This window comes from Proteus faecis, assembly GCF_003144395.1.
Lineage (GTDB): Bacteria > Pseudomonadota > Gammaproteobacteria > Enterobacterales > Enterobacteriaceae > Proteus > Proteus faecis.
This window is the reverse complement of the sequence record NZ_PENZ01000035.1, coordinates 1-55,120: the sequence shown is the minus strand read 5'-3', so window position 1 is coordinate 55,120 and position 55,120 is coordinate 1. Positions and strand designations below refer to the sequence as shown.

General features: G+C 38.9%; 46 protein-coding genes. 25 read left to right on the top strand and 21 right to left on the bottom strand.

From position 1 onward, the window contains the following. Positions 1-176 precede the first annotated feature (176 nt). Positions 177-836: a GntR family transcriptional regulator gene (locus tag DK858_RS12765; RefSeq protein WP_109397742.1), complete on the bottom strand. Its 660-nt coding sequence runs from the start codon at positions 834-836 to the stop codon at positions 177-179. A gap of 466 nt (positions 837-1,302) precedes the next feature. Between DK858_RS12765 and DK858_RS12760 the strand changes: the two genes are divergently transcribed. From DK858_RS12760 to DK858_RS12730, 7 genes are all read left to right on the top strand, one after another. Continuing rightward, positions 1,303-2,553: an NRAMP family divalent metal transporter gene (locus DK858_RS12760; RefSeq protein WP_109397741.1), complete on the top strand. Its 1,251-nt coding sequence runs from the start codon at positions 1,303-1,305 to the stop codon at positions 2,551-2,553. A gap of 13 nt (positions 2,554-2,566) precedes the next feature. Beyond that, complete coding sequence (locus DK858_RS12755) at positions 2,567-3,358, top strand: LamB/YcsF family protein (RefSeq protein WP_109397744.1); 792 nt, start codon at positions 2,567-2,569, stop codon at positions 3,356-3,358. Further along, positions 3,355-4,161 (top strand): putative hydro-lyase, encoded by an 807-nt coding sequence (locus DK858_RS12750; RefSeq protein WP_109397740.1) that lies wholly within the window; start codon positions 3,355-3,357, stop codon positions 4,159-4,161. The genes DK858_RS12755 and DK858_RS12750 overlap by 4 nt, the downstream gene beginning before the upstream one ends. A 14-nt stretch (positions 4,162-4,175) precedes the next feature. Next, the gene (locus DK858_RS12745) at positions 4,176-5,753 is read left to right on the top strand and encodes a 5-oxoprolinase subunit B/C family protein (RefSeq protein ID WP_109397739.1); all 1,578 of its coding nucleotides are present in this window, start codon (positions 4,176-4,178) and stop codon (positions 5,751-5,753) included. Between the two features lie 16 nt (positions 5,754-5,769). Further along, entirely contained in the window at positions 5,770-7,515 is a 1,746-nt protein-coding gene (locus DK858_RS12740) for an acetyl/propionyl/methylcrotonyl-CoA carboxylase subunit alpha (protein ID WP_109397738.1), read from the top strand. A 260-nt stretch (positions 7,516-7,775) separates the two neighbouring features. Then, positions 7,776-8,573 (top strand): sulfite exporter TauE/SafE family protein, encoded by a 798-nt coding sequence (locus tag DK858_RS12735; RefSeq protein ID WP_109397737.1) that lies wholly within the window; start codon positions 7,776-7,778, stop codon positions 8,571-8,573. A 104-nt stretch (positions 8,574-8,677) separates the two neighbouring features. Beyond that, the gene (locus tag DK858_RS12730; RefSeq protein WP_109397736.1) at positions 8,678-8,908 is read left to right on the top strand and encodes a hypothetical protein; all 231 of its coding nucleotides are present in this window, start codon (positions 8,678-8,680) and stop codon (positions 8,906-8,908) included. A 38-nt stretch (positions 8,909-8,946) separates the two neighbouring features. Here the strand turns inward: DK858_RS12730 and DK858_RS12725 are convergent, their stop codons facing one another. Continuing rightward, a complete protein-coding gene (locus DK858_RS12725) occupies positions 8,947-9,387 on the bottom strand; it encodes a PACE efflux transporter (RefSeq protein ID WP_109397735.1) in 441 nt (146 codons plus the stop codon). Between the two features lie 110 nt (positions 9,388-9,497). Between DK858_RS12725 and DK858_RS12720 the strand changes: the two genes are divergently transcribed. Continuing rightward, entirely contained in the window at positions 9,498-10,400 is a 903-nt protein-coding gene (locus tag DK858_RS12720) for a LysR family transcriptional regulator (RefSeq protein WP_109397734.1), read from the top strand. Here the strand turns inward: DK858_RS12720 and narL are convergent. Together narL and narX are read right to left on the bottom strand one after the other, a co-directional pair. Further along, positions 10,397-11,050 (bottom strand): two-component system response regulator NarL, encoded by a 654-nt coding sequence (gene narL, locus DK858_RS12715; protein WP_369961695.1) that lies wholly within the window; start codon positions 11,048-11,050, stop codon positions 10,397-10,399. The genes DK858_RS12720 and narL overlap by 4 nt on opposite strands. A gap of 25 nt (positions 11,051-11,075) precedes the next feature. After that, positions 11,076-12,881: a nitrate/nitrite two-component system sensor histidine kinase NarX gene (gene narX, locus DK858_RS12710; RefSeq protein ID WP_109397732.1), complete on the bottom strand. Its 1,806-nt coding sequence runs from the start codon at positions 12,879-12,881 to the stop codon at positions 11,076-11,078. Positions 12,882-13,178: 297 nt separating this feature from the next. On the opposite strand from narX, the gene DK858_RS12705 reads away from it, so the two are divergent. The 7 genes from DK858_RS12705 (at position 13,179) to DK858_RS12675 (ending at position 23,655) form a co-directional block, all read left to right on the top strand. Then, positions 13,179-14,573: a NarK family nitrate/nitrite MFS transporter gene (locus tag DK858_RS12705; RefSeq protein WP_109397731.1), complete on the top strand. Its 1,395-nt coding sequence runs from the start codon at positions 13,179-13,181 to the stop codon at positions 14,571-14,573. A gap of 52 nt (positions 14,574-14,625) precedes the next feature. Next, positions 14,626-18,387, top strand: coding sequence for a nitrate reductase subunit alpha (locus DK858_RS12700; protein WP_109397730.1), 3,762 nt, complete (start codon positions 14,626-14,628; stop codon positions 18,385-18,387). Then, the gene (gene narH, locus DK858_RS12695) at positions 18,387-19,940 is read left to right on the top strand and encodes a nitrate reductase subunit beta (RefSeq protein WP_109397729.1); all 1,554 of its coding nucleotides are present in this window, start codon (positions 18,387-18,389) and stop codon (positions 19,938-19,940) included. The genes DK858_RS12700 and narH overlap by 1 nt, the downstream gene beginning before the upstream one ends. Further along, complete coding sequence (gene narJ / locus DK858_RS12690; RefSeq protein WP_194294849.1) at positions 19,940-20,665, top strand: nitrate reductase molybdenum cofactor assembly chaperone; 726 nt, start codon at positions 19,940-19,942, stop codon at positions 20,663-20,665. The genes narH and narJ overlap by 1 nt, the downstream gene beginning before the upstream one ends. Further along, complete coding sequence (gene narI, locus DK858_RS12685; RefSeq protein ID WP_109397727.1) at positions 20,662-21,339, top strand: respiratory nitrate reductase subunit gamma; 678 nt, start codon at positions 20,662-20,664, stop codon at positions 21,337-21,339. The genes narJ and narI overlap by 4 nt, the downstream gene beginning before the upstream one ends. Positions 21,340-21,712: 373 nt before the next feature. Beyond that, the gene (gene ycaC, locus DK858_RS12680; RefSeq protein WP_109397726.1) at positions 21,713-22,336 is read left to right on the top strand and encodes an isochorismate family cysteine hydrolase YcaC; all 624 of its coding nucleotides are present in this window, start codon (positions 21,713-21,715) and stop codon (positions 22,334-22,336) included. A gap of 122 nt (positions 22,337-22,458) precedes the next feature. After that, positions 22,459-23,655 (top strand): lactate oxidase, encoded by a 1,197-nt coding sequence (locus DK858_RS12675; protein ID WP_109397725.1) that lies wholly within the window; start codon positions 22,459-22,461, stop codon positions 23,653-23,655. A gap of 79 nt (positions 23,656-23,734) precedes the next feature. Here the strand turns inward: DK858_RS12675 and eptB are convergent, their stop codons facing one another. Further along, complete coding sequence (eptB, locus tag DK858_RS12670; RefSeq protein WP_109397724.1) at positions 23,735-25,426, bottom strand: kdo(2)-lipid A phosphoethanolamine 7''-transferase; 1,692 nt, start codon at positions 25,424-25,426, stop codon at positions 23,735-23,737. Between the two features lie 527 nt (positions 25,427-25,953). Here eptB and fdhF point away from each other — a divergent pair. After that, positions 25,954-28,098: a formate dehydrogenase subunit alpha gene (gene fdhF, locus DK858_RS12665; RefSeq protein WP_109397723.1), complete on the top strand. Its 2,145-nt coding sequence runs from the start codon at positions 25,954-25,956 to the stop codon at positions 28,096-28,098. A 259-nt stretch (positions 28,099-28,357) separates the two neighbouring features. On the opposite strand, the gene DK858_RS12660 is transcribed toward fdhF, so the two are convergent. Together DK858_RS12660 and DK858_RS12655 are read right to left on the bottom strand one after the other, a co-directional pair. Further along, complete coding sequence (locus DK858_RS12660; RefSeq protein WP_109397722.1) at positions 28,358-29,245, bottom strand: 2OG-Fe dioxygenase family protein; 888 nt, start codon at positions 29,243-29,245, stop codon at positions 28,358-28,360. Between the two features lie 169 nt (positions 29,246-29,414). Then, on the bottom strand, positions 29,415-31,028 hold the full coding sequence (locus tag DK858_RS12655; protein ID WP_109397721.1) for a sigma 54-interacting transcriptional regulator: 1,614 nt from the start codon (positions 31,026-31,028) through the stop codon (positions 29,415-29,417). Between the two features lie 412 nt (positions 31,029-31,440). Between DK858_RS12655 and hydN the strand changes: the two genes are divergently transcribed. The 4 genes from hydN to sugE all read left to right on the top strand — a co-directional run bounded on the left by hydN (position 31,441) and on the right by sugE (position 33,157). Next, positions 31,441-31,998: an electron transport protein HydN gene (gene hydN / locus DK858_RS12650; protein WP_069368213.1), complete on the top strand. Its 558-nt coding sequence runs from the start codon at positions 31,441-31,443 to the stop codon at positions 31,996-31,998. A 72-nt stretch (positions 31,999-32,070) separates the two neighbouring features. Then, the gene (gene hypA / locus DK858_RS12645) at positions 32,071-32,412 is read left to right on the top strand and encodes a hydrogenase maturation nickel metallochaperone HypA (protein ID WP_069368214.1); all 342 of its coding nucleotides are present in this window, start codon (positions 32,071-32,073) and stop codon (positions 32,410-32,412) included. Positions 32,413-32,420: 8 nt separating this feature from the next. Continuing rightward, positions 32,421-32,711 carry a hydrogenase maturation factor HybG gene (gene hybG, locus DK858_RS12640; protein ID WP_036933156.1) on the top strand — a complete coding sequence of 97 codons (291 nt, stop codon included), beginning with the start codon at positions 32,421-32,423 and terminating at the stop codon, positions 32,709-32,711. A 131-nt stretch (positions 32,712-32,842) separates the two neighbouring features. Further along, the gene (sugE, locus tag DK858_RS12635) at positions 32,843-33,157 is read left to right on the top strand and encodes a quaternary ammonium compound efflux SMR transporter SugE (protein WP_006535439.1); all 315 of its coding nucleotides are present in this window, start codon (positions 32,843-32,845) and stop codon (positions 33,155-33,157) included. Positions 33,158-33,291: 134 nt separating this feature from the next. On the opposite strand, the gene frdD is transcribed toward sugE, so the two are convergent. From frdD to frdA, 4 genes are read right to left on the bottom strand one after another with little or no spacing between them, the layout of a single operon-like run. After that, positions 33,292-33,651, bottom strand: a complete 360-nt coding sequence (gene frdD, locus DK858_RS12630) for a fumarate reductase subunit FrdD (protein ID WP_109397720.1) — start codon at positions 33,649-33,651, stop codon at positions 33,292-33,294. Positions 33,652-33,665: 14 nt separating this feature from the next. Continuing rightward, a complete protein-coding gene (gene frdC, locus DK858_RS12625; protein WP_109397719.1) occupies positions 33,666-34,058 on the bottom strand; it encodes a fumarate reductase subunit FrdC in 393 nt (130 codons plus the stop codon). Positions 34,059-34,072: 14 nt separating this feature from the next. Then, positions 34,073-34,810, bottom strand: coding sequence for a succinate dehydrogenase/fumarate reductase iron-sulfur subunit (locus DK858_RS12620; RefSeq protein ID WP_109397718.1), 738 nt, complete (start codon positions 34,808-34,810; stop codon positions 34,073-34,075). Beyond that, positions 34,803-36,599 (bottom strand): fumarate reductase (quinol) flavoprotein subunit, encoded by a 1,797-nt coding sequence (gene frdA / locus DK858_RS12615; protein WP_109397717.1) that lies wholly within the window; start codon positions 36,597-36,599, stop codon positions 34,803-34,805. The genes DK858_RS12620 and frdA overlap by 8 nt, the downstream gene beginning before the upstream one ends. A 940-nt stretch (positions 36,600-37,539) precedes the next feature. Here frdA and epmA point away from each other — a divergent pair. Continuing rightward, on the top strand, positions 37,540-38,517 hold the full coding sequence (gene epmA, locus DK858_RS12610; RefSeq protein WP_072063825.1) for an elongation factor P--(R)-beta-lysine ligase: 978 nt from the start codon (positions 37,540-37,542) through the stop codon (positions 38,515-38,517). Between the two features lie 42 nt (positions 38,518-38,559). Here epmA and DK858_RS12605 read toward each other — a convergent pair whose 3' ends face one another. The 6 genes from DK858_RS12605 to glpT form a co-directional block, all read right to left on the bottom strand. Then, complete coding sequence (locus DK858_RS12605; protein WP_072063824.1) at positions 38,560-38,973, bottom strand: hypothetical protein; 414 nt, start codon at positions 38,971-38,973, stop codon at positions 38,560-38,562. Then, the gene (locus DK858_RS12600) at positions 38,970-39,512 is read right to left on the bottom strand and encodes a LemA family protein (RefSeq protein ID WP_109397716.1); all 543 of its coding nucleotides are present in this window, start codon (positions 39,510-39,512) and stop codon (positions 38,970-38,972) included. Before DK858_RS12600 ends, DK858_RS12605 begins: the two co-directional genes overlap by 4 nt. 8 nt (positions 39,513-39,520) lie before the next feature. Next, positions 39,521-40,594 carry a hypothetical protein gene (locus DK858_RS12595; protein WP_109397715.1) on the bottom strand — a complete coding sequence of 358 codons (1,074 nt, stop codon included), beginning with the start codon at positions 40,592-40,594 and terminating at the stop codon, positions 39,521-39,523. A gap of 30 nt (positions 40,595-40,624) precedes the next feature. Further along, the gene (locus DK858_RS12590; RefSeq protein ID WP_109397714.1) at positions 40,625-41,182 is read right to left on the bottom strand and encodes a LemA family protein; all 558 of its coding nucleotides are present in this window, start codon (positions 41,180-41,182) and stop codon (positions 40,625-40,627) included. 187 nt (positions 41,183-41,369) lie between these two features. Continuing rightward, the gene (gene glpQ / locus DK858_RS12585) at positions 41,370-42,449 is read right to left on the bottom strand and encodes a glycerophosphodiester phosphodiesterase (RefSeq protein WP_109397713.1); all 1,080 of its coding nucleotides are present in this window, start codon (positions 42,447-42,449) and stop codon (positions 41,370-41,372) included. A gap of 136 nt (positions 42,450-42,585) precedes the next feature. Beyond that, positions 42,586-43,938: a glycerol-3-phosphate transporter gene (gene glpT, locus DK858_RS12580; protein ID WP_109397712.1), complete on the bottom strand. Its 1,353-nt coding sequence runs from the start codon at positions 43,936-43,938 to the stop codon at positions 42,586-42,588. A 380-nt stretch (positions 43,939-44,318) separates the two neighbouring features. Between glpT and glpA the strand changes: the two genes are divergently transcribed. The 3 genes from glpA to glpC are packed head-to-tail and all read left to right on the top strand — an operon-like array spanning position 44,319 to position 48,464. Further along, positions 44,319-45,977 (top strand): anaerobic glycerol-3-phosphate dehydrogenase subunit A, encoded by a 1,659-nt coding sequence (gene glpA, locus DK858_RS12575; protein ID WP_185901618.1) that lies wholly within the window; start codon positions 44,319-44,321, stop codon positions 45,975-45,977. Then, positions 45,967-47,274, top strand: coding sequence for a glycerol-3-phosphate dehydrogenase subunit GlpB (glpB, locus tag DK858_RS12570; protein WP_109397711.1), 1,308 nt, complete (start codon positions 45,967-45,969; stop codon positions 47,272-47,274). The genes glpA and glpB overlap by 11 nt, the downstream gene beginning before the upstream one ends. Further along, a complete protein-coding gene (gene glpC / locus DK858_RS12565; protein ID WP_109397710.1) occupies positions 47,271-48,464 on the top strand; it encodes an anaerobic glycerol-3-phosphate dehydrogenase subunit GlpC in 1,194 nt (397 codons plus the stop codon). Before glpB ends, glpC begins: the two co-directional genes overlap by 4 nt. A gap of 174 nt (positions 48,465-48,638) precedes the next feature. On the opposite strand, the gene DK858_RS12560 is transcribed toward glpC, so the two are convergent. The 3 genes from DK858_RS12560 to DK858_RS12550 all read right to left on the bottom strand — a co-directional run bounded on the left by DK858_RS12560 (position 48,639) and on the right by DK858_RS12550 (position 51,994). Beyond that, the gene (locus tag DK858_RS12560) at positions 48,639-49,790 is read right to left on the bottom strand and encodes a phosphoenolpyruvate-utilizing N-terminal domain-containing protein (protein WP_109397709.1); all 1,152 of its coding nucleotides are present in this window, start codon (positions 49,788-49,790) and stop codon (positions 48,639-48,641) included. A 60-nt stretch (positions 49,791-49,850) separates the two neighbouring features. Then, positions 49,851-50,954 (bottom strand): glycerol dehydrogenase, encoded by a 1,104-nt coding sequence (locus DK858_RS12555; protein WP_109397708.1) that lies wholly within the window; start codon positions 50,952-50,954, stop codon positions 49,851-49,853. Between the two features lie 365 nt (positions 50,955-51,319). Continuing rightward, on the bottom strand, positions 51,320-51,994 hold the full coding sequence (locus DK858_RS12550; RefSeq protein WP_109397707.1) for a 7-cyano-7-deazaguanine/7-aminomethyl-7-deazaguanine transporter: 675 nt from the start codon (positions 51,992-51,994) through the stop codon (positions 51,320-51,322). A 213-nt stretch (positions 51,995-52,207) separates the two neighbouring features. Between DK858_RS12550 and tusA the strand changes: the two genes are divergently transcribed. Further along, positions 52,208-52,462, top strand: a complete 255-nt coding sequence (tusA, locus tag DK858_RS12545; RefSeq protein ID WP_109397706.1) for a sulfurtransferase TusA — start codon at positions 52,208-52,210, stop codon at positions 52,460-52,462. 96 nt (positions 52,463-52,558) lie between these two features. On the opposite strand, the gene DK858_RS12540 is transcribed toward tusA, so the two are convergent. Continuing rightward, positions 52,559-54,907: a zinc/cadmium/mercury/lead-transporting ATPase gene (locus DK858_RS12540; protein ID WP_109397705.1), complete on the bottom strand. Its 2,349-nt coding sequence runs from the start codon at positions 54,905-54,907 to the stop codon at positions 52,559-52,561. Positions 54,908-55,120: the final 213 nt, after the last annotated feature.

Here is a 55,120-nt window from a genome sequence, read left to right as displayed (position 1 = left end):
TAGCGCCGATGGTAGTGTGGGGTCTCCCCATGTGAGAGTAGGGAACTGCCAGGCATTAAATAAGACGAGAAAGCCAACCCAGTGGGTTGGCTTTTTTGCGTTTGGGGTTTTTAAAAGATCAAAGTGAGTAAATTCTGAATATAAAATGCCCTTATTGAGGGCATTTTTATGATCTTTTAGCAAAAGTTATGACGAGAAAACGCAGCGAGTACGGTTCTTTCTGAAATTTCTAAATAGCTTTCCATTGCTATTGCTGCTTCTTGAGCTTTTCCATCTATTAAAAGCGTTAAAATGTGCTCATTTTTCTCAATATATGGTGCATGTAGTAATTGAGGATCGTTTAATAAACCGAAGGCTAAACGTAATTCTGCTAGAATAAGTTGGTACTGTTTAAACAATCTAGGACTATCTGAAAGTTCAACAATTGCGGTATGAAAATGCATATTACAGGTTCCTACACCGCTCCAATCTTGTTGTTTTTGAAAAACTTTTGCTTGATTAACACTATCTTGCATTCTAACAATAGCGGGATGCATAGGATAAGAATGTCGTAGAGCATCACATTCAATTAATCGCCTTACACGATAAATATCCATGATACTTGCCATATCTGGTACAGAAACAAAAACACCGCGATTAGGCTTATAAGTTAAAAGCCCTTCTTGGGTAAGAACACGAAAAACCTCTCTTAAAGTATTACGTGATATCTCTAGCGTTTCACTTAATGCAGTTTCTGATAATCTTTCACCAGGAGGTAATTCTCCAATAGTGATTTTTTGCCGAATAATATTTGCGACTTTTTGAGAAAGAATTTGTGGAGATGTTTTTTTCTGCATTATCTTCTGCTTTATCTTAATAGAAGCGTCTATTCTATCAGTGTGTTTTGTAATATATAACCTCTATTATGTCACTCTGTCGTACTTCTCACTGTATGAGTATGACTGTCTATTTATTTTTATCAAAAAAACTTAATTTTTTCTCACAATAATTTAGTGATTAAACTTATTTTTCCTTTAATTTAGTGCACTATTTTTGTGCAACTGATCTTTCTATGCCTTATTTAAGTGCATATTCATGACTAACTAACGAGTTATTATTGTCAATAAAATGTTAAAAGTGAGATCTTCTTTGCACTTTTATCATCCCATATTTAAATCCATTTGCTTATTTATTCATCTATTATTATTAATTGTTCAACAATCTAATATCAGATGGTTAACAATTATGTAGTCATGCTCAACAATGGCATGTTAATTGCCTTAGTAATAATAATTAAAATAATGATGATAAAGGGGGTAGCTTATGGCTACACAAGATTCTGCAAATACAACATCAACTTCTTTTATAAAAAGTCGGCGTTCTTCATTAATAGCTGCCATTTTTTTAATGGCGACATCAGCAATTGGACCCGGTTTTATTACTCAAACTGCAACCTTTACTGCCACTATGGGAGCTGCATTTGCATTTGGTATTTTGGCATCAATCATTATTGACTATGTTGTTCAGCAAAGTATTTGGCGAGTGATCACCGTTACCAATATGCGTGCTTCAGATATTGCTAACAAAGCAATACCAGGTAGTGGCTATTTACTTGCTGTGTTAGTTATTTTTGGTGGCTTAGTGTTTAACGTGGGTAATATTGCAGGTGCTGGCTTAGGGCTTAATGCAATGGTTGGTCTCGACCCTAAATGGGGTGGAATGTTAAGTGCTTTACTTGCGATTTATATTTTCTCATCACGTAAAGCTAGTAATTTTATTGATCGTATGATTATCGTACTTGGTATTGTCATGATCTTGCTGACAGTTTTTGTAATGTTTGCTTCTAATCCTCCAATTGGTGAAGCATTAAGACAAACTGTTTTACCTGATGCGATTAACTTCGCTACGATCACTACAATTGTTGGTGGTACGGTGGGGGGCTATATCTGTTATGCGGGGGCTCACCGTCTTCTTGATAAAGGAACAACGGGTATTGAGAATATTGACGCCGTATCAAGTGCTGCAACCAAAGGAATTTTAGTTGTTGGATTAATGCGCTATATCTTGTTCCTTGCTATTTTAGGTGTGGTTGCCAGTGGCGTAACATTAGATATTTCTAGCCATGCGGCCAATCCAGCTTCTCAAGCATTTCAACATGCGGCGGGGTTAACTGGATTACGCATCTTCGGTCTTATTTTATGGGCAGCTGCATTAACAAGTGTGATTGGTGCTGCTTATACCTCAATGTCATTTATTACTGTATTTAAAAGAGGTATTACTGAGCGTCAACGTAATATCGCAACCATTATATTCATCGCTATTTCACTCGCCATTTATATGGTTATGGGAACTGCACCGGCTGCATTATTAGTCTTTGCCGGTGGTTTTAATGGCCTAATTTTACCTATTGGTATGACACTATTTATTTTTGTTGCATGGCGTCGCCAAGATCTTATGAATGGTTATAAATATCCAGCATGGTTACTGTGGTCAGGTATTTTTGTCTGTGCGCTGACTTGGTATATGGGCATTATGTCCGTGGGGGCTATTTTCAATTACCTCAACATTGCTTAAGAGAATAATGACGATGATAAAAGTTATCGATTTAAATAGTGACTTAGGCGAAAGCTTTGGTCAATGGACAATGGGCAATGATGATGCAGTGCTGGAAATTGTCAGTAGTGCCAATATTGCTTGCGGATTTCATGCCGGTTCACCAGATGGAATTTTAAAAACATTAAAAGCAGCAAAACAACACAATGTCGCAATAGGGGCACATGTCTCTTATCCTGATTTAGTGGGTTTTGGTCGTCGGAATATGGATATCGCCAGTGATGAATTAACCGCAGATGTGATTTATCAAATAGGAGCTTTGCAAGGATTGGCTAAAGCAGTGGGGTTGAGCGTGACTTATGTTAAGCCTCATGGCGCGTTGTATAACACAATTGCTCATGATAAACGTCAAGCACTTGCGGTTATTGAGGCGATACTTGCTGTAGATCCTCAATTGGTATTAGTTGCTTTAGCGGGCTCCCCCTTAATTACACTTGCAAAGGAAAAAGGGCTTCGTGTTATTGCCGAAGCCTTTGCAGATAGAGCTTATCACGCGGATGGTTCGCTGGTTTCTCGTAAAAAAGAGGGCGCAGTTTTACATGATCCTAAACATGTAGCACAGCGCATGTTACAGCTTGTGCAAGAAGGTGGCGTTGAGTCTATAGAAGGTATTTTTACTGCGATAGAAGCTGATTCTATTTGTGTTCATGGTGATGGTCCTGATGCTGTAACGCTTGCTCAAAGTGTAAAAGAAATTTTGATTAATCATGGTGTTAGCATTAAACCTTTTGCACCTCTGTCACTTAAAAATGAGGTACAAAAATGAGTAATTTAATGCAAGCTACTGCGGATGCCATTGCTAAAGCACAAGAAGCTCGATTAGCTATTCGTAATGGTTTAGTAAAACCAACAGCAGGTATGGCGAAGGGAATGACTCAAGCTAATATGATTAGTTTGCCTCGTGATTGGGCATTTGATTTTCTGCTTTATGCTCAACGTAATCCAAAAAGTTGTCCAATATTAGATGTTTGTGAGGCTGGAAGCTATCATACAGTTTTGGCGGAACACGCTGATTTACGTACTGATATTCCTTTGTATCGAGTTTGGAAAAATGGAAAATTGGCGGATGAAATCACGGATGCGACTAAAGTCTGGGAGCAACATCCTGATTTAGTCACTTTCCTTATTGGTTGTAGTTTTACATTTGAAACACCGATGTTAGAAGCGGGCATTGAGATCCGCCATATCACAGATAACTGCAATGTTCCGATGTATAAAACGAATCGCTTGTGTCGTCCTGCTGGACGATTAGAAGGTGAGTTAGTGGTTTCAATGCGTCCTATTCCAGCTGATAAAGTCGCGGATGCTGTGATGATTAGCGGACGTTTTCCTTCGGTACATGGTGCTCCTGTACATATTGGCTCACCTGATGCTCTAGGTATTAAAGATATTATGTCGCCAGACTTTGGTTCTCCAGTGAGGATTGAAGATGGTGAGATCCCTGTATTTTGGGCTTGTGGTGTGACTCCACAAGCGGCAGTGATGCGTTCAGGTGTTCCTTTCGCACTCAGCCATGCTCCGGGACATATGTTTATCACCGATGTACCTGATGCAGCTTATCATGTATAAGGGAGGATGATACTTTGCGCTTTTTACCTGTTAACTTATCTCATTTACTTGTCGAGCTTTCCTCTTTAAAAGAGACACTCGCATTGTATGAATCTGTTAAACAAGCGGATATTGCTGCTATTCAAGATATTGTGCCTGCTGCAAAAACACTTTTAATTCACTATACACCGTGGCTGATCACGGCTGAAGAGCTTGTGTTTCAGCTTCGACAATTAGAAGTCAAAGCGGTATCAGCACATCAAACACAATCATTAACGATCCCTGTTCATTATCAAGGTGAAGATCTCAATGAGGTCGCTGAATTATTAGGGATCACAACCAGTGAAGTGATCCGCAGACACACAGAACAAACCTATCAAGTTGCATTTACTGGTTTTGCCCCAGGTTTTGCTTATTTGATCGCCGATGAAAGCCAGCTCTATGTACCTCGTCGTAAAACTCCTCGTACACGGATCCCTGCAGGCTCTGTCGGATTAGCCGGTGAATTTAGTGGGGTTTATCCACAACAAAGCCCTGGTGGTTGGCAACTTATTGGTACCACAGAGATAAAAATGTGGGATCTCTCTCGTGAACAGCCCGCCTTTCTATTACCCGGTAATGAAGTGCATTTTGTCGATGCACAAAAGACATCAATAACTGTTTCACTCCCTGAGAAAAAATCAGCCATCACTTCCTCGCTCTCGTTAAATGATAAAGGGTTATATGTTATTTCAGCGGGGCTACAAACTTTATTTCAAGATGAAGGGCGTATTGGTGCGGCATCAATGGGCGTTTCAGCTTCAGGTGCACTTGATAAACCGGCTTTACATGCAGCTAATCGTTTAGTGGGTAATCCCACAACTTTTGTTGCACTTGAGATAACACAAGGTGGACTGACTCTTAAAGCAAGACAAGATTGTGTGATTGCTTTAACAGGGGCTGATTGCGCTATTACGCTAAAACATGAGTCGGGAGAGAATGAATCTTTATCTGGTTATCAACCTATAGATGTTCGTTGTGGTGATGAAATTATTTTAGGTATACCAAAAGCAGGTGTGCGTAGCTATCTTGCCGTGAGAGGCGGGTTTAAATTACCAAAAGTGTTAGGTAGTTATGCGTTTGATACTTTGGCACAAATCGGCCCTAATGCTTTACAAGAAGGGGATGTTCTTCATCTGAATAATGAGAGTATCTCAAACGGTATTGTTGCCGATGAACAGCCAATATCTGCACTGCCAAAACAAGGTGATATCGTCACACTTGATATCGTTTTAGGCCCTCGTACTGACTGGTTTACAACTGAAGCGATAAAGACATTAACGTCTCAATTATGGCAAGTGACGCCACAGTCTAATCGTATTGGTTTACGTTTATTGGGTGAAATACCTTTGGCACGAGAACAACAACAAGAACTATCGAGTGAAGGTACTTGCATTGGTGCAATACAAGTGCCGATTAATGGGCAACCTGTTTTGTTTCTTAACGACCATCCTTTAACAGGAGGATACCCTGTTATTGGCGCTGTTGCTGAATATCACTTACCACTCGCAGGGCAGATCCCTGTTAACGCTAAAATTCGTTTTAACCCAATTACCGAATTTCAAGAATATTGATAGGAGAATGCCACTCATGACAACAATTAACCAAAAACAACGAGTGAAGCATAGAGTATTGATTGCCAATAGAGGCGAAATTGCTGTTCGTATTATTCGTGCTTGCCAGGATTATGGTGCTACTTCAATTGCCATTTATGCTAATGATGATATTGATGCACTGCATGTTCGTCTTGCTGATGAAGCTTATGGACTCAAGGGTAATTTGCCGAAAGAAAGCTATCTAGATATTAATAAAATTATTGATATTGCTCATAAAGCTAAAGCAACGATGATCCATCCCGGTTATGGTTTTCTTTCTGAACGAGCTGATTTTGCAAAAGCAGTACAGGATGCTGGATTTATTTGGATAGGTCCTAGCCCAGAAACGATTGAAGTGCTTGGCGACAAAGTGAAAGCTCGCAAAATTGCACAATCTGTCGGTGCTCCTCTTGTAAATGGCACCGCAGATCCCGTTAATGATGCTAAAGAGGTTCTAGATTTTGCCAAGCAATATGGCCTACCTGTTGCTATTAAAGCCGCTTTTGGTGGTGGTGGACGGGGTTTAAAGATCGCTCATAAAATGGAAGAGATTGAAGAGCTCTATCATTCTGCTGTACGAGAAGCTGTAACTGCATTTGGTCGCGGTGAATGTTATGTTGAGCAATTCTTAGATAAACCTCGTCATATTGAAGCGCAAATTATCGCCGATAAATTAGGTAATGTTGTTGTTGTCGGAACGCGAGATTGTTCGTTACAACGCCGTAATCAAAAGCTTATTGAAGAAGCCCCAGCACCTTATTTAACAGATGAACAACGTGAACGTATTCATCAATCAGCTAAAGATATTTGTGCTAAAGCGGGTTATGTCGGAGCCGGTACAGTTGAGTTTTTATTAAGTGCAAATGGTATTATCTCATTTCTAGAAGTGAATACACGTTTACAAGTAGAGCATCCGGTTACAGAAGAAACAGCGGGTATCGATTTAGTGATAGAGCAGTTACGTATTGCTGACGGGTTGCCACTCAGTATTGATAAAACCCCTGTTCCACGAGGTCACTCTTTTGAATTTAGGATCAATGCGGAAGATCCGGCGAAAGGCTTTTTACCTACGCCGGGTTTAATTACACACTTCTCTCAGCCTTCTGGTCCTGGTGTTCGTGTAGATAGTGGTGTTGCGGAAAATAATCAGGTTTCACGTCAATTCGATTCGATGATGGCAAAACTGATAGTGACAGGTGCAACACGTGAACAAGCCATTGCACGGGCTCGACGAGCGTTATCTGAATTTAAAATCGAAGGTGTGGCAAGCGTATTGCCTTTCCATTGTGAAATGATGGCGCATTCCGATTTTACAGAAGATTTTAAAGTGCATACCCGTTGGATTGAAACTGATTTTCAGGCGAAAAATAGCTATTTTCCTCGAAGCACTCCGGCAAAAAATGAAGAGCTCGTTCGTACTTTTATTGAAATTGATGGTCGTCGACATGAACTCGCTTTGCCTGCTCAATTATTATCACTCTCTGCGGTAGTACCAACAGCAATTAATGCCAGTCATGAGAAAGAAGAGAATGAAAAAGCAGTTACTGCACCAATCTCTGGTGTATTACACAGCTGGATCTTATCTGATGGTGACAAAGTCAAAGAAGGTGATGTTATTGCCATTATGGAAGCAATGAAAATGGAGGTTCAGGTGGTCGCTTCTCGTGATGGTGTACTTGTTCAAAAAGCCAAAACAGGTGATTACTTTTCAGCAGAAATGGTGTTAGCAGAAATAAACTAAAAACATTAAAAAATAAGCTACTGATTAATAAAATATTATCTGTTTATAATATCAGCCCCTTAGACAGACGGTTGCGGTCTAAGAAGTGGGAAGCTCGCCCGACAGGGCGGGGAGCAGTCACTATGAGGTCATTTCATATTAAGGGGCTTTTTTATAATAACTTTATTTATATTCCTATTTGTTATATCTAATTCCTTTTGGTTATAAGTCATTTTGCCTATAATCGAAGTTTGTTAAATTTTAACCAAAAAGGAAATTGGATGTTGCTTGTAACTCAACTGATTATTGGTGCTGCAATAGGGTTAGTTATTACAACGACCGGTGTAGGTGGTGGTGTTATTCTATTACCTGTTCTTATTTATCTTTTTGGTATGAATGCATTAGCAGCGGTTGCAACAGCAAATTTACTCTCGATGCTAATGAAGCTCTCATCTTCTTATATCCATTTTCGGTTAGGTAATATTCCATTAAAACCTGCACTATTGATCTTAGGGATAATGTTTCCAGCAACATTCTTAGCAAGTTACGGTGTGACATGGCTGGGATCACAACCTCAATATTACGATCGTGTTGAATCGGGTATTAATATTTTAATGATCGTTGCCATTGTGTTTTCATTGATTTTATTTTTACAGCGAATGTTAAGAAGATCAGCAAGTTCAAATCCTTTAATTGTTTTACCGCCACCTTCTTCAGTGACTTTTTCTTCCTTATTTGTGCCAGGAGTCAGTGCTGGGTTTGTTCTTGGTGCAACTGGTGTCGGAGGGGGATTAGTGGTGTTGCCTGTGTTAATGCGTTTTGCACAAATGGGCATTAAAGAGGCAATCGGTACTTCTATTTTTATTACCACGATCCTTTCAGGTGGATCAGCGATTGCTTATAGTGCTGGTGGTTATACTGATGTCCACACGGCACTTATTCTTTGTTTAGGCTCATTACTCTCCATTCCATTAGCACGCTATTTACTTGTCTATTTATCAGAGCGTTTTTTCCAATATTTAACACTGTCTTTTATTCTGATCAGCATCATTATGATGAGCTGGAAGTTAATAAATTAACTTAATGTAATATCGAGTGAGTCAATCTTTCTCTTATTGCCTTTAGTTAGACTAAACTTATTCTATCATCATTAGATTAACTACTAAGAGTAAGTAAAAACGAGATGAACATTAAAATAGGTGATGAGTTTTTAGTTTATATGGCGCTAGGTGAAGAGAGCTATATGAAAGAGTATTATCGTGTGATTGAAATTGATCCAACGCTTTCTCAAGTAACAGGTAAATTACTAAGAAGAACGACCGCTGATGATAAAAATATTGGTTTAGGTCGTTGCGAATTAGAAGGTGGCATTGAACAATTTGCGTTGGAAGATATCTATCCTATTAAAGTGTGATCCAAATTACGGATCACACCCTTCAATTTACTTGTCATCTACGCTACAGGTGCATTCTCAGGTAATGCGGATTTTGGTAAGCCAAAGACTTTGTCAAATATCCAGTTATAAATGAAGGTATAACAAGGGATGATGATGATCAGCGCAAAGTCCATAACTAGCGCTTGCCATAACGAAACATTAAGCCACCACGCAATTAATGGAATTAAATAGAGCACTAGTGTTAGCTGAAATCCAATGGCATGTACTAAACGGCGTCTAAAAGTTCGGATCCTCGAAACTTGTCGACTCTCCCAAAATTCAAATAGACAGTTATAAATAAAATTCCAACTCACCGCGATTGTGGTGATCACAAGCGCTAATGGGCCGGTTACTGCGGTTGAACTATCAGCCAAAAGTGCAAGCCCGACTGATGAAATAACCCACCCAAAAACCTCATATGCTGTTACGTAGATAATTTTTCGTTTAATACCTTGCATTGTGCTCTCTTTTTCTGTGGATCCGTGCCATTAAGCGTCGTAAGATAAATCAGTAAGAGTGATAGGAAAAGTCAGCTAGTATCAATTTAACTGAAACATCAGGAGTGAACATGCAGTTCTCAAGTGAACATATTGCGATATTTTTAGCCGTGATGGATAAGGGATCTTTCTCAGCGGCTGCACGTTCATTAAAACGCGTTCCATCAGCAGTTAGTATGGCGATTGCTAATATGGAAGCTGAATTAGGTTATGCACTTTTTGAGCGATCATCTCGAGAGCCTCAACCAACTGAAAAAGCAAAAGCACTTGAGCCTCATGCCAGAATGATCGCAGAGCAATTAAAATTATTACAAGTGCACGCACAAGAGCTTTCCATGGATCTCGAAAGTGTTTTAAATATTGGTGTTGCGGCTGATATTAATCCTGATTATTTATTACCTGCATTATCTGAATTAACCCAACGTTATCCATTACTTAATGTGAATGTGATAACTGCGGCACAAGACGATATTATTGAGATGCTACATTCGCATAAAATTCAATTAAGCTTAGTTTATGGGGGCTTGTATGTGAATGGTGATGAGCAATTTCAATATCTTGGTTCTGAGTCATTGGTGGCAACAATATCTGCAAGTCATATTGCATTAGCACACCCTGCAAGTGTGTTTATTGAAGATCTGGTCAATGTGCGCCAAATTATGATCGCAAGTCATACCAAAGAGTTAAGAGATGAGCGCTCATTAGTGGCAACGAATTATTGGCAAACCGATAGTTTTCAAATGGCTTTGGGTATGGTTGAAGCGGGAATGGGATGGGGGAATTTACCCTATTCGCTGATTTATGCTCAATTGCAAAAAGGTAAATTAAAACAGCTGCAGTTCAAGAATACGAAAAATGAGTTGCGATTGCCTATTCATGCCATGTGGCTAAAAGGGGAGTCGTTACAAAAAGGGGCAAAAGAGTTAGTTGAGCTGATGAGTACTCACCAGCCCATTGTACCTAACTTTAATTAATCGACGCGTTGTTGATGAACCCAAACAGCAACTTCAACACGAGATTTTAGCTTCATCTTTTTCAGTAGATGTTTTACATGCACTTTGACCGTACTTTCTGTGATATCAAGCTTACGTGCGATCATTTTATTTGATAATCCTTGTGCTATCAGTTTTAAAATATCGCGTTCACGCGGGGTGAGTTGCTCAATATCACGCTCACCCTCAGAACGATCTTCACGTAATGATTCGGCTAAAATAGGGGTTAACGTAGGGCTGACAACCATTTTTCCGGCGGCTGCTTGTTTTAGCGCTGCAAGTAATTCTTCAGGCTCCATATCTTTTAAAAGATAGCCATCTGCACCACGTTTTAACGCTGTGATTAAATCATCGCTATAATTTGATACGCTAAAAACAACGATCCGGCCTGATAACGACTTTAATCGAAGTTGATCAAGTGTTTCAAAACCATTCATTCCTGGCATATTCAGATCGAGTAAGATTAAATCAGGATCTAACTCTTCAGCGAGTTTCACACCTTGAATACCATCTCCAGCTTCCCCAACGACTGTGAGTGTTGTATCGAGGCTTAAAAGTTGTTTTACACCATTGCGTAGCATCGGATGATCATCAATGAGTAAAATTGTCGCTTTTTCTGTGGGGGATCCCATATTATTCATTACGACTTGCTCCAATTTAGACAGGGTCTTTATGAGTAGTTATTAATGGAAATTTAACAAATACTTGAGTACCGCCCTGTTCACGTACTTTTATAGTATAAGAACCATTTAAGCTATTTGCGCGTTCACGCATAATAATAAGACCATAATGATTTAATTTTTCAGGTTCTGGGCTAATTCCTTCACCGTTATCATTAATTTTTAGTTCAACCATGCCATTATTTAGAGATAAAGAGACTTCAGCCCAATTGGCATTGGCATGTTGTAAAATATTATTTAATGCTTCCCGGACGATTTGTACAACGTGAATACTTTGATGTGAATTCACACATTTTGCGGGTAATTGATAGTCAAAATTAATAGGGAAACCAAGGCGCTGATTAAATTCAGTCAATGTACTTTCTAATGCAGCAAGTAATCCTGGCTCGGTGAGTTTTAAACGAAACGTGGTTAACAGTTCTCTTAATTGACGATAAGCCACATTAAGCTCTTCTCGCATCTCTTTAAGGAGTTTTTGACAATTATCGGGTAAGGTTTCTGACTGCATCTGCAAATAGCTAACTTGCATTTTTAAACAAGAAAGCGATTGAGCAATAGAGTCATGTAATTCACGAGCAATAGCCGAACGTTCATCCATTAATAAAAGCTGCTGTTGTTGCTCGTTTTGTTGTTCCATTGCCAGCATCGCCGAGATCTGTTTTGTCAGCAATAACATTAAATTATTCTGTTCATCTGTTAGCGTGGTATGTTCTGGTAGTTGCATGACAAATAATCCATAACGATGAATTTGATCAGCAAGTTCCCAATGCAATAATTCACTATGTAATGGAATGGTATCAGAAGAGGTATCATCACAACGTTCACATTGTGGATCAGGACAATGTTCGGCGCGTGGTTTAAGTTCTAAACTGATTTCATTAAACAGTGTGTGATGATTATCTTCATATAAACGTATCTGAAAATAAGTATCGGGAATGATTTGTTGAAGCTCAAATAATATCTGTCTTAATCGGGCACAAAGTGGTGCCGGAGAGTGTAATTGTTGGCTTGAATGATAGAGATAAGAGAGCACTTTATTTTTCTGTTGTAAGTCGTGAGTTTTTTCAACCACTCTTTTTTCTAATTCGCTATACAGCGTAGACAGCTCTTCTGACATGGTGTTGAGTGCAATACCCAATGTGGCAATTTCATCATGGTGTGTACGCTGGTGGAAACGTGCTGAAAAATCACCATGACCAATGGAATTAGCCATCGCCATAAGTTGTTGCCAAGGATGTAATAAACGGCGACGGAAATGCCAAACAGAGCCAAACAGTAATAACAGTGTGAGTGCCGTGAAAATAAGCTGGGTATAAGCCACCAGCCTGATTTTTTGTTCTGTAAGTTGGTCGATACTTAATACTAGTTTATCTAGCTGTGAAACAAACAAGGCAACTTCTTGTTTAGCTTCATCGCGTTGCTGAGCATAAAGTAAGGTTGGTTTTAAGGTATCTTTCCAGTATGTATTTAATTGAGCATATTGTGATTGTAGCGATTTATTGCTTAAGACTTGACGTAATTCACCACTGTCTAAGTCGGTTTCTAATTCGTGAAGATAATAACGATGTTGTTCATCTAGAGGTAAAGCAGATAGCAAGCGATAGCTTTGCATTCGCAACGATCCTGATTTATTAATGGCATGAGCATTACCTTGCACACTCAAAATAATATGGTTAGAAATCGCCATTCCTACCACACCCAATAGCGTGAAAAGTAACATTAATATCGCTATCTGATTAATAATTGAAAAACGGTAGTGCCATTGGATTTTATGTGTACTCATCGTTATTTTTCCAAGTTTATTCTGGCGCTATATTGCCTTAAAAAGACACCAAATGTCATATACTACTAAAGTATTACTCCTAAATATCCAATGGGGATAATTTCACTTCTAAATTATAGTGTTTTTAATTTAACTAATTAATTTAAAATGAAAAATTAAGGGTTATGTTATTAATACTTAGGTGTAAACAATGATTTTAGTTCAAAAAACAAACAAATGTTTGCTTGATGCAGATCATGACTAATTAACAATTCTAATCGTACAAAGATGCCAATCTAACCGTTAATCGAGGTTGTTATGGCACTCACTCAACACCCAGAAAAAATGAGAAAAGGGGTGATCGAAGATTGGCACCCTGAAGATAAAGCTTTTTGGGAAAAGACTGGTCAAAAGATCGCTTCACGCAATTTATGGATTTCTGTTCCTTGTTTACTTTTATCATTCTGCGTATGGATGCTTTTTAGTGCCGTTGCAGTAAATTTGAACAAAGTTGGTTTTAACTTTACCACAGATCAGCTGTTTATGCTGACTGCTCTGCCTTCAGTATCGGGTGCTATTTTACGCGTTCCTTACTCTTTCGTTATTCCTATTTTTGGTGGTCGTCGTTGGACTGCTATGAGTACTGTATTTCTAATCATTCCTTGTATTTGGCTTGGTTTTGCAGTGCAAGACACCACAACGTCTTACTCAACTTTTATTGTGATTTCACTGCTATGTGGTTTTGCAGGTGCAAACTTTGCATCCAGTATGGCAAACATTAGCTTTTTCTTCCCTAAAGCACGCCAAGGCGGTGCATTAGGATTAAATGGCGGATTAGGCAATTTGGGTGTCAGCGTCATGCAATTAGTTGCACCATTAGTTATTGGTGTGGGTGTGTTTGCTATGTTTAGTGGCCCTGGTGTTGTTCAGCCTGATGGTTCACGTTTATGGCTAGAAAATGCCGCATGGATTTGGGTTCCTTTCTTACTTATTCTGACGTTTGCGGCTTGGTTTGGTATGAATGACCTTGCGGCTAACAAAGCTTCTTTAAGCCAGCAATTACCTGTTTTAAAACGGGGGCACCTCTGGTTGTTAAGTATTTTATACCTATGTTCTTTTGGTTCATTTATAGGCTTCTCTGCGGGTTTTGCCATGCTTTCTAAAACCCAATTCCCCGATATCGTTATTTTGCATTATGCCTTCTTTGGGCCTTTATTAGGTGCATTAGCTCGCCCTGTGGGTGGGGCTTTGTCTGATAAATTTGGCGGCATTAGAGTCACGCTGATTAATTTTATCATTATGGCAATTTTCTCCGCTTTACTTTTCTTAACACTGCCTGTCAATGGCGCGGGTGGTTCATTTATCGCCTTCTTCAGTGTTTTTATGGTGCTGTTTTTAACTGCGGGGTTAGGTAGCGGCTCCACATTCCAAATGATTGCAGTGGTGTTTAGAAAAATCACGATTGATCGCATGAAAGCACAAGGTGCTACAGACGAAGATGCTCAAAAAGAAGCGGTAACAGAAAGTGCGGCTGCACTTGGTTTTATCTCCGCGATTGGTGCAATTGGTGGCTTTTTTATTCCGAAAGCCTTTGGTACATCACTGGCTATGACTGGTTCACCTGCCGGTGCAATGAAAATCTTTGTTCTATTTTATATTGCCTGCGTCTTGATCACTTGGTTGGTCTATGGGCGTAAACACAATAAACAATAATGACGAATTATACGCAATGTGAGAGCGCTCGCGCGCATTGGGAGAGTATCTGATGAGTAAGTTTCTCGATAGATTCCGCTATTTTAAGCAGCTTGGTGATACCTTTTCACAGGATCATGGCCAAGCGCTAAATGTTAACCGCGATTGGGAAGATGGTTACCGTAGTCGCTGGCAACACGACAAAATCGTTCGTTCTACTCATGGTGTAAACTGTACCGGTTCTTGTAGCTGGAAAATTTACGTCAAAAATGGGTTAGTCACATGGGAAACCCAACAAACGGACTACCCGCGCACACGTCCTGATTTACCGGATCATGAGCCTCGTGGTTGTCCTCGTGGTGCAAGCTATTCATGGTATTTATATAGCGCGAATCGCGTTAAATACCCAATGGTACGTAAACGTCTCATTAAATTATGGCGTGAAGCAAAAGTACAGCATAGTGATCCTGTTGATGCATGGGCTTCTATTGTTCGCTCGCCAGAAAAAACCAAAAGCTATAAACAAGCGCGTGGACGTGGTGGTTTTGTGCGTTCTTCATGGTCAGAAGTGAATGAAATCATTGCCGCTTCTAACGTGTTTACAGCGAAAGAGTTTGGGCCCGATCGTATTATCGGTTTCTCGCCAATTCCAGCTATGTCGATGGTCTCATATGCTGCAGGAGCGCGTTATTTGTCTCTGATAGGTGGCGCATGCTTAAGTTTCTATGACTGGTATTGTGACTTACCACCCGCATCACCCATGACTTGGGGTGAGCAAACCGATGTTCCTGAATCAGCAGATTGGTATAACTCTTCTTACCTGATTGCATGGGGCTCTAACGTACCACAAACACGTACACCAGATGCCCACTTCTTTACCGAAGTTCGCTACAAAGGAACTAAAACCGTTGCAGTAACACCTGATTACGCTGAAATCGCGAAACTTTGTGACCAATGGTTAAATCCAAAGCAAGGTACTGATAGTGCAATGGCAATGGCGATGGGACACGTTATTCTTAACGAGTTCCACGTTAAACGCCAAACTGAATATTTTAGTAACTATGTACGCACTTACACTGATATGCCGATGTTGGTGATGTTAGATAAGCACGATTCAGGCAAGCTAGTTGCAGGTCGTATGTTGCGTGCTTCTGATTTAGTGAACAATCTGGATCAGGAGAAAAATCCAGAGTGGAAAACCATTGCCATTGATGAGAAAACACAGCAATTGGTTGCTCCTCAAGGGTCAATGGGCTTTCGTTGGGAAGGTGTTGCTAAATGGAACCTAGAGCCTAAAGATGGCAAAAGTGGCGAAGATATCACTTTACAATTAGGCCTTTTAGATAATCACGATGATATTGTTGATGTGGCATTCCCTTACTTTGGCGGGCTCAAGAGTGAATACTTTGAAGGTGTTACCCTTGATGATGTGATTATTCATAAACTGCCGGCTAAGCGTATTACACTTGCGAACGGTGAAGAGAAATACATCACAACAGTCTATGATTTATTGTTAGCCAACTACGGTGTTGATCGTGGTTTAAATGATGAAAACTGTGCATCAAACTACGATGAAATTAAGGCATATTCACCGGCATGGGCTGAAAAAGTGACGGGTGTAAGCCGTCAAGATATCACTCGTATTGCACGTGAGTTTGCAGATAACGCAGAAAAAACACATGGTCGTTCTATGGTGATTGTGGGAGCCGGTATTAACCACTGGTATCACATGGATATGACTTATCGCGGCATTATTAATATGCTGATTTTCTGTGGTTGTGTCGGTCAAAGTGGTGGGGGTTGGGCTCACTATGTTGGACAAGAAAAACTGCGTCCACAAACGGGTTGGTTACCATTAGCCTTTGGCCTTGACTGGCAGCGCCCGCCTCGCCATATGAACAGTACGTCATTTTTCTATAACCACTCGAGTCAGTGGCGTTATGAAACCGTATCACCAACAGAGTTGTTATCGCCATTAGCGGATAAATCTCGTTTTAGCGGTAGTTTGGTTGATATGAACGTACGTTCAGAACGTATGGGATGGTTGCCTTCCGCGCCTCAATTAAATTTAAACCCTCTGTCTATTGCGAAAAAAGCACAACAAGCGGGTGTTAGTGCTACTGATTACACCGTTAATGCATTGAAATCAGGTGAGATCCGCTTTGCTTCAGAGCAACCTGATAATCCACAAAACTTCCCGCGTAATTTATTTATCTGGCGTTCTAACTTGTTAGGTTCGGCGGGTAAAGGGCATGAGTATTTACTGAAATATTTGCTGGGAACTGAAAACGGATTACAAGGTAAAGATTTAGGCGAACAAGGCCAAGTTAAACCACAAGAAGTGGAATGGCAAGATAAAGGCGGTGAAGGTAAAGTTGATTTAGTCGTGACGTTAGACTTCCGTATGTCGAGCACTTGCCTGTTTTCCGATATCGTTTTACCCACCGCTACATGGTATGAAAAAGATGATATGAATACGTCGGATATGCATCCATTTATTCATCCATTAACCGCTGCGGTTGATCCTGCTTGGGAGTCGAAAACAGATTGGGAAATCTATAAAGGTATCGCTAAAACCTTCTCTAAATTGTGTGTAGGTCATTTAGGTGTCGAAACGGATTTAGTGACATTACCTATTCAGCATGACTCTGCCGCTGAAATGGCACAGCCTTTTGATGTAAAAGATTGGAAAAAAGGTGAATGTGACCTAATTCCGGGTAAAACAGCCCCACACCTTATTCCTGTTGAGCGTGATTATCCAAATACCTATGCTCGCTTTACCTCACTTGGGCCGTTAATGGATAAACTAGGTAATGGCGGTAAAGGGATCAGTTGGAATACTCAGACAGAAGTCGATTTTCTGAAGAAACTCAATCGTGTTCGTCATGAAGGTGTGGCAAAAGGGCGTCCAGCGATTGAAACGGCGATTGATGCCGCCGAAGTTATCCTCTCTTTAGCACCTGAAACTAATGGTCAAGTGGCTGTAAAAGCGTGGGATGCGCTAAGTAAAGTGACAGGACGCGATCACACTCATTTAGCTAAAGTAAAAGAAGACGAAAAAATTCGTTTCCGCGATATTGTTGCTCAACCTCGTAAGATCATCTCAAGCCCTACATGGTCTGGTCTTGAAGATGAGCACGTCTCTTATAACGCTTGTTATACCAATGTTCACGAGATGATCCCTTGGCGTACTTTAAGCGGTCGTCAGCAGTTGTATCAAGATCACGAGTGGATGCGTGCTTATGGTGAAAGTTTAGTGGTCTATCGTCCACCAATTGATACTAAGGCGATTGATGCAGTTAAAGGCAAAAAACCAAATGGTTTCCCTGAAAAAGCGCTGAATTTCCTGACGCCTCACCAAAAATGGGGTATTCACTCAACGTATAGCGATAACTTACTGATGTTAACGCTCGGTCGTGGTGGCCCTGTGGTTTGGCTGAGTGAAGATGATGCTAAAGAGATGGGAATTAGTGATAACGATTGGGTTGAAGCATACAACAGTAATGGAGCATTAACTGCAAGAGCGATTGTTAGCCAACGTATTCCTGATGGCATGATTTATATGTATCACGCTCAGGAACGTCAAATAAATCTACCGGGCTCTGAAATAACAGGCATGCGTGGTGGTATTCATAACTCTGTGACGCGTGTTTGTCCTAAACCAACTCATATGATTGGTGGATATGCTCAGTTAGCTTATAGCTTTAACTATTACGGCACTGTGGGCTCTAACCGTGATGAGTTTGTTGTGGTGCGTAAAATGAAACAGATTGATTGGCTTGATGGTGAAGGTGATGCTTATCAACAGACCCTGAATGGACAGGAGAAGGCATAATGAAAATTCGTTCACAAGTCGGTATGGTACTGAACCTCGACAAATGTATCGGTTGCCATACCTGTTCAGTAACCTGTAAAAATGTTTGGACCAGTCGTGAAGGTGTTGAATACGCTTGGTTCAATAACGTTGAGACTAAACCGGGGACAGGGTATCCACAAAATTGGGAGGACCAAGAGAAGTGGAAAGGTGGCTGGATCAAAAATATCAAAGGTAAATTAGTACCAAGAATGGGTAACCGTGTTGGTCTATTATCTAAAATTTTTGCCAACCCAGATGTCCCAGCATTAGACGATTACTATGAGCCATTTGATTATGACTATGAGCATTTAAAAAATGCACCAGAAGGTTCATTACCGACAGCACGTCCTCGCTCGCTGATCACTGGTCAGCGCATGACTAAGATCGAAAAAGGCCCTAACTGGGAAGATGATTTAGGGGGCGAATTTAGCAAACGTGCTGCGGATAAAAACTTCGCCAATATGCAAAAAGAGATGTATGGGCAGTTTGAAAATACATTCATGATGTATTTACCACGTTTATGTGAACACTGCTTAAATCCTGCTTGTGTTGCGACATGCCCAAGTGGTGCGATTTATAAACGCGCTGAAGATGGCATTGTGCTTATTGACCAAGATAAATGCCGTGGATGGCGCATGTGTTTAACTGGATGCCCATACAAAAAAATCTACTTCAACTGGAAAAGCGGTAAGTCAGAAAAATGTATTTTCTGTTATCCACGTATTGAAGCTGGTCAGCCAACATTGTGCTCAGAAACCTGTGTCGGACGTATTCGTTATCTTGGGGTGATGCTGTATGACGCAGATAAAATCTCACAAGCTGCCAGTGCGGATAATGAAAAAGATTTATACCAAAGCCAGTTAGATATCTTCTTAGATCCATTTGATCCTGACGTGATCAAAGCAGCAGAAGAGCAAGGTATACCATTAAGTGTGATTGATGCAGCACAGCGCTCACCTGTTTATAAAATGGCTGTGGATTGGAAGCTGGCATTACCACTGCATCCTGAATATCGCACCTTACCCATGGTTTGGTATGTACCGCCTTTGTCACCGATTCAATCAGCTGCTGACGCGGGTGTCTTACCGCATACTGGTGTGTTGCCTGATGTAGAAAGTTTACGTATTCCAGTTCAGTATTTAGCAAACTTACTGACAGCGGGTGATACGGCACCCGTTTTATTAGCATTAAAACGTATGCTAGCGATGCGCCATTACAAACGTGCTGAAGCCGTAGAAGGCAAAACAGACCTAAGTGCATTAGAGCAAGTAGGTTTGACTGAAGCGCAGGCTCAAGAGATGTATCGTTATCTAGCTATTGCTAATTATGAAGATCGCTTTGTTATTCCATCAAGTCATCGTGAACTTGCAAGAGAAGCTTTCCCAGAACGTAATGGTTGTGGTTTTAGCTTTGGTGACGGTTGTCATGGCAGTGATAGCAAATTTAATTTGTTTAATAGTCATCGTATTGATGCGATTGATATCACACCAAGAACACCACAAGATGAACGTCGTTCAGAGGAGAAAATATAATGATCTCTCTGAAAGTGATTTCTCATCTTTTAGATTATCCCACACAAGAATTGTGGGATAACCGAAATGAACTTATCGATGCATTACAGGAAGCCGATGAGCTTCCTGTGACTCAAGTCGCGAAATTAATGGCATTTATTCATACCTTAACGCAACAATCGTTGTTAGATGCGCAAGCCCATTACAGTGAGCTTTTTGATAGAGGCAGGGCGCGATCACTGCTGTTATTTGAACACGTTCATGGTGAGTCTCGCGATCGTGGTCAGGCAATGGTTGATTTACTCAATCAATATCAACACGTGGGGATCACATTAAGTTGTCGTGAACTTCCTGACTATTTGCCAACGTATCTTGAGTACTTAACGTTTTTACCTACAACCGAGAGTATTGAAGGGCTAAACAATATAGCGCCTATTTTGGCTCTGTTAGGTGAACGTTTAAAACAACGTGGTAGTGACTATCACGCTCTCTTTGATGTGTTACTTTGCCTTTCACAAAGTGAATTGGAAGCATCACAGTTGACGGCTCAAGTAGCAAAAGAGCCTTTAGATGATACACCTGCTGCATTAGATGCTGTGTGGGAAGAAGAACAAGTGACGTTTCTTGGAGAAGGCACGCAATGTGGTAGTGGCAAAATCAGCCAACATCAGCGTCGTTTTGCACAAGAGACTACAGTTCAATATCTCAACGTGGGGAATTCGTTGGATACGGGAGCACAAAAATGAATTACATCAATATGTTATTTTTTGATATCTATCCCTATATTGCTGGTGCCGTTTTTATTATCGGTAGCTGGTTACGTTACGACTATGGTCAATATACATGGCGTGCTGGCTCTAGCCAGATGTTAGACAAGAAAAATATGCGCCTTGCTTCTAACTTATTTCATGTTGGGATCCTTGGTATTTTTGCTGGTCACTTTCTGGGAATGTTAACGCCACATTGGATGTATGAATCTTTCTTACCAATTGAATATAAACAAATTATGGCGATGGTCGGTGGTGGTACTTGTGGTGTGTTAATGCTGGTGGGGGGGATCATGTTATTAAAACGCCGTTTAACCAACCCACGGGTAAGAGCTACATCTTCATTTGGTGACATTATGATTTTAACGCTATTGGTTATTCAAGTCGCGTTAGGTTTGCTAACTATTCCCTTCTCAGCTCAACATATGGATGGTAGCGAAATGATGAAGCTGGTGGCTTGGGCACAATCCATAGTGACTTTCCACGGTGGTGCTTCAGCTCATCTTGAAGGTGTCGCATTCGTATTTAAATTGCACATTTTTTTAGGTATGACGATTTTCTTATTGTTCCCATTCTGTCGATTAGTTCATATTTGGAGCGTGCCAGTTGAGTACTTAACTCGTCGCTATCAAATTGTGCGTAATCGTCATTAATGAATACCCATCTCCTGATAGTAAGTTAGAGATCTTTTAGTTGCGCTTTCTCCCCCCCGCTTGCGGGGGTTTTTTTTATCTTTTATTCCTGAGTTAAAACATCAACAAATTTTTTGAATGGTTAAAGCAATAATCTTTAGATTCATTTAAGAATGGTTACACCTATAATTGTTTTAACGAAATGAATTTATATAAAGTAATAAACAGTTAATTAAATATCGTGATATTTAATTAAATTTAAAGATAGATAATTGATTGGTTATTATTAATAAATAAACTCAAGTGTAAATTTAAATTAATCTGAGTCTTGCCATGTAAATTTGGTGCTATGATTTAATTGAGTCTTACCTCTATTATACTATCGGAGATTATTATGAGCTTTAAATATCATCGTATTGATAAAAATAATGCCGCTGTTCTGCTGGTAGATCATCAAGCTGGATTACTCTCTTTAGTCAGAGATATCGAGCCTGATAAATTCAATAATAATGTATTAGCATTAGCTAATGCCGCTAAATATTTTAATTTACCTACCATTTTAACGACTTCTTTTGAAGATGGTCCTAATGGTCCTCTAATGCCTCAGCTCGTCGAAATGTTCCCAGATGCTCCCTATATCGCTCGCCCTGGTCAAATCAACGCATGGGATAACGAAGATTTCGTTAAAGCCGTTAAAGCAACAGGTAAAAAACAACTGATTATTGCGGGTGTTGTGACTGAAGTTTGTGTTGCATTCCCTGCATTATCTGCACTTGAAGAAGGTTTTGAAGTCTTTGTTGTCACGGATGCTTCAGGAACTTTCAATGCGATTTCTCGTGACTCAGCGTGGGACAGAATGTCAAAAGCAGGGGCACAATTAATTAACTGGTTTGGTTTAGCTTGTGAGTTACACCGTGATTGGCGTAATGATATCGAAGGATTAGGCACGCTGTTTGCTAACCATATCCCAGACTATCGTAATCTTATGACAAGCTATAATACTTTAACAAAAAAGTAAGCGGTTAATTTAAGTTTTATCTAAAAATAGGGCTTATATTATTTTTTGAAAAATATAATTTAATTAAAATTTAGTTTTATTAAATTATAGATATAAGCCCTTAATTAATAAACGGATAGAAAATGAAAAGTAAAATATTAAAAACAACCGCTATTGCGATGGCATTAAGTGTGGGTGTTGCACAGGCGGCTGAATATAAAGCAAGTACTGCTGAAGGTCCAATTAAAATAGTCAACTTAAAAGCCATGGAAGCACAAGTTCAAGCTAATATGGAAAAAGGCGCTTTTGGTTATATTCGTGGTGGCGCTGAAGACGAAAATAATTTACGTTCAAATACAACTGCATTTGATAAAAAATATATTATGCCTCGTTCATTACAAGGCATCGAATTTTCTGACTTAAATTTAAAAACAGAATTTTTAGGTATTAAATTAGATACGCCTATTATTCAGGCACCGATGGCAGCTCAAGGGCTTGCACATCAACAAGGCGAAGTTGCCACAGCAAAAGGTATGGCAAAAGCAGGTTCTATATTTTCATTAAGTACTTATGGTAATAAAACCATTAAAGAAGTGGCAGATGCTCAACCGGGTTATCCTTTCTTCTTTCAATTGTATATGAGTAAAAATGATGCCTTTAACGAGTATATTTTATCTCAAGCAAAACAGTATGGCGCTAAAGGTATCATTATGACTATCGACTCTTCTGTTGGTGGTTATCGTGAAGATGACGTGAAAAATAATTTCCAATTTCCATTAGGCTTTGCCAACTTGGAAGCATTTGCAAAAATCAGTGATGATAAATCGAAAACAGGTAAAGGTGCGGGGATTAGTGAAATTTATGCACAAGCTAAACAAGCCTTCACACCAGCAGATATTCAGTATGTGAAAAAAATGTCTGGTTTACCTGTGATTGTAAAAGGTATTGAATCGCCTGAAGATGCAGATACCGCCATTAAAGCTGGTGCAGATGCGATTTGGGTTTCTAATCACGGTGGCCGTCAATTAGATAGTGCACCAGCAACCATTGATGTATTACCGGCGATTGCTAAAGTGGTGAACAAACGTGTACCTATTGTTTTCGATAGTGGTGTACGTCGTGGTTCACATGTCTTTAAAGCGTTAGCTAGTGGTGCAGATGTTGTGGCTATTGGTCGCCCGATTCTTTATGGATTAAATTTAGGCGGGGCTGAAGGTGTAAATTCAGTTATCCAACATTTAAATAAAGAATTAAAAATTAATATGATGTTAGGTGGCGCAAAAACAGTAAAAGATATTCAAGCGACACATCTTTATACCGATGCTAGTTTTAATCAATAATTAGCTTATTTAGTTAAGAATAATAAAAACCCCACGCTTAATTTGAGTGTGGGGTTTTGTCTAATAACTGATTAAAGATCTATTTTTCGGTTGATGGTGTCTCACCAAAACAGAGATTATTTTGATTATTAATGCCACCATCAGGGGATGAATAACCCAAGCAACCTAACATCGAGTCAAAAATATTGTGATGATAGAATGTGCGCTCCGCATCTTGATTACGTTTTAGGTTATCAAATAACTGCTTATTTTCAGGTTCGGCTAAATAGCTATCTGACATCCAAACTAAGAAAGGTATTTTAAATTGTTCTGGTGGTGCGATTTCTTTTGGTGTGCCGTGTAAGCCACCTTTTTCTGAAATAGATTCACCGTGATCGGAGGTATAAAATACAATGGCTTTTTTATCGCGTAATGTATCGAGGATGCCATCAATAAAATAGTCAGTATAAAGAATAGAGTTATCATAAGCATTGACTAACTGCTCTTTAGTACACTCATCATCCACATTTAAACATTCAGGCTGGTATTTTTTGAATGACTCAGGGTAACGTTGCGAATACATAAAGTGAGAGCCTTTAGTATGTAAAATCACTAAATGATTCCCCTTTGGATGCTGAGAAACTGCATTTGCCGTTTCAGCAATTAATAAGGTGTCATCAAGCTCTTTACCAAAATTACTATTTTTTGCTGTCATCATCTCTTTCATTGCGTAGTTATTTAAATCAAGTTTATTGTAAAACCACAACTCGCTTTGCATTGAGAACAGCTCTGATGACATACCTAGTTGACTTAATACTGAGAAAATATTGTTCTCTTTTAATGTTCGCTGATCGTTACTTTCTGTTCCGTTTTCTCGCACAAACATACATTTTAAAGAGAGCTTTGTTGCGGTATCACAAGAAACACCTTTAAAGGCAACAAGATTTTTCTCTTGGCTTAATAGAGGATTCGTTTGACGTTCATATCCTAACAACCCCATATGATCCCATCTTGCTGTTTCACCGATAATAAAGACAACATACACATCTTCATTCGCTTTTGAGGGTTGGTAAGTGAAGTGATCAGCGGGATCAAAAATATTTTGGTTATTAAATGTATCGTCATACTGTGTTATTGCATATTGGAACAATGGAATGATCCAGTTTGTGGGCAAGTATGCGTAACTTAAACCACCACTGTAGCTGGGTAAATCTAAGTTATTTTTGATTTCGTAGGCTTTCTGTTTTGAATCTAAGGTCTTTAGATAAGCAAATACAGCGACGGCAATCACAAGCATTTTGGCTGTGTTTTTTATCCAGATTTTTTTCTTTTGCTCTGTAGTGAGATTTTTTTCTGGTTTTTTACATAGCCAAATAAGTGTTAATGGCAAAATAGATAAGCCAATAATCCAAATAATGACATTAGGACTAACCAGCTCTTTTGATAAATCGGTATCTGTGGTTAGGGTAGAAATAATAATACCGTAACCAATGACAACATCGTAAAACGAAATATAGTAGCTAGCACAAACGCTGACGATAAGAATAAAAGAGGCGACTATTTTAAAAAAGAGGGAACCAAAAAAGGAAAGTAAACGCAGTAAAAAGAAGGTAAAGGCAATATTAACGACAACTTCACCTAGAATATATAATACATCAATGAGGGGGTTGTTTGTATTCTGTGTGCCGTATCGGCCAATGTAAACGGAAATATTTAGAAAAAAACCAAGATAGATAGCTAAAAAAAGGACAATATTTTCTTTCGAAAACCTTAAAAACTTTAATTTTTGCATGTTCAGTTATTATCAATGTATATGGTGTAGAGGTCTTTAAGACCACAAAGTTGTTTTCAGGTTCAGTATTATGTTCTTTTTTTTATTGAAGTTTAAAAATTTTTTCTTTGAATTACATTGATATCAAAATTATTAATTTTGAATAGTTCTAATAAATAGACGTATTGATAGCGATATTAGAAGGTTGTCATCATTATATATGGCAAGATCCTGATAGAGGCAGATAAGAACGTGTATTTGCATCATCGTTATTTTCGCTAAATAAAGAACGTTCTTTTGCTATAAAGCCTTATGTATAACGTGTTTTTATAGATATCTAATCGACATAAATATCGTCATTAGTGTCGAACATCGCTTGCTATTTTAATCTTTATTATTTTCTTACTGATTTTTTTATTTTATTTTTCTTTATTTTTCATTGCATTGCAGAAATATAAAAAAGCGTGCTTCTTTGGCACACTCTCTGCATAGATAGAGGAGAGAATCAGGTAATAGCCTGAAAGTTGATGAACACAGGAGCAATGTTGATGAAAAAAGTCATCACGGTCTGTCCGTATTGCGCCTCAGGATGCAAAATCTACCTGAAGGTGGAAAACGGTAAAATCATTGGCGCTGAAGGAGCCAATGGTTTAACAAACCAAGGTGAGCTGTGTCTGAAAGGGTATTATGGATGGGATTTTATCCATGATACTAAGATACTGACTCCACGTCTTAAAACACCAATGATCCGTCGTGAAAGAGGCGGAAAATTAGAAGCGGTTTCTTGGGAAGAAGCGATTGAGTTTGCCAGTAGCAAGCTTCTTGCTATCAAAGAGAAATACGGTGCTAAATCTATTATGACAACCGGCTCTTCACGAGGCCCTGGTAACGAAGCTAACTTCGTTATGCAGAAATTCGCTCGTGCGGTTATCGGAAATAATAATATAGACTGCTGTGCTCGTGTCTGACACGGCCCTTCGGTTGCAGGTCTGCAGCGTTCGGTCGGTAATGGTGCTATGAGCAACTCAATCGTTGAGATTGAGGATACCAAATGTCTATTTGTCTTCGGTTATAATGCCGCAGACTCGCATCCTATTGTTGCTCGCCGTATTGTTAAGGCGAAAGAAAAGGGTGCCAAAATTATTGTATGTGACCCTCGTTACATCGAAACAGCACGTTTAGCTGATTTACACTTAGGCTTGAAAAATGGCTCTAACATTGCGCTATTAAATGCGATTGCGCATGTGATTATTGAAGAAGGATTGCATGATAAATCCTTTATCGAAAATCACACCGAGCAATTTGAAGAGTATTGTAAATTAGTTGAAAGCTATACACCTGAATCAGTTGAAGAAATAACAGGTTTAAGTGCTCAAATTATTCGTGAAGCTGCACGTATGTACGCGAAAGCAGAAACAGCAACAATTCTTTGGGGAATGGGGGTAACTCAATTCTACCAAGGCGTTGAAACGGTTCGTTCACTGACTAGTTTGGCCTTATTAACGGGTAATTTAGGTAAAAAATACGTCGGAGTTGGCCCTGTTCGTGGTCAAAATAACGTACAAGGTGCGTGTGATATGGGGGCATTACCTAACACACTACCCGGTTATCAATACGTTACTGACGAAAAAGCGCGGGAGAAATTCGCTAAATTCTGGGGCATTGAATCTATGCCTGATGAAATAGGCTATGCGTTAAGTGAAGTTCCTCATAATATCGATCACGGCTTATTAAAAGCGCACTATATTATGGGTGAAGATCCACTGCAAACGGAGCCTGATTTAGCGACAATCCGTAGAACGTTTGAAAAACTGGATCTATTGATAGTACAAGATATCTTTATGACTAAAACAGCGTCTATTGCTGACGTTATTTTCCCTGCAACATCATGGGGTGAGCATGAAGGTGTTTATACTGCAGCAGACCGTGGCTTCCAACGTTTCTATAAAGCTGTTGAACCTGTTGGCGATGTAAAAACAGACTGGCAAATTATCAGTCTGATGGCAACAGCAATGGGTTATCCAATGCATTACAACAATACCAAAGAAATTTGGGATGAGTTGCGTGAGTTATGCCCAATTTATTACGGTGCGACTTACGAAAAAATGGCGGACTTGGCTTACATTCAATGGCCTTGCCCAACAGAAGATAGCCCAGGTACACAATATCTGTACGAAGGCGGTAAATTTGATACCCCTAATGGTAAAGGTCAATTCTTTACTTGTGAGTGGGCGCCACCAATTGACAAACTGTCTGATGAATTCCCAATGGTACTGGCAACAGTTCGTGAAGTTGGGCACTACTCTTGCCGTTCAATGACAGGTAACTGTAAGGCATTGGCTGCATTAGCAGATGAGCCTGGCTATGTTCAGTTAAATACTGAAGATGCCAAACAATTGGGTATTAAAGATCAAGAGTTAGTTTGGATACGCTCTCGTCAAGGTAAAGTTATTACGCGCGCTGCAGTCAGTGATAGACCGAATAAAGGTGCGGTATATATGACTTACCAGTGGTGGATTGGTGCTTGTAACGAACTCGTTGCAGAAAACTTAAGTCCAATTACCAAAACTCCTGAGTATAAATATTGTGCAGTATGTGTTGAGCCAATCAAGGAACAGGCTCAGGCAGAACACTATGTGAAAACGGAGTACAGCAATATTAAACGTCGTTTAAGAGAAGCCGCCGAGGGCTAATCTGACCTCATTAGTATTGTTTTTCTGCCTTAAGACCGAGTTTATTGACCTTATGTTAATAAACTCGGTTTTTTTATGGTTTTTTATTACTGTCGGAGCTTGTTCTTTTCTGTTTATCGCAGAAAAATCACTTAACTTTTGTTTGAATGTTCACCATGCGTTGGCTCACAATAAAAAAGTAAAATGTTACTTTCAATATAATCTTTTTCTAAATCAAGTCGATAAGTTGCTTTTTAATTTATGCGATAACGTGCTATGACTAAGAGGCTTGCTGATTTAAATAAAGTGTTAAAGGCAAGTCAGGATGTGAATTCATCGAATCAAATTTATGTGATGGATGAGAATCAACCGTTGGATAGCGAGAGAGTAAAACGATAAAATCTTGGTAAGCCTGATTTTTATTATCATGAGTAAAAATAGGTGTGCCACTATGATTTAATTCATTATCTGCAATTAATAAAATATCAAGATATTGTGCATTATTGTGCTCATAAAGCACATTTTCAGGGGTAATCTTTTGCCAAGGTGTTCCTATGGCTTCCTTCGGTGAATGAACCCGCAAGGCGCCTGTATTATCCTTAACGTTATTCTTATTCATCATCACGATCATCGTGTGATCAACACCATCTTTATGAACACCTTCAATGGAAAGTTCACTTAAAGAATCGGGTTGGGCAATTAATCTTAAATGAAAAACAGTTGATATTGACTTAGGTGAATTTTGATCTGTTAAGTGACGAGGAGTAAATGTATTCCCTTGAATTAATAGCATTTTTAATTTTAATAAGGCTTGATAGGCTGTATTGCTCTGCCAGCGATCATCCAGCGCTCTGAAATGCCTTTGTGCACCACTGTCTTCTCGAATAAATCCATCTTCTTCGGTGAGAACAAAAGGTTGATACTCTAGTCTGGAGATTGTTTCGATATCATTATCAAAAAGGTAGCGTCCTGTTCGAGTATGGCGAAATGAAAGCGTTGGATCTTGTGCCAAATAGTCGCCATATTCCATTAATGTATTAATATCTTTTTCTTTAGCACCTAATTGCTTTATTAAATCAATAACTATATTTTGGGGAATAAAAACATATTTATTATTTTTGTACTCTTTTCTTATTTCACTGATTTTATCTATAAGCAGGCTATTCATATATAATATGCTCCATTGATGGTTTATATTATTAATAATTAATTAGAGGATTATCTAATGAAATGCGATCAATTAAATTATAGATAGAGATTAATAAGTTTCAAATAAATGAAATAAAAGAGTGTAATAAATTAATTACACTCTAATTAAATAAGTAATTATTTCAGAATTAAAGTATTTCTGGAATTGAAATACCTAAACGTTGCATCCGTGATAATAACGTTGTTCTTTTTAATCCTAATTTTAAAGCAGCACCTCTAGCACCAGCAACTACACCGTTGGTTTCTCTTAATGCTTGAATGATCCTTTCTCGCTCCTCATCATCACTTTCTGGCGCATTAGTTTGCATACGCTTTTCAATAGATGAAGGTTGAGATAGCACCTGTTTTAAACGAGAGGGCTTATTAATATGTAACTCTTTTAATTGAAGGTTTAATGTTGAACCACGCGTTAAAATAACCGCGCGCTCAATAATATTTTCAAGTTCACGAACATTACCCGGCCATGGGTAATGTGTTAATTGTTCCAATGCGTTAGCTGGAATACAATCTATTTTTCTATCCATTCTTCGCGCAATTTTTTGCGTAAAATGTTTTGCTAAAAGCGGAATATCTTCAGGTCGCTCTCTTAATGGCGGAATAATAATAGGAAAAACATTAAGCCGATAATAAAGATCTTCTCTAAACTCACCTTCATCCGTTAAATCATGAAGATCTTTATTCGTTGCCGCAATCAGTCTGACATCCACAGGGATCACTTTATTACCACCTAATCTTTCTATTTCTCGTTCTTGGAGAACACGTAGCAGTTTAGGTTGTAATTCAATAGGCATATCACCAATTTCATCTAGAAATAGGGTACTTTTATCCGCCATTTCAAATCGGCCAATATGTGTATTTGTTGCACCGGTGAATGCACCTTTATCGTGACCAAAGAGATCGCTTTCTAAAAGGCCAGAAGGTACGGCTGCGCAGTTCATCTTTATCATCGTCTTACTTTTTCGTTGACTAAGACGATGGATAGCGCGTGCAATTAATTCTTTACCAGTTCCTGTTTCACCTAATATAAGAACGGTACTATCACTTTGTGCCACTAATTCAATCTGTTCGAGCACATTATGCATAGCATCGCTTTGATAAATAATCTCACTAAAACCTGCACTATTATCTATCTGTTCATTAAGCCAAATATTCTCATTCTTTAAACTATCTTTTAAATGCGTTATCTCTTCATAAGCGGCTGCATTTTCAATGGCAATACCAATACGAGCCGCAATTTGTTGAAGCAATTGGCAAGTATCGTTAGTAAAAACGCTTCCTATTTCATGCGCTAAAATTAATAAGCCAAGAGGTTTGTGATTAAAAGCCAGTGGCAATAACAAAGCCGTCTGCATATTTTGCTTAACTAGACGCTTAATCAAAACATCTTCCTGATCTTCTTTATTAATATCAATTAAGACAGGTTTATTCTGATTAATAATTTCTTCGGCTTTGTTATTCGCGCTACTAAATTTACGTTGTTGGCGAATGACAGATTTCCCAGTCTGATAACGACTAGAATAAAGAATACCTTCACCACTATTTTGTGATGAGGTACGGCATAACATAAGACTAATATGGTTCAGTCCAAAAAAACGATGTATTTCTTTAGAGACTTCAGAAATAAGACCATCCATGTCTAGATGAGCTAATACAGAATTTGTGATATCAACCAAAATGCGATATTGGTTGCGCTCATTACGAAGGCTCTCCATAGTTTCAGCATTGTTACTGCTTAATTTCATGACACCACCGATTGCCCTAAAAAATTAGCTATATTGTAGTAGGTTTATAATAAATTTATATCAATGACTGAATCATTTTTGATCCAACCCGCTATTTTTGTATATGTAATGAAACTGAAAATATAAATGCATTAAATCATTATATAATAAAATATGTAGCGTTTTATTTTATCGTCAAAAATGTCGAATAATTTGACGAAGTGACTTATTTATTAATCAATAATCATTTTTATTTGAAAATTATTTAATTGAAAAATAAGGAATAGTTATACCAAAAATATATTGGCATGAACCGTGCTAGATTCATTCTATTGATACTCTAATTATTACTCTTAATTAGAATAGCTCGTTGCATTTATCGCCATATATAACGGCTATATATAACAAAGATAACAAAGATCAGGAGAATATGATGAACCGTTTCATCATTGCAGACCCTAAAAAATGTATTGGTTGCCATACTTGTGAAGTGGCTTGTGTTGTGTCACATCAGCAAGCAGACCAAGATAATTTAGCCATTGACCAAATTAGTGAGCAGAATTTCCAACCGCGTATTCATGTGATCAAGGGGTTTTCAATCAGTACAGCAGTTGTTTGTCATCAATGTGAAGATGCCCCTTGTGCCAATGTGTGTCCGAATGGCGCTATCATTCATAACAAAGATTATTACTATGTCGATCAGGAAAAATGTATCGGCTGTAAAACCTGTGTATTGGCTTGTCCTTATGGCACGATGGAAGTGGTTTCTCGTCCAATTATGCGCAAATCAACTGCGCTTAATGCGATTGAGGCATTTAAAGCGGAAGCAAACAAATGCGATTTATGTCACCACCGTGAAGCGGGTCCTGCATGTATTGAAGTCTGTCCAACACATGCTTTAGTGTGTATTGATAGAGATGCGCTTGAAGAAATGGTCAAAGAGCGTCGTCGTAAAGCTGCTTTTGAGACCGGTGCTGAATTGTTGTTCTAAGATCAATAATAAAGCAACTATGTGCTGATACTATAGTTGCTATTATTTATCCTGCTTCAATAAGGTATCGACATGCATGAAATCACGCTTTGCCAGAGCGCATTTGAGATAATAGATTCTCAAGCTAAATTAAATAATGCCAAAAAAGTAAAAAGCGTATGGATGGAAATTGGCGCATTATCTTGTGTTGAAGTTAGTGCACTTGAATTTTGCTTTGATATTGTTTGCAGAGACACCCTTGCTCAAGGCTGTGAATTACATATTGAGGTTATCCCCGCGAAAGCATGGTGTTGGGATTGTCACCAAGTTGTTACTGTTTCAACATTTAATGCAGGTTGCCCATCTTGTGGTAGCCAGAATCTGCGCGTTGAAAATGACGATGCAATGCGAATAAAGCAAATAGAGATCGAATAGGGGTTGTTATGTGTCTTGGTATTCCAGGTCAGGTTGTTGAAGTTGGAAAAACAATCACTGAAAATGCAATGGTCGATGTTTGTGGCGTTAAACGAGAAGTTAATATTGCGCTAGTCTGTGAAGGTGAGCCTCATACGATGATTGGTAAATGGGTGTTAGTGCATGTTGGTTTTGCTATGAGTATCGTCAATGAAGAAGAAGCAAAAGAGACGCTGGATGCTTTAATGGCAATGGGAGAAGTGGAAGATGATGTTTCTGCTTTTCTTTATGGTGAGGAAGGCGCACCTAAGAAAAACTGAGTTAGTTTTGTACTATTGCATGATTAATTTCTTTTTCTTATACTTGGACTTCATCTTTCTAAAGCTGGGACGACCCAGCTTTTTATCTTTGTATTCAGGGGACGACCCCAACTTATTGAGTAGGGGACGTTATGTCTTGGATTATTCTTCTTATCGCGGGTTTATTAGAAATCGTTTGGGCCGTCGGCCTTAAATACACACACGGTTTTACGCGTTTAACACCAAGTATTATTACCATTAGCGCCATGGTTGTGAGCATGGGAATGTTGTCTTATGCTATGAAAGGTTTGCCTGCGGGTACGGCTTATGCAATTTGGACGGGTATTGGCGCAGTGGGTACCGCAATCTTCGGTATTTTGGTTTTTGGTGAGTCCGCGAATATCTATCGCTTACTGAGTTTAGCAATGATTATTTTTGGTATTATTGGGCTGAAATTAGCGAGTTAAAACCCGAATATTTGGGATAAGTGATTCCGAATTCTGTTTTATTAAAGCGTATTTTAATCAGCTAAATGTAATTAAAAAATTTTAATAAAAAAAGCCACTCATAGAGTGGCTTTTAATCGTTACGTATTAATCAATTATAGTGTAAATACACCAATGATAGCGATAACGCTGATAATTGCTGCACCACCATAGAATACCCATTTGCTTGCAGGTACATGCACTTTAAAATCGTGCAGAGTATGGTGAATACGGTGTAATGCACACCATACTGGCAGAATGATCATTAGCAGTAAGAACAGACGACCAATGATGCTTTGGCTAAATGCCATAATACGTTCATAAGTAAATGCTTCTGGCGCAACACCCATTGGGATTAGGATACCGAGCAGGATGATGATTGCTGGAGAAACAATCGCACTCCACATACCACCTGCACCAAATAATCCCCAGAAAATAGGTTCATCAGAGCGCTTAGGAAGTTGATTCTGATTCATTATTTCCTCCTGGGTTAAATTAACGCCACTGCCAGAATAACGGCAGTAACAACGATAGTGACAGCCCAAAAACCACGTACGATAGGTTCTTGAGGCATTTTTTCATCTTTTACAACAATAACCACTGCTTTTGGTGCAAGTTTAAACCAAGTCGCGGTGTGAAATAACGTTGCAATAAGAGTCACAATGTTAATCAGCATTACAATTGGGTTACTTAGGAATCCAACGAAACCTGCCCAACTTTCGGGTCCATTTTTCAGTGCGAATACACCAAACAGTACAACCAGACTGAACCAAAGTTGTGGAAGACAAGTCCCTTCACGGGTGATATAGAAACGATAGAATCCAAGTTTCGTCCACCAGTTTGGTTGCATGCCACGAACATAAGGCTTACGTTTTGTTGTCATGTCTTGTTTCCTCCTTAACGTGGTTTCAGCATCGCAATGACAAAGTCTTGCGCACTGGCTGCTTTACCTTGCTGAATAGCGGCAGCAGGATCCACATGTTTTGGACAGACTTCAGAGCAGTAGCCAACAAAGGTACAAGACCAGACACCGTTCTCACCATTTAACTGAGGCATACGCTCTTTTGCCCCATGGTCACGACTATCTGTGTTGTAACGTTGAGCTAATGTAATTGCTGCTGGGCCAATAAATTCTGGGTTTAGACCAAACTGAGGACATGCTGCATAGCAAAGACCACAGTTGATACAACCAGAGAATTGATGGTATTTCGCCATTTGAGCAGGAGTCTGTTTATTCGTCCCTTCTGAAGGCTTACGATCATTACCGATGATATAAGGTTTAATCGCTTCTAAGCTTTCGATAAAGTGAGTCATATCGACAACAAGGTCACGCTCAACAGGGAAGTTACCCAACGCTTCAACTCTTAAACCGTCTGGATATTCACGTATAAACGTTTTACAGGCCAATTTAGGCACTTTGTTGACCATCATGCCGCAAGAGCCACAAATCGCCATACGACAAGACCAACGGTAAGAGAGATCAGGCGCTAAATTGTCTTTAATATAACCCAATGCGTCCAATAATGACGTTTGCTCATCATAAGGAACATCATAAGTGACGAAATGAGGCGCTTTGTCCGTTTCTGGGTTATAGCGCATGACTTCCATTTTAATGTGCTTCATGTCATCAGCCATTCGCTTTCTCCTTATTCTGCTTGTCTTGTGCAGTCGCTTCACCACCATAGACACGTTTAGCAGGAGCAGACTTCGTGATCTTCACATCGCTATATTCTAAGCGAGGGGCACCTTCTGGGTTATAGAACGCCAGAGTATGTTTCAGGAAGTTCACGTCATCACGCTCAGTACAACCTTCGTCAAGACGTTGGTGTGCACCACGAGACTCTTTACGATTAATTGCGGAATGAGCCATACATTCAGCGACATCTAAACCAAAACCAAGCTCGATTTTGTACAGTAAATCTGTATTAAAGACGCTACTGGTGTCTTTAATTTCAACGCGTTTGAAACGTTCTTTCAATTCAGCCAGTTTATCAATGGTTTTTTGCATTAACTCAGGTGTACGATAGATACCGCAACCTTCTTCCATTGATTCACCCATTTCATCACGAATTTGTGACCAGCTTTCTGAACCTTTTTGGTTCATCAGCTTTTTCAGGCCATCTTCGATATCACGAGTACGAGCATCTAATGCTGATGCGTTAGCTGGTGCTGCTTCTTGTGCACAACGAACGGCTTCTTCACCTGCAAGACGACCGAATACAACCAGCTCAGCCAGTGAGTTAGAACCTAAACGGTTAGCACCGTGTAAGCCGACCGATGAACATTCACCCACCGCAAACAGACCTTTAATACGAGTCTCAGTTTGTTGGTTAGTTTCGATACCACCCATAGTGTAGTGAGCAGTAGGACGAACAGGGATTGGTTCATTAACTGGGTCAACACCCACATACGCTTTTGCCAGTTCACAAATAAATGGCAGACGTTCATGAAGTTTTTTCGCACCCAGATGACGTAAATCAAGATGAACAACATCACCACGGTGAGTTTTGATGGTACGGCCTGCACGCCACTCATGCCAGAAAGCTTGAGAAACTTTATCGCGAGGACCTAATTCCATGTATTTATTTTCTGGTTTACCTAATGGTGTTTCTGGTCCTAGACCGTAATCTTGCAGATAACGATAGCCATCTTTATTGACCAGAATACCACCTTCACCACGACAACCTTCGGTCATCAGGATACCTGAACCAGGTAGTCCAGTTGGGTGATATTGAACAAATTCCATATCACGCAGTGGAACGCCATGACGTAAAGCGATACCCATACCATCACCAGTAACAATACCGCCATTGGTATTGAAACGATAAACACGTCCAGCACCACCCGTTGCCATAATGACAGCATTAGCACGGATCTGAACTTTCGTACCTTCCATCATATTAATAGCAACAAGACCACGAGCGTGACCTTCATCAACGAGGATATCGAGAACAAAGTGTTCGTCGAAACGTTGAATTTGTGGATATTTTAAGGATGTTTGGAACAGGGTATGTAGCATATGGAAGCCGGTTTTATCGGCTGCGAACCAGGTCCGTTCGATCTTCATCCCACCAAAACGTCGGACGTTGACTGACCCGTCTTCTTTACGGCTCCAAGGACAGCCCCAGAGTTCTAGTTGAGTCATCTCTGTTGGACAATGCTCAACGAAGTAATCTACGACATCCTGTTCACACAACCAGTCACCGCCTGAAACGGTATCATTGAAGTGGAAATCATAGGAGTCGTGAGCCTGAGTCACTGCTGCTGATCCGCCTTCTGCTGCCACGGTGTGGCTACGCATTGGGTAAACTTTTGAGATCAGAGCAATTTTCAGTTGAGGATTCGCTTCCGCTGCAGCTATTGCTGCTCGTAAGCCTGCGCCCCCGGCTCCGATTATCGCTATATCGGCATTAAAGGTTTGCACTGCGCTTCTCCATTGTTCAAGTGAAAATTGGAATAATTGTCTAGAATTCAATTCACTGACATTATTAATTTGTAATGCTATTTTTTTAAGCTATCCGTAACTAAATTGTTTCACTGCCTTGTGACTGCGCTTGATAACATCTTTATTATCATTGACTGTAATTTTAGTATAACGAAATGTAGGGCACCGAAATTTGATATGAATGATGGTTTTCCCGTATTTCGCAAAAAAAGTGTGATCCACACCAAGAATTCTGGGTTTTGATAATAAGCCACCAGAGAAACTTGAAGATCAAATAGAATATATTTTTCTAAATTGGAAATTATAAATAGTAATGAATAATCTGTTTTGAAAGTATAGATAACTTTAATTGAAAATGACAATGGTTTTTTGTTACATCTTGATTTTAAAAGGTAAATTTTTTTATCTTTCTTAAGTCTAATTTAAATAAATAAAATTCCATTCTAAAAGTTAAAATAAATTTTTTACTATTTATCTAAAACAAATCGGTTTGTCTTGTTAATTGTTAATAAAATATTAATAATATTTCTAAAGGTTTTTAATTCTAATCAAAATACGTAGATTTAAATAGAAAGTTAACTTTGAAGTTTAGATGAGCTTGGCTATTTAAATATAAGAATAGTGTTAGTTTATTGTTATTTCTAATTGAGAAAAAGAATTATTCTAATTAACTCTTATTATAAAAATAGCGAAAAATCATGGTGTTTTTGACGCTAGGTTGGTGTTTATTTAAACGATAAAAAGTGCCCAAAAGTAGATGTTTTGTAGAATTATATTTATTTGTCTTATGTGTTTTTACTTAAAAAAGAAAAGAACGGTGAAAAAATATAAAATGAACCCTCTTTATTAGCAGAAATTTGTCTGTTGAAGAGGATGCGAGTAAACTGCACGCTCTGTTTTCTGTTGGAGTTTTTCGTTTATGAGTGAAATCGCGGATTGGCAGCCAAGCGCCTCAATCGCCAACTTACTAAAAAAGGCGAAAATAATCAGTAATATTAGGCGTTTTTTCACTGATCGTGGCGTGTTAGAAGTTGAAACACCGATGATGAGTCAGGCTACCGTTACCGATGTTCATCTTTACCCATTTGAAACCCAATTTGTGGGGCCAGGTGCTTCTCAAGGGCTAAAACTTTATTTGATGACAAGCCCAGAATATCATATGAAGCGTTTATTAGCCGCAAACAGTGGGCCGATTTATCAAATGGGGCGTTGCTTCCGTAATGAGGAAGCCGGTAGATATCACAATCCGGAATTTACGATGCTAGAGTGGTATCGCCCTTGTTTTGATATGTACCGGTTGATGAATGAAGTCGATGATTTACTGCAAGAAGTGTTAGATTGTGAAGCATCGGAGTCACTCTCTTATCAACAAGCATTTTTGCGTTATCTCGATATTGACCCTTTATCTGTTGATAAAGAAAAATTGCGTGAAGTGGCGGCAAAACTGGATTTATCAAATATTGCAGATACGGAAGAAGATAAAGATACGCTACTTCAGTTGCTATTTGTTTCTGGTGTTGAACCTCATATCGGTTTAGAAAAGCCAACCTTTATCTATCATTTCCCTGCGTCACAAGCCTCATTAGCTGAAATTAGCTCTGAAGATCATCGTGTCGCAGAGCGTTTTGAAGTCTATTTTAAAGGTGTTGAATTAGCGAACGGATTTCGTGAACTGACGGATGCACAGGAACAACGACATCGTTTTGAACGTGACAATCGTCAGCGAGTAGCAATGGGATTACCAGAGCAACCTATTGATGAGCGCTTTTTAGCTGCTCTTGAAGCCGGATTACCGGAGTGTTCAGGTGTGGCTTTAGGGGTTGATCGCCTTATTATGCTGGCACTGGGGGTAGAACGCCTTAGTGATGTTATTGCATTCCCCGTTTACAGAGCATAAATACAATATCGATAATGCTAAAAAGAGAGCCTTGGCTCTCTTTTATTTTTTAGATTTTCGATTTTGTCTTCGTTTTTCCTCTGCTTCAAGGGCTTTTTCTTGAAACTTCGCAAACTTATCCCCTGTTACGTCTTTCATATAGCGATAGTTAATAAACCAAAACGTAATACACGAAAATAAAATAACCCACCAAATTAAGAGTAGCTTTAATGAAGAATTAACACCCAGCATTAAATGAAAACTAATTAAGACCATTAAGCTGACAAATATCGAACTAAATAATCCTCCTGCAATTTGTGACATATATTTTTTTAAAGGAGTGATACTGATTAATGGCAAAATAATAGCCATAGAGAACAGTACGCCAAATGTGGCAAACATAATAATCGAGATAGGTTCATTAAAGCTTAGAAACCAATCCGTTATACCAAAAAAAGAAAAGGGAATTTCTATCATAAAGTGGCCTCCTTACTAGGATAGAAAAGAGGGATATCTTTAAAATTAAAAATAAGCTTAAACAATACATTAGGAAAAATGTGTATTTCAGTATTATAGAGTGTGACAGATTGATTAAAAAATTCACGTCTATCTGCAATACACTCTTCTAATTCTTTCGCTTGTGTCTGTAATAGGCGTAAATTTTTCCCACTGATAAGCTCAGGGTATTTTTCAGCAATAATTAGTGATGTTTTTAATTGTGGGAATAGCTGATTAGCTAGTTTAATTTTTTCATCCAATGCCATAGCTTGTAAATAGCTATTTCTATTTTCAGTAAGCTGGTTAAATAATGCTTTTTCGTGTTCCATTGCTTTTTGTGTTATTGCTGTCAGCATTGGGAGCAGATCAACTTGTTTTTTTAATAAAACATCAATATTTGCAAAGGCTTTATAGCAATTATTTTTTAGCATCACCATATTGTTATAAATCATCACTAATTGGCGTATTAAAAAATAAACCAAGGCGAGAATAAAAATGATGAAAATAAGCCATTCCATATAATCAATTACCAAGATGAAGAGGTGTTATTAAAATAAAGTGTTAGGATGCCGTCTTGATATTCCATCGGTATTGCTAGAATGGAAAAGATAACAAAAAGGGCAATGATAACGATGATAGTCGCGTTACGACGAAAAGGACGCGCTTTGTTCCAACGAACAACATAGTCTTGTGGTGATAAACCTAATAGATAGTGAGGAGCACTGTGTGTGATCACTATTTTATCATTGATAGGTTCTGCACTACCTATTAGTAAATAAGTAGCATCAGCCTCTAAGATATACTCCTTAAAACGTTTATTGTTATATTCCAGATCTTGATGAGGATTGATACCAAGATGAACTAAAGGTTTATCAGCCGCAAGAATTTGAATTGATCCGCTATCATCTGTCATCGTGAAATTATTGATCTTTTTTTCACAGAGTGTTTGATGATAGCTTTTTTTGCCTTCTTTATTTGTGGATACGTTATATTCATAATAGATGTAGCCATAACACTCTTTTTTACCTAGGCGACTTATTAGTTTTTCACCCGCAGTTATCTTGCCTTCAATTTCAACAAGCCCAATGGCTAAAGAGCGGATTTTCGATGTTGCTAGAATTTTTTGAAAGCGTAAAAAACGTTTTTCAGGTGTTCTTTTGGCGATTTGGTAAACAAACATTAAAACGAAACTTAAAAAGAACAATCTTTGATCAATAAACAAACTGAAGCTTAAACTTAATAATAAGAGGCTAATAAATATGGTGTTGATAAGTGCCGAAAATTTAGAGGTTCCTTCATTTTGTAATTGGTGGTAATTTTTTATCGCTTTTTCACCAATATTAGCAATATGGTTTGAAATACCATATGCAAATAGCAAAATAACAGCGAATGCAATACAGGAGATCAGATTAACAACAGAGTTTTCGCCACTAGGATAAACGTTAGTTTCTTGTGAGAAAAAAAGGTAATTCCCTGCGGCAAATGCGATCCCTAAAAAGGGAATAATACTCAAGTTGTTTTTCTTTTTCTTCGAGCGTTTACTACGTAAAAAATAGATTAATACGCCCACAGCACAGCCGATAAAAAAATAAATTAACACTGCAATTTATCCTTAATGCGGTTATTTAACTTACTTAAAATGAATCCCTTCAAACTTCATCTCTTCTTTTGGTATTTCTAGTAATTGCATACGTTCAAAGCGAAAAAGGCCGGCAATTAAGCTATCAGGAAACATCTCTATTGCGGTGTTGTAGTGAGTCGTTGCATCATTAAATCCTTCACGACGTTGAGCAATTTTATTTTCTACATCGCTAACTCCGGTTTGAAGTAGTGCTAATTGTTCACCTGAAATTAATGTTGGATAATTTTCAGCGAGTGCAATCATACCCCGTAAAGCGGTATTCATTTCATTTGATGCACTGATTTTTTCATTAATATTTTGTGCTTTAAAATAGCGTTGTCTTGCGTCACTTAATGCAATAAATACACTTTTTTCGTGTTCCATTGCTTTTTCAGCTATTGCCATTAATTGAGGAATTTGGTCAGCTCTTTGTTTTAAAATAACGTCAATATTCGCAAACTGATTACTTACTTGATTGCGTGCCGCAATGAGTCGATTGTAAGTTGAAATTCCCCAACCAATAAATAGAACGATAAGAACAAGTAAAATAATAGCCATTATTGTCATTGTGATCCCTTCCTCTAAATATTTAATAAATAATGATAGTTAAATCAAAAAGTGATTATGATTTTTTAATAAAATTATGAGAACAAGTTAGAGAAAGATGAAGAAATATACAATCAGAATGGACGCAAAGATCCTACCCTTTTAAAAAAGGGTAGGATACTCGTTATACTTCAAGCTGTATTTTGAATTATTTAGCTTGTTTTTGTAGGAACTTAACGCCTAAATCAGGGAAGTCCGTAAAGACACCTTCTGCACCAGCTTGGTTATAAATAATGTCGTATAGCTGATCACCATCTTTTGCGTATTTAGGCAGTTTATCAATACGAACAGTAAATGGATGAATGGTGAGTTTGTTGGCGTGGGCATCAGCCGCCATACCCGTTAATGTGACTTTTTCTGGTGTTGAGTTCTCTTCAACTAACATGTGGTAGTCAGGACCAATTCCATCTGCATAAGTTGCAATTTCTTTCATTGCTCCTGGCTTGAACATCCACTCATAGCTGTAATTTGTCCATGTACCATCAGGCTGTTTTTCATAGGTTTCATTCCAGTCAGTGTATGCAATTAACTGAACAAGTTTTAGATCCATGCCCATTTTTGGCATCAACTCTGTTTTGATGCGTTTTAGGTCGTTAGCATCGAATGATTGCAGATAAACATTGTCGGTTTTTTTTGTATAACCGTACTGTTTAAGGACTTCCAATACTTTGGTGGTAATGTCTTTGCCTTCTTGTTCATGGAACCAAGGCGCTTTAATTTCAGGGTAAATACCAATATCTTGGCCTGTAGATTTGTTTAGACCTTGGATAAATTCAATTTCTTCTTGGAAAGTATGTATACGAAAATCTGATTTACCCATAGGGAAACGATTTGGGTAACTTTGGACTTTTTTACCGTCAACAATGTCGAAGCCTTCAGTAAATTTCAGACCTTTAATTTCCTCAAGCGTAAAGTCGATGGCGTAATAACGACCATCTTTTCTTGCTCTATTAGGATAACGGTCAGCCACATCTGTTACACGATCAAGATAGTGGTCATGTAAAACAACTAATTCGTTGTCTTTGGTCATCACTAAGTCTTGCTCAAGATAATCTGCGCCTTGGGCATAAGCTAATGCTTTGGCTGGTAGCGTATGTTCAGGCAAATAACCACTTGCACCACGGTGAGCGATAACGACCTTATCACTTGCCGTTTGTGCGATTGCACTTAAAGATAGAGTTAAAAGAACGCCTGCAACTAACGGTTTTATTCTAAAAGATGTACTCATAAAGCAGCTCCATTTTAATTCTACGTACAATAAAGTTATGTACAGTTGGCAATAAAAAAAGCCACATCAAAATAGTTGATGTGGCTTGGTTTTTAGAGATGAGATTTAACTAATTTCATAAATAATCAGTTAGCGATTATTCGTACTTCTGAAGCATTTCACGTTTGTGTTTGGTTTCTGTAACCATCACGATAAGTAATAATACAACAGACAGTGCACTACCGCCGATCATGACCATAAAGCCACCATCCCAGCCGAAGTAGTCAACGGTGTAACCTACGATAGCACTTGCCGCAACAGAACCACCTAAGTAGCCGAATAGACCAGTAAAGCCTGCTGCTGTACCTGCTGCTTTTTTCGGTGCAAGCTCAAGCGCATGCAGACCAATCAACATAACAGGACCGTAGATTAAGAAACCGATGATTAACATACACGCCATATCAACATTCGGGTTACCCGCTGGGTTCATCCAGAATACGATAGTTGCGATAGTAACTAAGGTCATAAAGAACACACCTGTTGCACCACGGTTACCTTTGAACACTTTATCCGACATCCAACCACACAGCAGTGTGCCCGGAATACCTGCGTATTCGTATAAGAAGTAAGCCCATGATGATTTATCCATTGCGAAGTGTTTTACTTCACGCAGATATGTTGGTGACCAGTCCAGTACGCCGTAACGCAATAAGTAAACAAACACGTTTGCGATTGCAATCATCCACAGAAGTTTGTTAGGGAACACATACTTCATAAAGATTTCTTTTGCAGTCAGTTCTTGCTCGTCTGTTTCTTTATAATCAGGTGGGTAGTCATTTTTGTACTCTTCAATCGAAGGAAGACCACAAGATTGAGGAGTATCGCGCATTAATGCGAATGCAATCATTGCAACTAAAATTGCTGCAAATGCTGGCATATATAACGCTGCTTTCCAGTCGTTAAACCATGCCATACCTAATAAGAATAGTAATGGAGGTAAGCCACCACCAACGTTATGCGCACAGTTCCAGATAGAAACGATACCGCCACGTTCTTTCTGTGACCACCAGTGCACCATAGTACGTCCACAAGGAGGCCAACCCATACCTTGGAACCAACCACAAAGGAACAACAGAACGAACATAATCATAATGCTCGAAGTTGCCCATGGTACAAAGCCCATAATTAGCATCACTGCGGATGCTAAAATAAGACCTGCAGGTAAGAAATAACGAGGGTTTGCACGGTCAGAGAATGAACCCATGATAAACTTAGAGAAGCCGTAAGCAATCGAGATCCCTGATAAAGCAAAACCTAGGTCACCTTTAGAAAAACCTTCTTCTACAAGATAAGGCATTGCTAACGCAAAGTTTTTTCTTACTAAATAATAAGCAGCGTAACCGAAGAAAATTCCCATAAAGATCTGCCAACGCAGACGACGATAGACGGGATCTATCTGCTCTTTTGGCAAACGCGCTTTATGTGGCGCAGGTCTAAACAGACTTAACATATTAGCCTCCGATGGCTTTTATTTTAATATGTTGATATTAAATAATGACAAAACGAACAACGAAGTTATCAAAAAATTTTCTTTAACGAACTTAATAGTAAACTTATACAATCAAATTTACTGTGAGGTATTACTCAGTTGTCGAATAATTTTTCAAGATGTGCAATTTTGAGTGATATGTTAACTTTATCAAATACTTTTTGTTAAATAATTTGTGATTAGTATCACATATGTGGTTTTAATTTTTCACTCGTGAGCGTTTCTCTTTCGTTTTTGCTCATTATCAAACATTAACCACATTTTTTGTGTATCTTATACACTATAATTAACGCTAAAGAATAAATAAGCGTTTGCTGAATGTAATGTGAGAGGGCATCTCTATGATGAGCGGTTCACCAGTGACAGAAACTGATGTCATTATTATTGGCGGGGGAGCAACCGGTGCAGGCATGGCAAGAGACTGTGCACGCCGTGGATTACGTTGCGTCCTGCTAGAAAGACATGATATTGCAACCGGTGCAACCGGTCGAAATCATGGATTGTTACACAGTGGTGCGCGTTATGCAGTAACAGACCCAGAGTCAGCGCGTGAGTGTATTGAAGAAAACATGATTTTGAAACGGGTCGCTCGTCACTGTGTTGAAAAAACGGATGGCCTTTTTATTACCCTTCCTGAAGATTCTTTAGAGTTTCAACAGACCTTTATTCAATCTTGCCAAGCTGCAGGTATTGATGCTCAAGCGATTTCACCTGAAGAAGCTATTCGCTTAGAGCCATCTGTTAACCCGAATTTAATCGGTGCAGTTAAAGTACCTGATGGTACTGTCGATCCTTTCCGTTTAACTGCAGCAAATATGTTAGATGCCCGTGAACATGGTGCACAAGTCCTGACTTATCATGAAGTTGTTGGGCTTATTCGTGAAGGTGATCGTGTTAAAGGTGTGAAAGTTTACGATCATCAAGCGAAAAAACTGTATGAAATTCGTGCGCAAATAGTGGCAAATGCTGGTGGAATTTGGGGGCAAAAAATTGCGGAATATGGCGAGTTAAAAGTGCGTATGTTCCCAGCCAAAGGCGCATTATTGATTTTGGGTCATCGTATTAACAATATGGTGATCAATCGCTGTCGTAAGCCTGCTGATGCCGATATTTTAGTTCCTGGCGATACCATTTCATTGATTGGTACAACATCAACACGCGTACCTTACGATGAAATTGACAATATGTATGTCACTCCTGAAGAAGTCGATATTCTTATTCGTGAAGGTTCAATGTTGGCGCCAAAACTGGCTCAAACTCGAATTTTGCGTGCTTATGCAGGTGTGCGTCCTTTAGTTGCAAGTGATGATGATCCATCCGGTCGTAATGTGAGCCGTGGTATTGTTTTACTCGACCATGCTCAACGTGATGGATTAGAAGGTTTCATTACAATTACTGGCGGTAAATTAATGACTTACCGTTTAATGGCTGAATGGGCAACAGATAAAATCTGCGAAAAATTAAATGTCTCTGCTAAATGTACAACAGCAGAGGAAGCCTTACCGGGCTCCCGTCAATCTGCAGAGCAAGCATTACGTAGTGTTGTTTCATTACCCGCACCAATTCGAGGCTCTGCGGTTTATCGCCACGGTGATTTAGCCAATAAATTATTGAGCAATGAGCGTAGCGATAAGAGTTTAGTCTGTGAATGTGAAGCCGTTACTGCGGGGGAAGTTCGCTATGCTGTTAACTCTTTAACTGTCAATAACTTACTTGATTTACGTCGCCGTACTCGGGTAGGAATGGGAACATGTCAAGGTGAGCTTTGTGCGTGTCGTGCCGCAGGTTTATTAAACCGTTTACAAGTCACTACTCCTCACGAGTCAGAGCAACAGCTTGCTCATTTCTTAAATGAGCGTTGGAAAGGTATTCGACCAATTGCTTGGGGTAATGCATTACGTGAGAGTGAATTCACCAGTTGGGTTTACCAAGGTTTATGTGGTTTAGATGCTGATATGATTGATAAAGCAACTTCAGCGGAGGCAGATAATGAAATTTGACGTCATCATTATAGGTAGCGGACTTGCCGGTTTAACCGCAGGTATTCGTCTTGCTGAAGCGGGTAAGTCTTGCGCAATTATCAGTAATGGCCAAAGTGCACTACATTTTTCATCAGGTTCACTAGATCTATTAACTCACCTTCCTGATGGTTCGTTAGTGACTCAACCTAAAAAAGCGTTGGCAACATTGGCTGAGCTTGCCCCGAAACATCCTTATAGTCGTATGGGACAATCGCAAGTTTCAACTTTAATTGAACAGGCTGAAGCATTATTATCAAGTACAGAATATCTTGAATATCAAGGTAATGGTGATGAAAACCATTATCGTATTACCCCTGTTGGGCGCTCACGTATGAGTTGGATGAGTCCAAAACGTGTACCAACTCATGGTATTGATCAAGCGTTGCCATGGAAAAAGTTAGCTGTTGTTGGAATTGAAGGCTTTTTAGATTTTCAGCCACAATTTGCAAGCAATACGCTGAATGAGCAAGGTGTTGAGTCTATTCCTTATCATATTCACTTACCGCTATTAGATAGATTACGTGATAATCCAAGTGAATTTAGGGCAGTCAATATTGCGCGCTATTTAGATAAGCCTGAAAACACTAAAGCGTTAGCGGAAGAGTTGAAAAAGCATATCGATGATAGTGTTGAAGCGATTATTTTACCTGCATGTATTGGGCTGGATGCTGAAGAACCCGTGACGCTACTTCAACAACTGGTAGGTAAACCTATCTGTTTACTACCGACATTGCCACCATCACTATTAGGCATTCGTTTACATCAAGCATTAAAACTGCGTTTCCAAAAAGCGGGCGGTTTAATTATGCCAGGTGATCGTGCAGAACAAGTTGATTTAATTGGTAATAAAGTTACAGGTATTCATACTCGAAACCATACTGATATTCCTATTCGTAGTGAACACGTTGTATTGGCAACGGGCAGTTTCTTCAATAATGGATTAATTGCAGAGTTTGATCGTGTCTATGAACCTTTGATGGAACTTGATTTGCTAGAGACATTACCACGCAATGAGTGGACACAAGTGAATGTCTTTGCAAAACAGCCTTATATGCGATTTGGTGTGGATACAGATAGTCAATTAAGACCGATGAAATATGGTGAAGTCTTAGAGAATGTTTACGCTGTAGGTGCTGTATTAGGTGGGTTTGACCCTCTTAATGAAGGTTGTGGCGCAGGTGTTTCAATGATCAGCGCACTTTATGCAGCGCAACAAATTTTACAGCACAATAAATCAGAACAGACCACATCTGCGGTTGTGGAGGCAGCACAATGAGTTTACATGATAACAGCTTTGAAGCGTGCATTAAGTGTACTGTTTGTACTACTTATTGCCCAGTTGCAAAAGTAAATCCACTTTATCCAGGTCCTAAACAAGCCGGCCCAGATGGTGAGCGTTTACGTTTAAAAGATCCAATGCTTTATGATGAAGCATTGAAATATTGCACTAACTGTAAGCGTTGTGAAGTTGCTTGTCCGTCAGATGTGAAGATTGGTGACATCATTTCGCGTGCAAAATTGAAGTACAATACAAAAACGCCAAAACTTCGTGATGCTATTTTAAGTCATACGGATTTAATGGGAACATTATCAACGCCAATGGCGCCGATAGTAAATACGATTACAGGATTAAAACCTGTACGTAAGATCTTAGATAAAACACTTAAAATAGACCATCGTCGCGAATTACCAAAATACTCTTTTGGTACATTTAGAACCTGGATGAAAAAGCAAGTTGAAGAGCAAGCGCGTTTTAAAGATCAAGTTGCTTTCTTCCATGGTTGTTACGCTAACTATAACCACCCACAATTAGGGAAAGATTTAGTTAAAGTATTTAACAAAATGGATATTGGTGTTCAGCTATTAAAACGCGAAAAATGCTGTGGTGTTGCATTAATTGCGAATGGTTTTGTTAAGCAAGCTAAAAAACAAGCGGCTGTCAACCTTGAATCACTAACAGAAAAAATTGTTGAAAACAATATTCCTGTTGTTGCAACATCATCAACTTGTACTTTCACTATTCGTGATGAGTATGAACATATTCTTGATGTTGATACATCAAAAGTACGTGAAAATATTGAATTAGCGACACGTTATATTTATCGCTTATTAGAAGAAGGGCGTGAATTACCACTGAAACACACCCCACTAAAAGTGGTGTATCACACACCTTGTCATATGGAAAAAATGGGATGGACAGCCTATTCCATTGATTTAATTAAACGTATCCCTGGTGTTGAGGTGATTGTTTTAGATTCTCAATGCTGTGGTATTGCTGGAACTTACGGTTTTAAATCTGAAAACTACGATGTTGCTCAAGGCATTGGTGCGGGCTTATTCCGCCAAATTGAAGAGAGTGGCTGTGATTTGGTAATAACAGATTGTGAAACTTGTAAATGGCAAATTGAGATGTCAACAACGAAAAAATGTGAACACCCCATTAGTTTATTGGCAAGAGCATTATAAGTATTGCCTATTAGATAATAAAAAAGTAATTGATTACTAAGATAACAAGTAGCTAGGGAATAAAAGAGGATCTTTTATTCCCTTTTTTTACTAAAAATAAAAAAGATGTGAAACATAAGATCATCAGGAAATTAAATAACCTGATACTGTGGATCACCAGTGATTTAAATACTTTTATTTTTGATGAGAGATATAGGTGTTTTGATAAAACCAAATATTTTGGACTTTTTTAAGTGTAATATTTTGCCCATCAGTCAATGAAAGCACTTGTTTTCCCGCCTCGTTAATAATTGGAATATCTAATGCTTTGGCTAATACAGTTGTATTAGACAGTGGATTGCCATGACTTAATAAAATGCCTTTAATCTTATTGGTATCAAGAGCCATCAACGTGGAGGGAGAAAGCTGTTTTGTCACCAGAATTGTGTTTGTATAAGGAGGATCCGAGATTGGAGGAGGAGCAGAGGTTAAATAGCGTAGTAATCGAGATAAAATATCATCTAAATCACTTTCACGAGCACGCATATTATCATCATCCATTTGTGCATAAGTATCTATTAAATCAATGAATGTTTGCTGTAAGGCAAATTCAGCATTGCAGTGATGTTTACTTATCATACTGCATACAGTCAGTTGTAATTCGGTATTTTCTAATAAGAAGCGGTGACTAGAAAAAATATGGGCATATTGTTCACCAATTTTGCTATGCGCTTCTTCAGTTAACCAGTCTATATCCTTTTTAGATCGCTCAATTGCTTTTACGAGGCGTTTTTGCTCCTCAAGTAATAAATGGGAGGATATTTTTTTACGAGGGATCACGAAACGATGATAAGGGTATAGCCAAACCGGTGCAGTGAGTGTTTTGACTGGTTCGTAATTTGTGTTTTTAGGGAGAATATTAAAATTAAGAAGATTTTCGCCTAATTGCAGTTTTTTAATTGTAATGGTTTTATGTGCTGCCTTTTCTGCCTCCTCAAGCGAGGCTCCTAGCGCAATACTATTGGCAGCAGCCAAGGTACCTTCAACAATCGGCGCCGAACTTAATGTGACGTTAATGGCAATGTTATGCTCAAGATTAGCGATGGCGAGTGCGGCATTTTGTGCTGAATGATAAGTATCGAGTAAAACCAGTACACCTTGTTTGCTATAACACTTTTTAATCGTGGAAAGTATAGTTTCTGGTGACACTTCATTAGCAAGATCAGAAGGTGTTTGATAGTTGGTCGCAATGGCAATTTTTACTTGGTGATTTACAGTTTGATTAACGAGCTCTTTAATACCATTAGCGAGTGTAAGGCTCTTTGAAACTAATACGATACTGACCATAAAGCCCCCTTTTTTTGTAAATATAAACAGGGAGATAAACACTCCCTGTTTACTCAGGCTTTAATAAAGCCATTCTCGTCCTAATTGGTCTGCGGTTAAAATCGCGGCATAAACTTTATCGGAATCGATATCAAATGGCATGTTGTAAATTGTCTCACCTTCAGCACAACTTAGTTCAGCAACCGCCATGATTTTTTCATTTAATTCATCACCTGTTGCATTGATACCCAGCTCTTCTAAAGTGACAGGTAATCCGACCAAAATACAGAAATCAAGGAACTCCTCTAATTCTTCTAATGGACTGTTTTCTAAAACTAATTGAACTAATGTACCAAAGGCAACTTTTTCACCATGATACATGTTGTGACACTCTTCTAATGCTGTAAATCCATTATGAATGGCATGGGCGGCCGCCAGACCCGCACTTTCAAAACCGATACCACTTAAGAAGGTATTAGCTTCAATAATATTTTCTACCGCGGCTGTACAAACACCACGGCTTACGGCGAGTTTTGCTTTATAACCATCTTCTAAAAGAGTGTTATAGCAAAGTTCAGCTAAAGCTAGGGCTGCTAGTGTTGATTTACCCCCTGCCATAGTCTGCTTTTGAGCATGACTACAGGCTCTTGCTTCGAAGTAGGTTGCTAAAGCATCTCCCATTCCAGCTACTAATAAACGCGCAGGCGCAGAAGCGATGATATTTGTGTCCATCACGACCACATCAGGATTGGTTGGATAGAAAAGGTAACTATCAAATGCGCCTAATTCAGTATAAATTACAGAAAGTGCACTTGTGGGGGCATCAGTAGAAGCAATGGTTGGGGAGATAACAACAGGAAGCTGGCATTTATAGGCAACAGCTTTGGCTGTATCTAATGTTTTTCCACCACCAACGCCAATAATCACAAGAGAGGCTTGTTCTTTTGCAAGTTCAGATAGTCGATTGATTTCGTTGTGTGTGCATTCACCATTAAACAGTTCAAAGTGCCCATTCACTTCATATTGAGACATACTGTCTTTGACGGTACTTCCGACGAGATCCATAACAAATTTATCGGCAATAATCAGAGCTCTATCGCCAAAAGGTTTTGCGTATTTGCCAATATGGTATAGCGCATCTGGCCCTTGAATATATTTAGCGGGGGATTGAATAACTTTTAACATAATAGACTCCTACTATTCGCAAAAGAGAGTAAAAAATCCTTATGGTGGGGCTTGTCATCCCAATTGACATTGAATTTTATGGAGATGAACTTAAATACATTAACAGTCTAATAGATGAATAAAATATTTCATTGAAAATAATTAATCGTTTTTATATTAGCATGCAAAAAACATCCTAATATTGATATTTAAGTAATATTTTGTGAGTTATTTAACTAATCATGCTAATTAATTACAATACGAAATATTTATGTAAAATAATAAATTATTGCATTTAGAATAAAGCTCCATAAAATTAGCTTATGAAGCTTTATTGTTTGGAATTATGACATTAAAATCATTATTTTTTTGCGAGGTGAGGCAGATTATGAGCGAATTTCAGCATAATCTTGTTTTTGATTTTCTTGTGCGAAAAAGTAACGCAAAATAAAATTCAATAAAACACCATAAGCAGGCAAGAAAAATAGCATACAAATGGTCAATTTAAACACGTAGTCAACTAATGCAATTTCAATCCAATTCTCTGCCATAAATACGTCAGTACTACGATAAAAAGCAATAAAGAAGAATGCGAGTGTGTCGAGTAAATTACCAAAGAACATTGCTGCACTAGGTGCTACCCACCATTTTTGTTGTTGTCTTAAACGATTAAAGACAGAGACATCCATGATTTGACCTAACACATAAGCCATAAAGCTTGCTGTCGCAATTCTTGCTACCATGATATTAAAATCAGCTAATGAGGCAAAACCCTGCCAACTTCCTTGGAAAAAGAGCGTTGAGATCAGGTATGAAATCGCTAATGCGGGTAGCATAACGGCAGTAATAATGCGTCTGGCAAGTGGTGCACCATAAATACGAACCGTTAAATCTGTTGCCAGAAAAATAAACGGAAAGGTAAAGGCACCCCAAGTGGTATGGAAACCAAAAATAGAAATAGGCAATTGCACAAGATAGTTACTAGAAGTAATTATCAGGATATGAAATAAAGAAAGCCATAACAGTGCCACCGCTTTTTGGCGGGGAGTAAACGTATACATAAATTGTACCTTTTTAGTGATTGGGGTGAGGGAACCCAATAAAACAGTGATTTCTCTCTTAAATGAGAGGATGCGCATAATACGCCTGTTGCGCAACAAAAGCAAAGATCAGGAAGAAATACCTTTGTGTTTAATGTGTCGTGATGTGAACATGAAAGCGAGATATGCGATATAATGACACAATCTGTCAGTGCAATAAGAATGGTTAATAGAATGAATGCTCAATTTGATGATGCAACTAAGACATTAGATACGCTAGGACTACGTTGCCCTGAGCCTGTGATGTTAGTACGTAAGACCATAAGAAATATGGCATTAGGTGAGATATTATTAGTGATAGCTGATGATCCTGCCACAGTGCGGGATATTCCCGGCTTTTGCCGTTTTATGGAACATGATTTATTAAATCAAGAGACGCAATCTGCACCTTATCGTTATCTTATCCGTAAAAAAGAGAGTAATTTGTAATTTAGGCTGTAAATATTGCTTAGCTTCGCGCTAAAAAAGAACCCAAACTCCAGATTAACTGAGGTTTGGGTTTTGTTATTTTAGCGTGCTTACTCTTTATTTATTTGAGGCATTAATTTTTACTCTTAACAGCCTGACCGCATTGGCTGTAACCAGTGCTGTTGCGCCGGAATCAGCAAGAACTGCAACCCAAAGCCCAGTTATACCTAATAAGCTTGTTACTAAGAATATCGCTTTTAAGCCCAATGCTATTGTGATGTTTTCACGGATAATTTTACGTGTCGCACGAGATAACTTAATAATTTCAGGTAAGCCTGTTAAACGGTTATGTGTTAATGCCGCATCAGCTGTTTCAAGCGCAACGTCCGTACCACTTCCCATTGCGACACCAATAGTGGCAGCCTTCATTGCTGGCGCATCATTGATACCGTCACCCACCATCATTGTGTTATGCTTTTTGCTGATTTCCATTACTGAAGTCACTTTATCTTCAGGCAGTAATCCTGCTCGGAAATCCATACCGAGTTTTTTCGCAATCGCCGCAGCTGCTCTTGGATTATCACCCGTTAGCATAACGGCATTGATGTTCATCTCTTTCAATAATTTCATTGATTCAACAGCATCATTGCGTAAGGTATCTTGCATAGCAATAATACCGACAAGTTGGCTCTCTTTTAATACGATAACCACGGTTTTGCCTTCATCTTCAAGACGTGCAACTTCTTGTTGCCACTGAGAAGAGAGCGATGTGGCTTCTGATAATTGAGAAGGTGCACTTACTAGAATATGTTGGCTATTTAAATAACCTTCAATGCCTTTACCTGCTAGCGCTTTACGATCTTCTGCTTCAACAACAAGCACACCTTCATCTTGTGCTTTATTGATAATGGCTTTTGCCAATGGGTGATGAGAGCCTATTTCTACGGATGAAGCAAAAGTCAGTACTTCTTTTTCATTAAATCCAGCTTCAGCGACAACATCAGTAACTTGAGGTTTCCCTTCAGTTAAGGTACCTGTTTTATCTAATGCGATAGTATTAACAGTGCCTAATTGTTCTAATGCTGCTCCGCCTTTGATTAGCGCTCCACGTTTAGTGGCTGCTGCTAATGCTGAAGTAATTGCGGCGGGTGTGGAGATAACCAAAGCACAAGGACAACCAATAAGTAATAGGGTTAAACCGCGATAAATCCATGTTTCCCACGGCTGTGAGAACAACAGTGGTGGAACAATGATAACTAGCGCAGAGAACAGCATAATTGCAGGTGTATAGTAACGGCTAAAGCGGTCAATAAAGCGCTCAATAGGGGCTCTACGCTCTTCAGCTTCTTCAATTAATTGCAAAATACGGTCGATAGCATTTTGCCCTTGTTCTGAGACTACTTTCATTTGCACAGATCTATCTACAGATAAACAACCTGCAGCTACTTTTTCGCCTTGTAGGCGTTCTACAGGTACAGATTCACCCGTCAATGCGCTTTCATCAAAGCTTGCAAATGCACTAATTAATTCCGCATCTGTTGGCAAACGTGAACCTGGTGCAATTTCAATAATGTCGCCGGGACGTAATTGTGCAACAGGGATCGTCTGTTTTTTCCCCTCTTTGATTAATGTCGCTTCTTCTGGCACTAAAGCCATTAATGCACTCACGCCACGACGAGCACGTCCTGCAGCATAAGACTCCAGCATTTCACCAATCATAAACAGCAAAATAACCATCGCTGCTTCTTCGGTAGCATTAATAAATAGTGCACCAATTGCGGCAACACTCATCAATGTTTCTATAGCGAAGGGGGTACCATTGCGAATAAGTTGTAGTGCCTTTTTCACAATGGGGAATAAACCAATTAACGTTGTTGCAATAAAGGCAGTACGACCTGCTTGAGGATCAATAAACTCTACGCCCCAGCTAATTGCCATTAAAAGTGCCAAGACAATAACAAATGAGCTCTCTTTTAAAAGACTCTGCTTAGTGCTTTTTTTAGATTGAGGTGATGAGAGATCAAAAAGTTCAAAACCAGCGCTGTTAATTGCAGCAATCACATCCGCGCGTAGATCACTATCAGCATCAACGACCAATTTTTCGGTGGCAAAAAGCACTTTTGCTTGTTTTACGCCTGTGACTTTGAGCGCTGCTGTTTCGATCTTTTGAGCGCAACTCGGGCAATCCATTCCTTGCACTTTCCAACTAAAGCGTTGCTGTGCTACTTTTTCAGGCTCAACGTTAGAAACAGGGGCGTTGATATCACAGCTTTCATGAGCATGTTCGTGGGAGTGTCCGTGGTGATGCTCATCCTCGCATTCAGGATCACTTTTATCTATTTTGGTGTGTGAATGTCCACTTTTAGTATGTGAGTGCGTACTATTCTCTGTGTGACCTGAACAACATTGAGAGCTTGAGCAGCAAGCATCGGTATGTTTATTGTGTTGATGAGCATGTTTAGTCATAACTGGCTCTCCTTGTTTAACAAAGTAAAGTCTAAATTCATTTATCTGATAAGTACTTTACAGCTTGGAGTAGAGTCCAGAGTCAAGATATCAAAGGTACATTCATTGGCAAAAAGTGCGAATTAGGTTAGCAAAAACGCCGTAAACCCTCGCCCAATGCGGGCGAGGATATAAGGCGAAAAGCCCGCAGGGCTTTAAAGATCAATCAGGCGT

Coding starts and splice junctions, on each gene's coding strand:
- DK858_RS12765 (WP_109397742.1), bottom strand. CDS start 836: ATGCAGAAAAAAACATCTCCACAAATTCTTTCTCAAAAAGTCGCAAAT.
- DK858_RS12760 (WP_109397741.1), top strand. CDS start 1,303: ATGGCTACACAAGATTCTGCAAATACAACATCAACTTCTTTTATAAAA.
- DK858_RS12755 (WP_109397744.1), top strand. CDS start 2,567: ATGATAAAAGTTATCGATTTAAATAGTGACTTAGGCGAAAGCTTTGGT.
- DK858_RS12750 (WP_109397740.1), top strand. CDS start 3,355: ATGAGTAATTTAATGCAAGCTACTGCGGATGCCATTGCTAAAGCACAA.
- DK858_RS12740 (WP_109397738.1), top strand. CDS start 5,770: ATGACAACAATTAACCAAAAACAACGAGTGAAGCATAGAGTATTGATT.
- DK858_RS12735 (WP_109397737.1), top strand. CDS start 7,776: ATGTTGCTTGTAACTCAACTGATTATTGGTGCTGCAATAGGGTTAGTT.
- DK858_RS12730 (WP_109397736.1), top strand. CDS start 8,678: ATGAACATTAAAATAGGTGATGAGTTTTTAGTTTATATGGCGCTAGGT.
- DK858_RS12725 (WP_109397735.1), bottom strand. CDS start 9,387: ATGCAAGGTATTAAACGAAAAATTATCTACGTAACAGCATATGAGGTT.
- DK858_RS12720 (WP_109397734.1), top strand. CDS start 9,498: ATGCAGTTCTCAAGTGAACATATTGCGATATTTTTAGCCGTGATGGAT.
- narL (WP_369961695.1), bottom strand. CDS start 11,050: ATGGGATCCCCCACAGAAAAAGCGACAATTTTACTCATTGATGATCAT.
- narX (WP_109397732.1), bottom strand. CDS start 12,881: ATGAGTACACATAAAATCCAATGGCACTACCGTTTTTCAATTATTAAT.
- DK858_RS12705 (WP_109397731.1), top strand. CDS start 13,179: ATGGCACTCACTCAACACCCAGAAAAAATGAGAAAAGGGGTGATCGAA.
- DK858_RS12700 (WP_109397730.1), top strand. CDS start 14,626: ATGAGTAAGTTTCTCGATAGATTCCGCTATTTTAAGCAGCTTGGTGAT.
- narH (WP_109397729.1), top strand. CDS start 18,387: ATGAAAATTCGTTCACAAGTCGGTATGGTACTGAACCTCGACAAATGT.
- narJ (WP_194294849.1), top strand. CDS start 19,940: ATGATCTCTCTGAAAGTGATTTCTCATCTTTTAGATTATCCCACACAA.
- narI (WP_109397727.1), top strand. CDS start 20,662: ATGAATTACATCAATATGTTATTTTTTGATATCTATCCCTATATTGCT.
- ycaC (WP_109397726.1), top strand. CDS start 21,713: ATGAGCTTTAAATATCATCGTATTGATAAAAATAATGCCGCTGTTCTG.
- DK858_RS12675 (WP_109397725.1), top strand. CDS start 22,459: ATGAAAAGTAAAATATTAAAAACAACCGCTATTGCGATGGCATTAAGT.
- eptB (WP_109397724.1), bottom strand. CDS start 25,426: ATGCAAAAATTAAAGTTTTTAAGGTTTTCGAAAGAAAATATTGTCCTT.
- DK858_RS12660 (WP_109397722.1), bottom strand. CDS start 29,245: ATGAATAGCCTGCTTATAGATAAAATCAGTGAAATAAGAAAAGAGTAC.
- DK858_RS12655 (WP_109397721.1), bottom strand. CDS start 31,028: ATGAAATTAAGCAGTAACAATGCTGAAACTATGGAGAGCCTTCGTAAT.
- hydN (WP_069368213.1), top strand. CDS start 31,441: ATGAACCGTTTCATCATTGCAGACCCTAAAAAATGTATTGGTTGCCAT.
- hypA (WP_069368214.1), top strand. CDS start 32,071: ATGCATGAAATCACGCTTTGCCAGAGCGCATTTGAGATAATAGATTCT.
- hybG (WP_036933156.1), top strand. CDS start 32,421: ATGTGTCTTGGTATTCCAGGTCAGGTTGTTGAAGTTGGAAAAACAATC.
- sugE (WP_006535439.1), top strand. CDS start 32,843: ATGTCTTGGATTATTCTTCTTATCGCGGGTTTATTAGAAATCGTTTGG.
- frdD (WP_109397720.1), bottom strand. CDS start 33,651: ATGAATCAGAATCAACTTCCTAAGCGCTCTGATGAACCTATTTTCTGG.
- frdC (WP_109397719.1), bottom strand. CDS start 34,058: ATGACAACAAAACGTAAGCCTTATGTTCGTGGCATGCAACCAAACTGG.
- DK858_RS12620 (WP_109397718.1), bottom strand. CDS start 34,810: ATGGCTGATGACATGAAGCACATTAAAATGGAAGTCATGCGCTATAAC.
- epmA (WP_072063825.1), top strand. CDS start 37,540: ATGAGTGAAATCGCGGATTGGCAGCCAAGCGCCTCAATCGCCAACTTA.
- DK858_RS12605 (WP_072063824.1), bottom strand. CDS start 38,973: ATGATAGAAATTCCCTTTTCTTTTTTTGGTATAACGGATTGGTTTCTA.
- DK858_RS12600 (WP_109397716.1), bottom strand. CDS start 39,512: ATGGAATGGCTTATTTTCATCATTTTTATTCTCGCCTTGGTTTATTTT.
- DK858_RS12590 (WP_109397714.1), bottom strand. CDS start 41,182: ATGACAATAATGGCTATTATTTTACTTGTTCTTATCGTTCTATTTATT.
- glpQ (WP_109397713.1), bottom strand. CDS start 42,449: ATGAGTACATCTTTTAGAATAAAACCGTTAGTTGCAGGCGTTCTTTTA.
- glpT (WP_109397712.1), bottom strand. CDS start 43,938: ATGTTAAGTCTGTTTAGACCTGCGCCACATAAAGCGCGTTTGCCAAAA.
- glpA (WP_185901618.1), top strand. CDS start 44,319: ATGATGAGCGGTTCACCAGTGACAGAAACTGATGTCATTATTATTGGC.
- glpB (WP_109397711.1), top strand. CDS start 45,967: ATGAAATTTGACGTCATCATTATAGGTAGCGGACTTGCCGGTTTAACC.
- glpC (WP_109397710.1), top strand. CDS start 47,271: ATGAGTTTACATGATAACAGCTTTGAAGCGTGCATTAAGTGTACTGTT.
- DK858_RS12560 (WP_109397709.1), bottom strand. CDS start 49,790: ATGGTCAGTATCGTATTAGTTTCAAAGAGCCTTACACTCGCTAATGGT.
- DK858_RS12555 (WP_109397708.1), bottom strand. CDS start 50,954: ATGTTAAAAGTTATTCAATCCCCCGCTAAATATATTCAAGGGCCAGAT.
- DK858_RS12550 (WP_109397707.1), bottom strand. CDS start 51,994: ATGTATACGTTTACTCCCCGCCAAAAAGCGGTGGCACTGTTATGGCTT.
- tusA (WP_109397706.1), top strand. CDS start 52,208: ATGAATGCTCAATTTGATGATGCAACTAAGACATTAGATACGCTAGGA.
- DK858_RS12540 (WP_109397705.1), bottom strand. CDS start 54,907: ATGACTAAACATGCTCATCAACACAATAAACATACCGATGCTTGCTGC.